The organism is Salinisphaera sp. LB1 (genome assembly GCF_003177035.1).
Classification (GTDB): domain Bacteria; phylum Pseudomonadota; class Gammaproteobacteria; order Nevskiales; family Salinisphaeraceae; genus Salinisphaera.
The window spans coordinates 685,800-743,470 of record NZ_CP029488.1 but is presented as its reverse complement, the minus strand read 5'-3'; the positions used below and the strand labels follow the sequence as shown (position 1 = coordinate 743,470).

The window sequence follows — 57,671 nt, the reverse complement described above, 5'->3', positions numbered from 1 at the left end:
GTGCGCGCCGATGCGCTGCTCTGGGCCAACGGACGTACCGGCAACACCGACGACATGGGGCTGGATCAGCTGGGCATCGAGCCGAACCAGCGCGGGCAGATCGCGGTCGACGAGCGTTATCGCACCAAATTTGCCCATATCCATGCCGTGGGCGATGCCATCGGTACGCCGAGCCTGGCCAGTGCCGCCTACGGCCAGGGCCGGGCCGCCAGCGCCGATGCCATTGGTGTGCCGGGATTTCGCTATGTCGACGACGTGCCGACCGGCATCTACACCATTCCCGAGATCAGCTCACTCGGCCCCACCGAGCGTGAACTGACCGAATCGCGCCGGCCTTACGAAGTCGGCCTGGCGCTGTTTCAGGAAACCGCGCGCGCCCAGATTACCGGCGACACGGTCGGCATGCTCAAGCTGCTATTCGACCCGGTTACGCATGAAATTCTCGGTATTCATTGCTTCGGCGACCAGGCCTCGGAAATCGTGCATATCGGCCAGGCCATCATGAGCCAGCAAGGGGCCGGCAACAGTATCGACTACTTCGTGAACACCACCTTCAACTACCCGACCATGGCCGAGGCCTATCGCACCGCGGCGCTGGATGGCCTGAACCGGATTGACGGCGTGTTTACCAAACCGGCCCAGGACCGGGCCGACCCAACGCCCGCCGACGCGATGGCGCCGGACGCCACCGGCGATGACGCCCGGGGCGAGCCCGCCGGGCCGCCTGCGGCGCGGGATGCTATTAATCCGGCATGAAAATACCTTCATGCCGGGTTAATAAGCGCGCCTGAAAACAGCGGCACATGCCCGCGGTCAGCGAGGCCGATCGGCCTGCAGCGCTGGCGGTAACAGCCCGGTCGCGCAATAGCGATAAAGCGTAACCGGTTGGCTTGGGGTGGCGAGCGCCATGTGATGGGCGTCGGGCACGGAAACGGTCTCGTTGGCGCTATTGCCGGCTGTGTTGCCGGCACAGCTGTCGTCGAGATGAAAGATCATGCCTTGCTGTCCCACCAACGTTGCCCGACAGCCATTCTGGCCCGGGCGGGCGATGCCGGTGCCGGTAAAAAAGACGGTGTTGGTGCGCTGGGCCGCGTTGCATGCGGTTTTTACCGCCACATAGGCGCCCGGCGTCAGCGGCAGTGCATCGGCGGAGTCGGCGCGCCGGCAATAGCCGCCGCCCCCGGGCACGATCAGCAGACAATCGCTGAGGTCGGCCAGTACCGGATCGCCGGTTTCGCTGCCACGGCCGGGCCGGATCGCCAGCGTCTTGCCCAAGCGCTTGAAATACAGGCGGCCGCCGGCTGCGGTGGCCCGGTAGTGCGTAGTCACGCCCTGCCGGTTGCGGCGATCGATCTCGAAATGGCCGTCAGCGCGCGGCATGATCGTGAGCGCGGCCGCGCCGGGGCCCTGCCAGCGGCCGACCCATTGCGCCGGATCGGCGGGTGCGGTGGCCGATTTCGCCGGGTTTTGCTTAGTCTCGTGCGGGGCCAGCGGCGCCTGCGTCGCGCAGCCGGCGCTCGCCAGCGCGGCGCAAAGAGCGAGGCCGAGGGTCGGCCGATACAACGGAAATACGGAGAAAACCAACGACGAACGAAAGCGCATGAGCCCGGCGGACGATCAGAATGCGCCTAATCTATCAGCGCGGGGATATCTCGTGGCGTGGCGTGTCCTCAATGCCCGATCTGCTGCGGCCGGGCGGTATCCACGGTGTGACGCAGCCGCCAGCCCAGCAGCGCCGCGGCCACGCTGAGTCCGGCAATCAGCCCGATCCAGTAGCCGTAGACGCCAAGTCCGGCAAACACGCCCGGCCAGCCTTCGCCGAGTACATAACCGGTGCCGAGGCCCACACCCCAGTACGCGAACACGGTGACCGCCATGATGATGCGCGTGTCCTTGTAGCCGCGCAGTGCCCCGGCGATCGAAACCTGGGCGGCGTCCGAGAACTGATAGACCGCCGCCACCAGCAGCAGGTTGATCGCCAGCGCCTGTACAGCGGGTTCATCGGTATAAAGGCGTACGGCATACGGCCCGCCGAAGATCAGGATCGCATCGATCAGCACGGCGACGATCAGCGCGCAGAGCACGCCGTTCCATGCCACGAAGCGCGCATGGCGGTACTTGCCGCGCCCGCGTGCCTGACCGATGCGCACGGTCAGCGCCATGCCGAGCGACAGCGGCAGCATGAACAAGACCGAGCTGAAGTTGAGCGCCACGGTATGCGCGGAAATCACCACCTCGCCGTAACCGGCGAGAAACAGCGCGATCGCGGTGAACAACGACACCTCGGCAAAGATCGCGACGCCGACCGGGAAGCCGATGCGAAGCTGCTCACGGATCAGCGCCGGAGACGGCGCCGACCATGCCGGCCCGGTCCGTGAAGCGGCATAGACCGCCGCGCGCCGCGTGTAGACGAACAGCGCCAGTGCCATCAACGCCATCGAGACGGCCGTGGCGATACCACAGCCGACGGCGCCGAGCGCCGGCAAGCCGGAGAGCCAGCCGGGAAGAGCCGGGCCGAACACGTCGGCGAGGCCCGGGCCGCCGAACATCAGCACGCCATCGGCGACGATATTCACGGCCAGCCCGGCGACGGCGAAGATGAGCGAGGCGCGGGTGTGGCCGATGCCGTCGGAGAAAAAACGCAGCGTTTCGTAGATCGCGATCGCCGGCAGGCCGAAGGCGACCGCGTTGAGATAGATCGTGGCCAGGGCGGCGATATCCGCCGGCACCTGCATCAGGGCGAAGATTCGCGGGCCGGTGTAGACAATGGCCAGCGCGCTGGCCAGGCCCAGCACGAGCGCGACCCACAGCGCCTGCTGCACCGCCGGGCGGATCAGCTCCGGGCGGCGCGCGCCCGCGTGCTGGGCCACGATCGGCGTCAGGCCCATGAGCGTGCCCACCATGAACACCACCAGCGGAATCCAGACGCTCGACCCGACCGATACCGCGGCCAGCGTGGTCGCATCGACATGGCCGGCCATGGCGACATCGGCTGTACCCATGCCGATCTGGGCCAGCTGTGCGCCCAGAATGGGCAGCGCCAGGCGGGCCAGGCGACCGGCTTCGATACGGGACAATCGCGCGCGACGGTAAACGGACATGGCAACGACTACGAAGGCCGGGGCATCGCCGGCAACTGCGGGCCGCCATCTTGCGCGATCGGTCGGCGTTCGTCGATCGAAGCCGTCCGGTGGGGACGGCGGAATCGGCCGGGCTGAACATTCGGCGCGTAATCGGTTATGTTGTAGGGCTGGTATTGTTCCAAAAGCATTTCGGCCGGGCCGGGCGACGTGCGTCGCTGGCGCCGCGTTCCCGGGACAGGGGACGATGCGAGGACAGCGGCGATGATCGCCTGCTGTACGCGGCGGGCCCGGGAGCCACGCGCCGAGGCGCGACCCGGGCAAGCTGTCGTCTTTCGATTGAATCGGGCTTGCACGGCCCGCAAAGAGCGAACGTGACATTGGACACCCTGGACTGCGATTTCCTGGTGCTGGGCAGCGGCGCGGCCGGCCTCTATGCGGCCTGGCAGGCGGCCACGCTCGGGCGTGTGGTCGTGGTCACCGACGGCGCGTTGGCCTCGGGCAGCAGCTACTGGGCTCAGGGCGGCATCGCGGCGGTCACGACCGACGACGATGCGCTGGAAGCCCATGTCGCCGATACGCTGGCCGCCGGGCGTGGCCTGTGCGATCGCGCGGCGGTCGAGATTCTGGTGGCCGAGGGCGCGGCCGTAGTCCGCGCGCTGATAGCCGCCGGCATGCCGTTCGACACCGAAGCCGACGGTCGCCTGCGACGCGGTCTGGAAGGCGGGCATTCGCGTCACCGCATCCTGCACGCGCTGGGCGTGCAGACCGGTAAGGCGCTGGTCGATTTCCTGATCGCGCGTATCCGCGAGTGCGACACCATTACGGTGGTCGAGCACGGGTTCGCCCATCGGCTGCTGCGCGATGCCGACGGTCGCTGTGCGGGCGCGCGTATTCACCGACAGGACGTGGACGCTGAACTCCGGGTTCGGGCGCCGGCAACCATTCTCGCCACCGGCGGTTATTCCGCGCTGTTCGAGCGCACCACCAATCCGGCCGGCGCGCTCGGCGTGGGCGTAGGCCTGGCGTGCGCGGCCGGCGCGCGCTCGGCCGACCTGGAGTTCGTCCAGTTTCATCCGACCGCGTTCCACGAAGCCAGCGGGCGGACGTTTCTGATCAGCGAAGCGCTGCGCGGGGCCGGGGCGACGCTGGTCAATGCCGCCGGCGAGCGCTTTCTGGCGGATGCGCCGGGCGCCGAACTGGCGCCGCGCGATGTCGTGGCCACCGCCATTACGGCCGAGATCGCGCGCCAGGACGTGCCCTATGTCGGACTGGATCTGCGCCATCTCGACCCGGCGATGCTGGAGCAATCCTTCGGCTTCATCATGGCCGCCATCGCCGGGCGCGGTATCGACTGGCGGCGCGAGCCGGTGCCGGTCGCGCCCGCGGCCCACTACTGCATCGGCGGCGTGGCCACCGATCACCACGGCGCGACCGATGTGCCCGGCCTGTATGCCACCGGCGAGGTCGCGGCCACCGGCGTGCACGGCGCCAATCGTCTGGCCAGCAATTCGTTGCTGGAATGCCTGGTGTTCGCGCAGCGCGCCGTGGCCCACGCCGCCGAGCGCGCTGCGCCGCGGCCCGGCCGGGTCGACACGGGTCCGGTATGGCGGGTCGAGCCGGGGCACGCCGACGCATTCGCCACGCGGCGCCGCGATCTGGGCGCGTTGATGATGCGCCACGTCGGGATCGAGCGGGATCGCGCCGGGCTGCAGACTGCGCTCGCCGCCATCGAAACGGCCCGGGCCGCGCCGCTGTCGGCATCCCCGGATCGGGCCGACGACTATTTCGCCTTCCTCGATCGCCATATCCATGCGCTGGCCGACGCCATCGCCCGGGCCGCCCTGGCCCGGGAGGCCAGTGTCGGCGTCCATTGCCGGCGCGACACGCGCGCCGCCGTGCATCGCGATCGGCCCGTATTCGTATCGGTAAAATAATGAATCAGCCCGCCGCCCCTATCCAATCCAAGATCGAATCCACGATCGACTCCGCCCGTATCGATCGCTGGCTGGCCGAGGATGTGCACACCGGTGACGTGACCACCGATGCCGTGCTCGATGTGGGCGCGCCGGTCGCCGCGCGCTGGGTGGCCAAGGCCGACGGCGTGATCGCGGGGCTGGCCGAGGCCGAGGCCGTGTTCCGCCGGCTCGACCCGGATCTGGACTGGCGCCCGGCGGTGGCCGAGGGCGACGCCGTGGCTGCCGGCACCGAGCTGGTTGTATTCGAGGGCGCCGGCCGGGCGGTGCTCACCGGCGAGCGCACCGCGCTCAACATCGCCCAGCGCATGTCGGGTATCGCCACCGCGACGCGGGGTTACGTGGACCGGATCGCCGGCCATCGCGCGCGTATTCTCGATACCCGCAAGACGGTGCCCGGGCTGCGCGATCTGGACAAGAAGGCCGTGGCTATCGGCGGCGGCGTCAATCATCGCGCCGGGCTGTACGACCTGGCCATGATCAAGGACAACCACATCGCCGCCGCTGGCGGCATCACCGCGGCGGTCGCCGCCGTACGGGCCCACGCGCCGGCCATCAGCATCGAGGTGGAAACCACCACGCTGGACGAACTGGACGAAGCGCTGGCCGCCGGCGTCGACATGATCATGCTCGACAACATGGCGCCCGAAACCATGGCCGCTGCGGTCGAGCGCACCGCTGGGCGGGCGCGACTCGAGGCCTCTGGCAACGTCGGGCGTGACAACATTGTCGCCATCGCCGCTACCGGCGTGGATTTCATCTCGATCGGCGCGCTCACCCATTCGGTGATCGCTTTCGATATCAGCCAGCGCGTCGATCGTATTCAGTCATAATCCGGCCCCATGGAGGCCGGCGGCCATCATCGGCCGGGAGGAGAAGCACGACATGACCACCCAGAACGAACAGCTCGTCGCCGACATCCAGCGGCTCAAGGCCGCCAAGAACGCCGTCATTCTGGCGCACAACTACGAGCGCCCCGAGATTCAGGATATCTGCGACTATCTTGGCGATTCGCTCGGCCTGTCGCGCCAGGCCGCGGCCACCGATGCCGAGGTGATCGTATTCTGCGGCGTGCACTTCATGGCCGAGACGGCATCCATCATCTCGCCGGACAAGACGGTGCTGATCCCCGACCTCAACGCCGGCTGCTCGCTGGCCGAGAGCATCACGCTGGAACAGTTGCAGGCCTGGAAGGCCGAGCATCCGGGCGCGACCGTCGTCGCTTATGTGAACACCTCGGCGGCGATCAAGTCGGAATGCGACTACTGCGTGACCTCATCCAACGCCGTGCAGGTGATTGAGGCGATCCCGGAAGACGAAGAGATTCTGTTCCTGCCGGACCGCTTCCTCGGCACCTATGTGGAGATGATCACCGGGCGCAAGCTGCACATCTGGCCGGGCGCCTGCCACGTGCACGAGAAGATCGGCGACATGAATCTGGCCGCCAAGCAGCGCGAGTATCCCAACGCCGAGATCCTCATTCACCCGGAATGCGGCTGTTCCACGGCCTGCATGATGAACTCGGCGATGAGCTTCGACTGCAAGGACGCGCACATCCACTCCACCAGCGGCATGCTCACGCATGCGCACGAGTCCGAGGCCCAGGAATTCGTGGTGGCGACCGAGACCGGCATCCTGCACCGGATGAGAAAGGAAAATCCCGGCAAGACCTTCCACCCGGCCAGCGAGAACTCGGTCTGCGAGTACATGAAGCTGACTACGCTGGCCAAGCTGCGCGACGCGCTGGCCTACGATCGCTATGAGGTGAAGGTCGACCCGGTGCTGGCCGAAGCCGCGCGCCGTCCCATCGACCGGATGCTGGCGATCGGCTAAGGAGGCCGCCGCCGTCCGCGGCAATGGCGCGCTCTGTTCGTGCCGCGCCCGGCGTCACACCAGCGTTGTGAACCGATGCCGGTATAGGGTCGCCGCGATCAGGCAGACCGCGGCAAAGAGCAGCCCCAGCCACAGATCGAGCGTCGTGATGGGTCGATAAACGGCGGCCAGCGCCGGGCCGAGGCCGCCCTGGGCGCCGAGCGCGGAAAGGGCGCGGATGAATCCGGTGGGCAGGATCGGGCCGACCAGCAGATGCCAGGCCGGATTCGGCAGCCCGAGCCCACCGAGCACGGCAAAAAAGGCCGGCACGATCACGGCCATGAGCGCCGGATGGCGGCGTGCCGTGGCCGAACACAGCAGCAGCCAGCCGACCGCCGGCGCCAGTGTCAGCAGATAGACTGGCAGCGCGGCCGCGGTCAGGCCGCTGATCGCCAACAGATGAGTTTGGACGATCAGATCACGGGCCGCGGCCCCGCCGCCGAGCAGGGGCACGATGTAGATGCCGATGCAGATCCAGCCGGTCACGAGCGCGGCGGCGGTGTAGATCGCCGGCAGGGCGATCATGACGATCAGTGTTTTGGCGGCCACGCTCTGACCGTCGCTGACGGGCAGCGATTTCCAGAACAGGATGCTGCGATCGCGGCGTTCCTCGAATAGACAGCCCAGGGCGTAGGACACCATCGCCGTCCCCAGCGCCAGCGCAAACAGCAGCAGCGTGGCCAGCAGTAGCAGCGATACCGCCGGACCCAGGTCGGCGGCATGGCCCGGGCCCGGCGGCTGCAGGTTGACCGCGAGCATGTTCAGTACGCTGCCGTTGTGGAATTCGAAATGGATCCGACGACCGCCGTGGCCGAAAAGACTGGAGACGAGCAGCAGCAGGTTGAGCAGGATCATGATGCCGCCGAGAAGCACCGGCGCCACGATCAAGCGACGATGCTCCATGGCTTCGCGCCGCAGCAGCCAGCGGATGTTGTGCCAGGCAGTGTTCATGCGGACTCCGGGTGCATGCAGGCGGTGAACAGATCGGCCAGAGCGGGGGCGCGCGGGTTGTCGTCGAGTGCGGCCACGGCGCTGCGATCGATTCCGGTCCTGCGGTCGAAGATCAGGGCGTGGGCGCCGGGTAGGCGCCGCTCGCCGAGCGGGCCGAGCGCGCGGGCGGCCGCCAGCCGGGCCGGGGCCACGCGCACCTCGATGAAGCGTTCGGCCAGCTCCGCCATGGAGGTATCCAGCATCTTGCGGCCGTCGCGCAGGAAGATGACGTCGGTGAGAATGCGCTCGATCTCCTCGACCTGGTGGGTGGTGACGACAATCGTGCGGCTGGCATCGAAATAGTTGCCGAGCAGGTTGTCGTAGAAGGAGCGCCGGAACAGCAGGTCGAGGCCGAGCGTGGGTTCGTCCAGCACCAGCAGGCGGGCATCGATCGCCATGATGAGCGCGAGATGCAATTGCACGATCATGCCCTTGGATAGTTGGCCGACCCGGCGCGCCGGCTCCAGTGCCGAGCGGGCGAGGAAACGTTCGCAGCGCGCGCGTGAAAAATTGGGGTGCAGGCCGTCCACCAATGCCACCGCCTCGCGTACCCGCAGCCAGCGCGGCAGCGTGGCGACGTCCGAGATGAAGCACACCTCGCGCATGAGCGCATCGCGATCACGGATCGGGTCGCGGCCCAGAATGCGCAGTTCGCCCTCGCCATTGGCGAGCCCCAGCAGCCGGTTGAGCAGCGTGGTCTTGCCGGCGCCATTGGGCCCGATCAGACCGACGATGCGCCCCGGGCCCACGTTCAGGTCGACATCCGCGAGCGCGACCTTGCCTCGGAAACGCTTGCCGAGCCCGCGTGCGTGGATGACCGGGGTGTCGTTCATGACGAACCATCCTTGGGTTGTGTTGCTGCGCGACGGCCCGTTGCCGTTTTGCACGGCGAACAAGTCCCGGTTTTCATGCATTGTTCAGGCCGCACAGCATAGCTTGCTGGCAATAAATTCAATGGAATATCGTCATGAAACGATTTCTGCTCGCCGCGCCCTTGCTGCTGGCGCTGGCCGCCTGTGCGCCGCCGTATCACGACCATGACGGTTGGCGCCATCGCGATCACGGCGGCTACCACCACGACCACGACCACGACCACGATCATGACCGGTCCAACCATGACCAGGATCATGACCGGGGCCGGGACGATGATAACCATGGCTATGGGCACGACCACGACCACGGCCACGACCACGGCGATGACGACGACCACGACTGATCGCCGCGCCGGTGGGCCGGTCGCCCCGGTAGCCGGTCAGTCGAGTTCGTGGCGGCGCGGCAGCCCGTCCGAATCGCCCGGATACTGAATCACGCGGGCGGCAATCGCGTTGGCGCGCTCGAGCGCGGCCCGCGGCGTGCCGCCTTCCAGCCGGGCGCTGATAAAGCCGACCGCAAAACCGTCACCCGCGCCGACCGTATCCACGACCCGCTCGACCGCCCGGCCCGCTACCCGGCAGCGGTCGTCAGCCGACTGCCAATACGCGCCTTCGGCGCCGAGCTTGACCACGACTTCGCCGGCACCGGCGCCCAGATAGAAATCCGCGATGGCCTCGGGCTGGCGCGAGCCGGTCAGAATCTCGCCTTCGTCGATGCCGGGCAGCACCCAATCGGCCTTGGCCGCGAGGGCATTGATCGCCTCGCGCATAGCCTGTTCGCTCGCCCACAGGCTCGGCCGCAGGTTGGGATCGAACGAGATGGTGCCGCCGGCTGCGCGCATGGCGTCCATGGCGTGATGACACAAGGCATGCGCGGAATCGCTGATGGCCGCCGGAATACCGGTGCAATGCAGGTGCCGCGCGTCGGCCATGCGTTCGGCCGGAAGATCGGCCGGGCTCAGGGCGCTGGCCGCCGAGCCCCGGCGGAAATATTCGGTCTCCGGATCGCTGCCGTCCTCGCTGCGCGACTTGATCTGCAGGCCGGTCGGGCGCGTGTTGTCGACGACCACGTGGCGGCCGTCGATGCCCTCGGCGGCCAGCGATTCGACGATGAAGCGGCCGAAGGCATCGTTGCCGACGCGGCTGGTCCAGTCCACGGCATGCCCGAGCCGGGCCAGGCCGATGGCGACATTGCTATCCGCGCCGGCCAGCCGGCGGGTGAAATGGGCCACGCGCGCCAGATCGCCGGGTGTGTCGGCCGCGAACAGGGCCATGCTTTCGCCGAAGGTGACCACGTCCGCGCGCGCGGCGTGCGGCCCGGTCGTCATGCCGGTGGCGCGGTCGAGCCGCGGGCCTGGAGTGTGGCGGGCAGGCGATGGACGGCGGCCGGTGCGGTGTCGCCATTGATGCGGGCCAGCAGCGTCCCGATGGCGCGGCGGCCGATGGCATCGACGGGCTGTGCCAGCGTGGAAATGCCGGGGCCGGCCAGGGCACACCAGGCGAGTTCGTCGATGCCCAGCACGCCAAGCCGGTGGAAGCCGTTCAGGCGCTGCAGTGCATGGCACACAGCGAGCGTGACCACGCCGTTGGCGCACAGCACGGCGGTGGGGCGAGGCTCGGCCATCAGCTCGGCCAGCCGTTCGTCGAGCCCTGGTGCACCGGCCTGTTCGATCACGGCTTCGTGCCGGTCCGCTGCCAGACCGCGGCGCCGGCATTCTGCCTCGAACGCTTCGGCGCGGGCGATGCGCGAACTGATGCCGGCGACCGGCTCGATGATCAGTTCCAGCCGCTCGTAGCCGCGCGCCACCAGATGTGCGATGGCTTCGTCCACCGCAGCGACATCGTCCAGCCCCACCATGTCGCAATCCAGTGCGTCGATCTGGCGATCCACCAGCACCATCGGCAGTCTGCGCTCACGCATGGCCTCCAGCGCTTCGGTATTGCGGCCGACCGTGTTCACGATCAGGCCGTCCACGCTGTAACCGTCGAGCACCTCCAGATGCCGGCGCTCCAGGGTTTCGTCGTTGTCGGTGTTGCAGACCATCAGCGAATACCCGGCCTCACCGCAGGCGCGCTCGGCGGCATGGATGAGCGCGACACTGTAGGGGTTGCGGATATCGGCGACCAGCGCACCGATCAGCCGGGTGCGCCCGCCGCGCAGGCTGGCGGCGATGCGATCAGGCCGGAACCCGAGGCGTTCCACCGACTGCTCGATGCGGGCCTGCATGGCCTCCGACAGGCGATGGCGCTCGTCGCCGAAGAAACGCGAGACGCTGGTCTTGGAAATACCCGCGTCGCGCGCGACATCGCGAATGGTCGGGCGGCGTGTGCTGTCCTGGGCCTGCGGCCGCGAATCGCTCATCGAACTCCTCGAAACACGTCCCGTACTCGGTTCGGCCAGAGTGCCGCGCTATCGAGCAGGGGACGCCCATGGGCATCGTTCGACCGTGCGGGTCCGCCTGGCCGAAGATGACACTATCGTTATGGTGCAAGTATAGACATCGTGATCGGTGCCTGCCGATCCCACGGGGCGTACGAATAACAGGAGACGACGATGGAATACACATGGCGCTGGTTCGGTCCGCCGGACCCGGTCACGCTCGCCGAGATCCGCCAGACCGGCGCGACCGGCATCGTGACCGCGCTGCACGAGATCGACAACGATACCGCCTGGCCGGTTGACGCGATCGAGGCGCGCAAGGCGGCCATCGAGGAGGCGGGACTGCACTGGTCTGTGGTGGAGAGTATTCCGCTGACCGAGGCGATCCGCACCGGCGGCCCTGGCCGCGACGCCGACATCGATGCCTGGACCACCACGCTGCGCCGGCTTGGCGCGGCCGGCGTGCAGACCGTGGCCTACAATTTCATGCCGGTCGCCGACTGGACCCGGACCGAGCTCGCGCGCCCGTTGTCCCACGGCGGCACCGCGCTGGCCTTCGACTATATTGCCTGTGCGGCCTTCGATCTGTTCATCCTGGAGCGCCCCGGCGCGGCGAACGACTATGACTCGGCCGACCGGGCCGCCGCGAAAGCGCATTTCGATGCGCTCGATGGGTCCGCGCGTCAGCGTCTTGCCGACAACATCACCGCGGGGCTGCCCGGCGCCGACGCGGGCTACGATCTGACCGGGTTCCGGCAAGCGATCGCGGCCTATCGCGGCATCGGCCATGCCGGGCTGCGCGAGAATCTGCGCTACTTCCTGGAGCGCGTGGTGCCAGTCGCCGAGGCTGCCGGCGTGCGCCTGGCGATTCACCCCGACGATCCCCCACGGCCGTTGTTCGGCCTGCCGCGCATCGTCTCCTGCGCCGACGATGCCCGCTGGATTCTCGGCGCCGTCGATAGCCCGGCCAACGGCCTGACGTTCTGTACCGGCTCCTACGGCGCCGCCGCCGATAACGACCTGGTGGCCATGGCCCGCGCGTTCGCGCCGCGCATCCATTTCGTGCATCTGCGCTCGGTGGAGCGCGATCTGGTCGAGCCGCGTTCGTTCGCCGAAGCCGAGCACCTGGGCGGCGACGTCGATATGGCGGGCGTGATGGCGGTGCTGCTCGACGAGGAGGATCGAAGACCGGCCGCCGGCGGCGCGTTGCTGCCGATGCGGGCCGACCACGGTCACCACGTGCTCGGCGACGCCGCGCGCGCCACCCGTGCCGGCTATCCGCTTTACGGCCGGTTGCGCGGGCTGGCCGAGTTGCGCGGTCTGGAACAGGGGCTGCGCTATGCGCGTTGAACCTCCAGGCCGGTGACCGTGTGCCAGCCCAGCGGCAGGCACAGCATGTTCAGGCCGAGCAGGCAATACAGCGCGCTGGCGGTGGTGCCGCTGGCATCGACCAGGCTGCCGGCGAGCAGCGGGATGACAAAGGCCAGCACATAGCCGACGGCGAACATGCCGGCTGCCACCGCGCCGGCCCGTGCGGGCGTGAGAATCAACGCGGGCAGACTGGTCAACGCAATCAGCTGGACCGCCGATGCCAGGCTGATCGCCACCACACCGCCGATCAGCCACAGCGAATCGCTGGCCATTACCACGGCGAGCCCGGCGATATGCAGCACGACGGTGGCGAACAGCAACCGCGGCAGGGCCAGCACGCGGCGTATCGTGGCCATCAGTAGTAGTGAGACGAACAACTGCACGGCATTGAAGATCGCCAGCACCAGATCGATATGCGATGCCAGATGCTTGCTGGCCAATATCGCGCCCATATAGGCGTTCAACCCGAAGAACGTGGATGCGGTCAGCCCCAGCAGGCTGCCGAAGCGCCAGACGCGCGCGTCGCGCCAATCCGGCCAGCGCGCGACCTGATCGAGCGTGGGACGCTCGCCGTGCAGCCGCGGGATGCGCAGGAACGGCGCGAGTACGACGATGGGGATCGACAGGGCGAACAGCGCCGCGCGCCAGCCGCCGCCGACCGCCGGCAACAGCCCCGGCAGCGTCAGACCCGCACCGATGAATTCGCCCACCATCATGCCGTTGAGATAGACCGTCGCGCCCAGGGCCACAAAGCCCGGGCACCAACGCGCAACCAGCGCCGGAAGCGCCGGCTGCATGATGGCGATGCCGACCCCCGTGGCCGCGGTGGCGATGAGCAGGATGCCGGCATCCGGCGCGACACCGCGCGCCGCTGAGGCCACGCCGGTCAGAATCACGGCCAGCATGAGCGCATTGCGGGCGCCGAAGCGGGCGATCAGCCAGGCGGCTGGCACCGCGCCCAGGCCCAGCGCCAGTACCGGCAGCGTGGTCAGTGCACCCACACCGGTCTGGTTCAGCGACAGCGCCTCGGCGATGCGGGGGCCGAGCGGGGCGGCCACCAGAATCGGCGCGCGCATCGTCATCCCGGTGAGCCACAGCAGAACGAGGATTCCGGCGCGCGCCAGCACGCCGGGCGGGGTTGCGGACATCGGCAACGGACGTTAACGGATGACCGGGCGCAGTCTAGGGTCTGTTGCCGTTGCTTGCGAGCGTCGCGTTGGCGTGTCCAATCGTGCCGCGACCGGGCGCGCGCGACTGCGCAGGATCGCGCGGTTCGGGCACGTTCCCATCCGCGTCGGCGATGTGCTGGCGCGGCTCGCGGCCCGAGGGTCTGCCGCTTTTCAAATGGTTGTGCTAGCGTCCCCCGCATGCATCGCAAAACCAAGATACTCGCCACCCTCGGCCCGGCCAGCGACAGTCCGGAAACTTTGAAGCAGTTGATCGAGGCCGGCGTCGACGCCGTACGCATCAACTTCTCCCACGGCGCCGCCGACGAGCACCGCCGGCGCGTGGATACCGTGCGCAAGGTCGCCAGGGAACTCGGCAAGGCCGTGGCCGTGCTGGGTGATCTGCAGGGCCCGAAAATCCGCATCGAATCGTTCGTGGACGGCTCGGTGGAACTCGACAACGGGCAGACGTTCACGCTCGATACCGAGATGGACGCTGGCGCCGGGACCAAGGACGCGGTTGCCATCCATTTCAAGCCGCTGCTGGCGGACGTGAAAAAGGGCAGCCAGCTGATGGTCAACGACGGCGCCATCGCGCTGACGGTGACCGAGGTCGACGGCCCGCGCATCGTCACCCGGGTTGATGTCGGCGGCAAGCTGTCCGGGCGCAAGGGCGTGAACCTGCGCGGCGGCGGCCTGTCGGCCGGCGGCCTGACCGAAAAGGACATGGACGACATCAAGCTCGCGGCGTCGCTGGAAGTGGACTTCCTGGCCGTATCGTTCGTGCGTGGCGCGTCCGACATGCACCAGGCACGCCGGCTGATGAGCGAAGCTGGCGGCAGCGCCCGGCTGTGCGCCAAGATCGAGCGTGCCGAAGCCTTGGGCGCGCTTGAGGAAATCATCGGTGCCTCCGACGTGGTCATGGTGGCCCGCGGCGATCTCGGCGTGGAGATCGGCGATCCCGAGCTGCCGGGCGTACAGAAGCGCATCATCGCCCAGTCGCGCGAGATGAACCGGCTGGTGATCACCGCGACCCAGATGATGGAGTCGATGATCGAGAACCCGACGCCGACCCGCGCCGAGGTACTCGACGTGGCCAACGCCACGCTCGACGGCACCGATGCGGTGATGCTGTCGGCCGAATCGGCCGTGGGCAAGTATCCGGTGCAGACGGTCGCAGCCATGAGCCGCATCTGCCAGGGCGCGGAACGCGAGGCGGTGGCCGAACGCGCCCCCGCCGGCCTGGCGGCGCATTTCCGGCGCACCGACGAGGCCATCGCCATGGCCACGGTCTATACCGCCCGCAACATGCACGCGGATGCCATCATCTCGCTGACCGAGTCGGGCACCACGGCCATGCTGATGTCGCGTCAGGGCGCACCGGTGCCGATCTTCGCGCTAACCCAGTATCCGCGAACCGAGCAGTATCTGGCCCTGTGCCGCAACGTGTATCCGGTGGCGTTCAAGCCGAGCGAGCTGGACAGCATGGTGCCGAGCACCGAAGCCATGGCCTGCCTAAGGGAGCGTGACGATGTAAGCGCCGGCCACCGCGTGTTGATCACCAAGGGCGATTTCACCGGCCCGGGTGGCACCAACACGATGAAGATCCTGACCGTCGAGTAATCGACGGTGCCAGGGCGTGTCGTCGTGAGACACACCCTATGATATTCGCTGCGGCCGGCGTATCGCGAACTGCGGTGCGCCGGCTTTTTCGTTGTATGCCATGACCGACAGCGCCCGCTATCTGACCCTGAAAGCCGGGCCCGCCGCGCGCGTTGCGCTGGCCGAAGGCGGGCTCACTCCCGCGCGGGTGGGTGCACTTGCGGGCGCGGCCGGTGGGCCGAAATGGCTGGCGATTGCCGCGTTTTATCGCGCGCTGTTCACCGACTGGTTCGCCGAACGCGAAGCGCCGCTGCCGATCGTGGGCTCCTCGATCGGCGCCTGGGCGGGCGCGGTGGCCTGTCACCCCAGCGATCCGGGCGCGGCGCTCGATGCGCTGACCGAGGCCTATATCGGCCAGTGTTACAGCATGAAGCCGGATGCCGCCGAGATCACCGCGACGCTCGCGGGTATTCTCGATCAAGTGCTCACCCCCGAGGTGCGCCGGGGTGTGCTGACCCATCCGCGCTATCGCCTGCACGCGATGACGGTCCGCTCGCGCGCGGCGATGGCTACCGATCATCGTGCGCTGCTGGCCGCCGGCTCGGTCGCCGCAGGGCTGGCCAATGCCGCTTCGCGACGCTGGCTGGGCGCGTTCTTCGAACGCGTGGTGTTCGCCCGTGATGGCGACTCGATGGTCTATGCCGAGGACGGCATTGCCAGCCGCACGGTGGCGCTGACCGAGCACAACCTGCGGGATGCGATCTTCGCCAGCGGCAATGTGCCGTTGATCATGCGGGCCGTGAAGAATCCGGCCGGCGCGCCGCCCGGTCTGTACCGCGACGGCGGCCTGACCGATTATCACATCGACCAGCCGCTGCTGGCGGCCGGTACCACGGCGCCGATCGTGCTCATGCCGCATTTCGACACGCGGCTGGTGCCGGGATGGCTCGACAAACGGCTCGGCTGGCGGACGCCGCGCCATGCCGATCATGTGCTGCTGGTGGGCCCCGGCCCGGCGTTCAATGATCGCCTGGTCGATGGCGCGGTGCCCGGGCGGCGTGATTTTTATCGTTATGCTGGCGACGACGCCCGCCGTGAACGGGCCTGGCGACAGGCGGTCGATGCCGGGCGTTTCATGCGCGATGCTTTCTTCGATCTGGTCGCAACCGGGCGCCTGATCGAGCATGTGGAGAATCTATGAGCGATGCGTTGATCCTGGCCTCGGCCTCGCCGCAGCGGGCCCGCCTGCTGCAACAACTCGGGCTGACGTTCACCGCGATCCCGGCCGATATCGATGAAACCCCGCGCGCGGGCGAGACGCCCGATGCGTTGGCCGAGCGACTGGCGCGAACCAAGGCCGAGGCCCTGTCGGCAGCTTACCCGGCCGCCCGGATCCTGGGCTCGGACACCGTGGTCGCGCACGGCGCCGAGGCCTTCGGCAAGCCGGTCGATCTCGCCGATGCACAGCGCATGCTGGGCGCGCTCGGCGGGACCACGCATCGCGTGATCACGGGCGTGGCCCTGTTCGCGGACGGCGTGACCGAAACGACGACGGTGGTCAGCGAGGTGACCCTGGACGAACTCGACGCGGCGGCGATCGCAGCCTACTGGGCCACCGGCGAGCCGCAGGATGCGGCTGGCGCCTATGCCATCCAGGGCCATGCCGGGCAGTTCATCTCGCATCTGTCGGGCAGTTTTTCGGCGGTAATGGGCCTGCCCGTCTATGAAACCGCGGCGCTACTGCGCGCGACCGGGCTCGATCCGTTGCGCCAGGCGAGCCGCGCCGGGGTGATGGCATGAGGGCGCCGAGCCCGGCCCGTATCGCGGTGCTGTTTCCGATCTGGGCGGCCGCACTCGCGATCGCCGGCTATCTGTGGCCGAGCCTGTTCAAGCCGGGCGCGTTTCTGATCGTGCCGTTTCTGGTCGTGATCATGTTCGGCATGGGGCTGACCTTGCGCCCGGCCGATTTCTCGCGCGCGATCCGACGCTGGCCGATCGTGATTCTGGGGCTGACGCTGCAATTCGGGCTGATGCCGGCCACCGCCTGGGTCGTGGCGCATGTGCTGGGCCTATCGGCCCAGCTCACGCTCGGCCTGATCCTGGTGGGCAGCGTGGCCGGTGGCACGGCCTCGAACGTGATCAGTTTCCTGGCCGGCGGCGACGTGGCGCTGTCGATCACGCTCACCAGCATCGCCACACTCGCCTCGGTGGTCGCCACGCCGCTGCTGACCTGGTTCTATGCCGGCACGCATATCCCGGTGCCAGTGGGTTCCATGTTGATTTCCATCGCCGAAATCGTGGTGGCGCCGGTGGCTGGCGGCATGCTCGTCAACCGCGCGATCGGCGATCGCTGGGTCGATCGCGACGGCTGGTGCGCGCTCGGCTCGGCGGCGGCGATCGGGCTCGTGATCGCGATCGTCGTGGCGCTCAATGCCACCGCGATCGCCACCCTCGGCGCGCTGGTGCTGCTGGCGGTGATCCTCCACAACGGAGTCGGGCTGTCGGCCGGGTTTGGTCTGACCTGGCTCGCCACGCGCGACAGCGTGGCCGCGCGCACCATCGCCATCGAGGTCGGCATGCAGAACTCGGGGTTGGCGGTGGCCCTCGCGCAGCAGTATTTCTCGCCGGCGGCGGCGTTGCCGGGGGCGGTGTTTTCGGTCTGGCACAATCTCTCGGGCGCGGGACTGGCGGCGATCTGCAAGCGACTCGACAGCCGGCGCGCATACGATCGGCCACTGAACGCCGCCGATTAGGGCGTGTCGATGTGTCATCACAACGACAGCCCGAGCAGCGTACAGGCCATGGCAACGACCACCTCGTCATGGGCTTTTGATTCATCGAAGCGAGCGTGGGCGGATTGGGTCGCGACATCTGCGGTTCCGGGGCGCCGCGTGCCCTGTCACTTCGTTCCTTAAGGCGTTTATCCGCAGATCGACACAGATACACGCAGATGGCGGTTAGTCGTTAGGGACGCTGGCTCGATCTGGGCGCGAACGGCTGCCTGAGCTTTGTTCCCAAGGATAGCCTTCGAGTTCGGCGTGCTGGCCGACTCCGTCGCCGGTTCGCGCCTCGAATCTGCTATGCCGCGAAAGTACAACCGCATCTGCGTAATCTGTGACATCTGCGGATCATTTTCTTCGCCGAACGAAACCCGCAAAGCACAACGGCGCCCGGTGTCGTTCAGCCGTCGTCCATCATGCGGCCTGTTCGAGTTCGGGCAGGCCGCGTGCCAGGGCGGCGGCCGCCAGCGCCGGCAGGGCGAGCACGGCCACCGCCACCGCCGGCCCGGCTTCGCCGATCGCGGCGACGCCGCCGCCGCCGGCCAGCAGAATCACACCAATGGTGGTGTTGGCCACCGCCGTGAGTCGGGCGCGATCCTCGCTGTTACCCAGATCGGTGAGATAGGTCTTGCGCCCGAGCCGGACGCCGGCATGGATGCCGGCCAGCAGGAAATAACCCACGGCAAACGGCCATACGCCGGCGATATGGCCGAACCCGGTCCAGACGGCGAGTGCGACCAGCGCATTCAATACGGCGGCCGCCACGCCGGTGAGCATCAGGACCTGACGCGACGAATAATCCGAAAAACGCCCCCAGAACGGGGCGGATACGAGTGAGGCCAGGCCACTGACCAGCAACAGGATCGCCAGATGCGCCAGGCTCGGCCCGCCGGCGGCGCGGGCGAGCTGGGCGTAATAGGGCGCGGCCAGGGCGGTGGCGATGAGCAGGCCGCGCACCGCGATGAAGCGGCCGAATGCCGGCTTGTCGCGGAGCAGCGCGAGGCTGTCCGCCGCGGTCTTGAGGGCGTTGCCGCCGCCCTCGGTCGCGCCGGGAAACTCGCGCAGGGCGGCGAAGATGAAGGCCGCGGTGACCCAGAGCACGCCGGCCAGTGCGAGCAGTGCCAGAATCGGCCTCAGGTGCTGGCTGGCCGGCACGAACCACAGGATCGCACCCAGCAGCACGGCCAGTCCGCCGGCCGCGCTGGAGGCATAGCCGGACAGCGTGCCGCGCCGGGTCTTGGCAATGGTCTTGCCCTGGACGTCCTTGTAGGACACGGAGCACACACCGCGTCCGAGCGAGAACACGATCAACAGCAAAAGAATGAGGCCGCCGGCCATGGCCCCGTCGAAGGCAAGCGCGGCGCCGATCATGGCCAGTACCGACAGCCCCTGCACCGCGGCGCCCGCGACCCAGAACCACTTGCGAATCGGATGCGCACGCATCCAGCCGGCAATCACCAGCTGGGGCAGCAGGGCAAGTGATTCGCGAATCGGGACCAGCAGCCCCGCCATCCAGGTTGGCGCGCCGAGCACGGCCATCAGCCACGGCAACACCAGTTTCGGACTGGCCACCAGATCGCCGGCCTTGTTGGCGAAAAGCGACACGAGGTGGACGAAGAAATTGGTCGGTTGCTCGCGGCAGGCCTCATCCGAGATATCGGTGCAGACACGGGCGTTCTCGTCGCCCGTAATCAGGTCGTAGAGATCGCGGATCGGGCTGCGGCCCGATTGCGGCTGCGGTGGCGCGCTACGGTTCACGAAAGCTCTCCCGGTTGATCGCGTAAACGCCGATAGCGCGGCCAGTCGCCGGAATCGATCACGGGCCAGACCCGGTTGCGCGCGGCGGCCCACAGGTAGATCCAGGCCTCGCCGGCCGAGGTCATGATACGGCGACGGGTATAGAACACTGGATAGCCTTCCAGCGTGTCGAGATCGGCGAAGGTGGCGGCATCGACGTCGTATACGTCGCCCCGGATCGGCGTGCGACCGTAGTCGAGGGCCGCCGGGTAGACGCCGGCGTCGACCAGCGTGAACGTTGGCGCCGTGGTCGCAGAACCGCGATGCACGGCACCGCCGAGCCAGGACTCGTTGAGCTCGCCGGCACGCAGCGTGCCGTAGACGAATACGCGATGCATGATGAAGTGTACAGACGTAATACCGGTATCCTATCGAATATGACGCAGGCGCCCCATCCGCATGATTCGGTAGCGATCCGCAACGCAGCGACCGTGGCCGTGCTGCGCGACGGCCGGCAGGGCCGACTCGAAGTGCTGTTGCTGCGCCGTCATCACGGTCATGTTTTCGGTGCCGGTGCCGATGTGTTTCCGGGCGGGGCGGTGGATGCGACGGATGCGGGGCTGGCCGGACGTTATCGCGTCGGCTGCGGGCTGCCGGATGCGGCGTGGCGCATGGCGGCGCTGCGTGAGTGTTTCGAGGAAGCCGGGCTGCTGTTCACGGCGAAGGCGCTGGACGCCGGGCGCGTGGCGGCCGAGCGCATCGCACTCAATACCGGTCGCCGTGCCTGGGCGGACGTCGTCGATGCCCTGGCGCTCGACCTCGACCTCACCGCGCCGGTGGCCTTTGCCCACTGGACGACGCCACCGGGCCCGCCCAAGCGCTATGCCACCCGTTTCTATGCGCTGGCCGCGCCGGCCGATCAGCCGGCCCGCGCTGACGGGGGTGAGACAGTAGCGGCGGATTGGGTCGCGCCGGCCGCCGCACTCGCCGACGCCGACGCCGGTCGTCGCTGGCTGATGACGCCGACCCGTGCCACGCTGGCAAGACTGACGCATTATCGGGATACGGCCGCCGCGCTGGCCGGTCTCGCACGAGGGGGAAGGGATGACGGAGCGGCATGATCGGATTGCCGGGCCGGTGACGGTCGACGCGGGGCTGCGCTGTCTGACCGCCCCCAACCCCTCGCTGATGACGGGCCCGGGCACGAACAGCTATATCGTGGGCCATGGGCCGTACGTGATCGTCGACCCCGGTGTGGACGATGAGCCCCATCTAGAGGCATTGATCGCCGCCTGCGACGGCCAGATTGCGTCGATCTGTCTAACCCATCGGCATCCGGACCATGTCGGCGGCGCGGGCTGGTTGGCCGAGCGCACCGGTGCGCCGGTGCGGGCCTGGCCCAAGCCCGAGCTGGCCCACTACGACCGGCCGGTGCCGGTCGACCAGCCGCTGGCCGACGGCGAGACACTAACCGCGGGCGGCATGTCGATGGTGGTCCGGCATACGCCTGGGCACGCGGCCGACCATGTGGCGTTCGAACTCCCCGACATCGGCGTGCTGCTGGCCGGCGATGCGTTGATGACCGATGCCACGGTGGTGATCCTGCCGCCGGACGGCGACATGGGGGCCTATTTTTCGACCCTGGAACGCCTGGCCGGTCTGCATGTCCGGCGTATCGCCCCGGCCCATGGACGGGTGATCGAACAGCCCGGCTCGGCGATCGCCGAGGTGATCGCCCATCGCCGGCAGCGCGAGTCGCAAGTGGCGGCGGCGCTGTCGGCCGATGCGCCGCGCACCGCGGAAGATATCGCGCAAACGCTTTATCCCCAGCTGCATGATCGACTGCAGACCATGGCTGCGTTGCAGGTCCATGCCCATCTGCTGCACCTGGCCGCCCGCGGACGGGCGGTGGCCGATGGGGGCGGTTGGCGCAGTCTCTGAGCCGGCCGGACTCAAGTCGTGCGCGCCGCCGCCGATATGTTGATATCCGCGCTGCCATTTCACGGTCATGTCGATCGCTGCCAATTCATACACGCTGATCACCGATCCTGCTGCCGTGGCTGCGACGTTGATCGATCTTTGCGAGCAGGGCGAACAGGTGCTGCTGCGCGGGCTGGCCGATGGCCGCGGGCATCACGTCCTGCTGGCCGAAACCGGCGGCGATCCCGAGCGGCTGCGCTGGCTGCGCGCCGACGCCGGCCATGCCATGCCGATTGCGGTGGGCGACATGCTGCAACTCGAGGCGGGACGGCGTGCCGGGCATCTGGTCTCCTCGGCGATGCGCTGTGATCTGGTGGCGCCAGACGCGCGTACCGGATACATGGAGTTGCGCACCCGCTTGCCCATGCGGCTGACGCTGCGCCACGCGCGCCATGACTGGCGCGCGCGCCCGGTGCCCGGCCGCATGCGGGTCGATGTCTGCCTGACGCGGCCCGAAGCGCCGGACGTACAGGGTCAGTTGGTCGATCTGTCGGTGGGTGGGTGCCGGCTCGCGCTGGCAGCCGATGCCGCGCCGATCGAACCCGACGAAATGGTCAATGTGCGCCTGCTGTTTCCCAACGGGGAGCAGGACGTGTTCGGCGCGCGTGTGCGCGACGTGGCCGCGTATTCCGGCGCCCGGCGTCAGGCCGGCCTCATGTTCGCGGGGCTGAGCGATGAGCAGGCGCGGCGGCTGTGGTTTCTGACCTGCGAAATCGATCGCGAAGCCGAACGACACCAGAGCGACCGCGACGAACTCCGGCCGCTGGCCCCGTCGCTGCTGTTTCAGCCCAAGCCGTAGCCCGGACCGATCGGGCTCAGTGGGCCGCCGGGGTGTCGCTGTCGTCGTCTTCCTTGCCGGATGACATCAGCAGCGCCAGCGGGACCAGGCAGGCAATCACGACCCCGAGAATCCAGTAGTCATCGATATAGGACATGAGCCGGGCCTGCTGGGCCACGAGGTGGGCGATGGTGGCCTGGGCCTGATGCCGTGCCTCGCTCATCGCGGCGCCGGCGGCCATGAAGTGCTGGGTCAGTTGATGCAGCAGCGCCTGGGTCTGGTGGTCGTAGGGCTTGACCGACGAGGCCAGCACTTCGTGGTGATACTGGCCGCGCCGGGCCAGCCAGGTGGTCACCAGCGAAATACCCACACTGCCCCCGATGTTGCGGGTCAGATTTACCATGGCCGAAACCTGGTCGGTCTTGTCCGCCGGCACGCCGACATAGGCGATGCTGGTCACCGGAATGAAGATGAAGGCCAGGCCCAGCGTCTGCAGGCAGCGTGCGAGCACCAGCTGTGAAAACGAGCTGTCCAGGTCGAAGCCGGTCATGTGGAACATGGAGATCGAGACCAGCGTCAGCCCGATGCCGACCATCCAGCGCGCATCCACCCGGCCGGAGAGCATGCCCACGATCGGCATCATCACCACGATCACGAAGCCGCCGGGCGAGATCACCAGCCCGGCGAGCGTCGCGGTATAGCCGAGCACCTGCTGCACGAACTGCGGGATCAGCAGGGTCGAGCCGAACAACACGAAACCCAGCATGAACATCATGATGTTGGCGATGGAAAAGTTCTTGTAGCGGAACAGGCTCAGATCCATGATCGGATGGCGCTGGAACGGCTCCCACAGCAACAGGGCCATCAGTGAAAGGCCCGAGGCGACCGCCATCGCGACGATGAAGGTCGACGAGAACCAGTCGTTGTCCTGGCCCTTGTCGAGCATGATCTGCAAACAGCCCAGCCCCACGATCAGCAGGGCGAAGCCGATGTAGTCGATGGAAAAACCGTCGGCCATCTTGGCCTTGCGTGCCTTTTCGTAGGCGGCGCTGTCGTGGACCAGGGCCCAGGCCAGGATGGTGAGTACGATGCCCACCGGCACGTTGAGCAGAAAGATCCAGTGCCAGGAGACGTTGTCGGTGATCCAGCCGCCGAGCGTGGGCCCGATCGCCGGCGCGAACACCACGGCCACGCCGTAGATGGAGAATGCCATGCCGCGCTCGCGCGGCGGGAAGGAATCGGCCAGCACCGCTTGCGAGACCGGCTGCAGGCCGCCGCCGGCCGCGCCCTGGATGATGCGGAACACCACCAGCCAGGTCAGTGAGGGCGCCATGCCGCAGGCCAGCGATGCGATCGAGAAACACACGATCGAACCGATGAAGAACCGCTTGCGGCCCAGCACTTGGGAGAACCAGCCCGAAATGGGCAGCACGATGGCGTTGGACACCAGATAGGCCGTGAGGACCCAGGTCGCCTCGTCCTGGCTGGCCGACAGCGAGCCGGCGATATGCGGCAGCGACACGTTGGCGATGGAGATGTCGAGCACCTCCATGAACGCCGCCAGGCCGACCACGGCGGCGATCAGCCAGCGGCCGGGCGAATACTCGGTGCGTGCGGCGATGGTGGCCGGATCGGCCGGGGTGTCGCCGGCCGCGTCGGTGCTGCTCATTGCGCGTGGCCGGTCTCGGTCGCCGGGATATCGTCCCGGTCCAGATGCTTGATCGGCCCGGCCACGTTGATGGTCGGCTCAACGGACAGGCCCGGCGAGACATCAAGCCCCTTGAGCTGGGCCGGCTTGGAGAAGATGATTTTCACCGGCACGCGTTGCACGATCTTCACGAAGTTGCCGGTCGCGTTCTGTGGCGGCAGCAGCGAGAAGGTCACACCGGTGCCCGGCTGGATCGATTCCACCCGGCCGGTGAACTCATGATCGGGATAGGCATCGATGGCGATGGAGACCGGCTGGCCCGGGCGGACCCGGTCGAGCTGGGTCTCCTTGTAGTTGGCGACCACCCACGGATGGGTCTGGACCAGCGCCATGGCGGACTGGCCGGCACTGATCTGGCTGCCGGCGACGATCGATTTCTTCGCGATCTTGCCGGCATGCGAGGCCCGGATCTCGGTATACGAGAGATTCAGTCGCGCCTGATCCACCTGCGCCCGGGCCTGGGCGATCTTGGCCTTCGCCGAGGAGGCCTGCGACTGCTTCAACTGGATGCGATCCGGCGACGCCTTGGCCTGGGCCAGCTTGGCGCGCGCCTGGCGCTCCCGGGCCTCGGCCGATTTCGCCTGGGTGTTCTTCTGGTCGAGCTGTTGCTTGGAGACTTCGTGCTTGGCGTACAGGGCGCGATAGCGTTTGGCGTCCGCCTCGGCGCGCTGGGCCTCGGCCTGGGCCGATTCGAGCGCCGCCTTGGCATTGTCGATGTCGGCCGCGCTGGTCTGACGCGTGACTGACAGATCCTTCTGACTGGCGTTGTAGGAGGCCTTGGCCGCCTGCAGGTTGGCCTCGGCCTTGGCCAGTGCCGCCTTGAAGTCAGCCGGGTCGAGCGTGAACAGTACATCGCCCTTTTTGACGTGCTCGTTGTCGCGTACAAACACCTTGGCCACCGTGCCGGTCACGCGCGGCGCGATCTGGCCGATATTGGCCTGTACGTAGGCATCGTCCGTGGACACGTCGTTGCGATGCAGGAACCACCACACGAACCAGAGCAGGCCGCAGACGACCACCAGGGTCACGGCAATGAGCGCCACGCGGCGGCCCTTGCCGTTGCGTTTCTGCGGCGGGGTGGCCGGTTCGGCGGTCTGTTCGCTGGCATGATCGGTCGAGCTCATGGCGTTACCGGCTGAGTGAGGCTGAATTGCTGGGCGCGGCCGAGGGCGGCGGCGAGATTGATGCGGGCGCGGGTGTATTCGGCCAGTGCATCGATGCGGCTGTTGCGGGCATCGGCGAGATTGGACTGGGCATCGACCACTTCGACGTTGTCGCCCACGCCGCGCGAGAACCGGTCGCGTGAGCGGCTCAGCTCCTGCTTGGCCAGCGTGAGGTTGGCGCGGGCCGCGCGCACGCGCTGGGACAGGGTCTTGAGTGTTTGCCGCGAAGTGCGCACGTCCTGTTCAATTTGCCGCTGCGTATCGTGGAAGCGGATGCGCTGCTGGTCGAGCTGGCTGGCGGCGGAATCGATCTGCCCGGAAATCCGGCCGCCGGCGAAGATCGGTAGGCTCAGGCTGGCGCCGAAGGCGTAGGTGGGCTGGTCGTTCCGGCTCGGTGTGTTGCCGGAAGCGCCGTAGTCGGCTTCGACCGAGAGCGTCGGCAGGCGCTGGCCCCGTGCCGACGCCAGGTGGCGTTGGCCGCGGGCGATGTGCATCCGCGCGACCGTGATCTCGGGCCGGTCGGCCAGGGCCGTGTTGATCGCGGTATTGACCGGGCCGAGCGGCATGGGTCGGAACACCAGCGGATCGGTCAGCTTGAGATGGGCATCCAGCGGCAACCCGGTGGTCCGCGCGAGCTGGATTTCGGCGCGCGTGCGCTCGGTCCGGCGCTGCGCCAGATCAGCTTGATCGCGGGCCAGCCGCGCCCGCGCACGGGTGACATCCACACCGGTGGCCACGCCCACATGCGCCTGATCGCGCGCCAGTTTGAGCAGTGTTCGCGCCTGCTTGACGTTGGCTTGCGCGGCCGCGACCGCGCGTCGTGTCGACAGCGCTTGAACGTAGTCGAGCTCGGTCTGTGTCGCGACCTGTTCGCGCGCCACCGCGAGCTTGTCAGCGGCCACCTTCTCACCGAGCCTGGCGCCCTGGTAATCCTGCCAGGCGCTGTAATCGAACAGGGTCTGACGCAGCTTGGCGCGGGCATCGAAGTTGTTGTAGGTCACTGTGCTCGGGAAACTCGGGCCGCCCGCCGCCGCCCCGGCCTGGGGGCCGACATCGGAGCCGAAACTGAAGCCCTGCGCGGCGAGGTTGGTCTTCTGCCGCGATTCGCTGACCTGGCCGGAGACATGCGGCAGAAAGGCCGAGCGCGCCGAGACCCGCTGGCCGGCCGCTTCATCCTCTTTCGCGCGCGCGATCAGGGTATTGACGTTGGTGGCCAGGGCGTCGTTCACCGCCTGTTCGAGCGACAGCGAGCGCGTGGGCCCCGGTGCTGAATCGTCGCCACCGCCGGGCGCCTGGGCCCCAGTGGCCAGCGCCGGCATAATCGGCGCGGCGACCAACGTGCCGAGCAGGCCAAGCTGAATCAATCGACGGTTCATGGCGCCTCCGCGATCAGGCGCGTGAGCAAATCGCGCAGCTGATCCTGTTCATCGTCGGATAGGGGGGCGAGCAGCTCCTTCTTGGCTTCGATCACCGCTGGCTTGATATCGGCCAGGGCCTGCTCGCCCGCCTCGGTCAGGCCGACCACGTGCGCACGCCGGTCGGCGGGATCGCGCTGGCGCGCCACCCAGTCGCGTTTTTCCAGCCCGTCGACCAGATACGTCACCGTGGTGCGATCCAGCCCCAGCGCCTCGGCGATCTGGCTTTGCCAGAGACGCGGGTGGGCCTCCAGCAGCAGCATGACGGCGTAGTCGCGCCCGGCAATGTCGAACGCCGCGGTATGCCGCGCCAGCACATCGAGCTGACGCTGGTGCGCACGCGCCAGCAGGTACGGCAGGCGCGTACGGATGGAATCGGGGAGACAGATGGACACGTTCGGCTCTCCATGATGGAGCAGGCCGATATTATTCTTTGGAAATAGTCAGCGGTCAAGACTATTTCCGCGCAAGGCTATTTATGGGTCGGGAAGCGCGTTTTCAGTCGATGCCGGCTCGTGCGATCAGCGGGGCCGCGGCGTCGCCGAGGCCGGCCGTGCCATAGACGTCCGGCCGGCGCGGCGCCAGGCGTGCCGCGCAGAATGCCTCGCCGACCCAGGGCGCGTCGCCGGTGAGCAGGATCGCGGCCTGGAGCGCGCGCGCGATGTCGCCCGCCAGGCGGCGCGCGCCGGCCGTGTCGTCGGCGTTTTCGCCAAGACGCGTATGCAGTGCGGCGCAGTGGGCATCAAAGGCGGGGTGGCATCCGGCGGCCGTGTCCAGTTCGGCTTCCAGGGCGGCGATGCTGTCCGGGCTCCTGGCCAGCGCGCGCAACAGGTCGAGGCATTGCACGTTGCCCGAGCCTTCCCAGATCGAGTTCAGCGGGGCCTGGCGGTAGAGCCGCGGCAGAATCGATTCCTCGACATAGCCGCCGCCGCCCAGGCATTCCTGGGCCTCGTTGACCATGGCCGGGGCAGCCTTGCAGATCAGGTATTTACCCACCGGCGTGGCGAGCCGCGCCAGACGCGTTTCGTGCTCGGTGGCGCCTTCGAACGCACGCGCAAGGCGCATGGCGTAGGCGATTGCGGCTTCGGATTCCAGCGCCAGATCGGCCAGCACTTCCTGCATCAGCGGGGCATCGGCCAGGCGTTGGCCGAAGGCCTCGCGGTGGCGGGCGTGATGAATGGCCTGCACCGCGGCCTGGCGCATCAGCCCGGCCGAGCCGAGCATGCAGTCGAGCCGGGTCTGGGCGACCATTTCGATGATGGTCGCCACGCCGCGGCCGGGCTCACCGATGCGATAGGCCTCGGCATCGCGAAATTCCACTTCGGACGAGGCGTTGGATTTGTCGCCGAGCTTGTCCTTGAGGCGCTGGATATCGATGGCGTTGCGCTCGCCGGCCTCGGTCCAGCGCGGCAGCACGAAGCAGGACAGATCGTCGCCCTCGCGGGCCAGCACCAGAAACAGGTCGCACATCGGCGCCGAAAAGAACCATTTGTGCCCGCGCAGGGTGAATACGCCCGCGCGGTCGGTGGCGCTGGCCACGGTGGTGTTCGTGCGGACATCCGAGCCGCCCTGTTTTTCGGTCATGCCCATGCCGACGGTCAGCCCGGTCTTGTCGGCGGCCGGGATCACGCGCCGGTCGTAGGCCGCGGCCCGTACGCCGTCGAGCCAGCGGGCGCCGGGCTCCGGAAAGCGGGCGAGCACCGGTGCGGCGGCATGCGTCATGGTGAGCGGGCAGGCGGTGCCGGCCTCGAACTGGTTGTGCAGGTAATACAGGGCGCTGCGCACGACCTGCGCGCCCGGGCGATCCGCGGTCCAGCTCAGCGAATGCAGGCCGTGTTCCTTGGCCAGCTGCATCGCGCGGTGATAGGCCGGATGAAACTCGATTTCGTCGATGCGCGCGCCGTAGCGGTCGAACGCATGCAGCGTTGGCGGATTTTCGTTCGCGCTGAAGCCCAGATCGAGTAATTCGCCGCCCGCGATCGCGCCGTACGCCCGGGCGCGTTCGGCGCCCCAGCCGCCGCCTTCGCGCTCCAGCGCGGCCGCCAGCGCCGTATCGGTTGCAAACGCGTTGTAATCGACCAGCGGCGGCGGCTGGTTGGTGACCGTGTGGGTGGCGAGTTCGCGACGCGGACGATAGGGATGGCGATGCACGCGCGGCTCCGGCGGAATATGACTATATCGACGGTTTAGCACGATCGACGCCGCTTGGAAAATAATCGAAAGGATTTATTTTCCGTTTGCGGCAAAAAAAGACCGGCCCTCGGGCCGGCCGCCGGTACGGGGCATACCCCCGAAACCGGTATCAAACGCGATGCGATTATTGGTGTGTGCCGGTGTGGGCCGGCAAATCTCAAATTATCGGCTGTAGATGACGAATCGGTGACCGAGGGATGACCATTTGGTTACCCGGCCGCCGATTGACGCACGCGCCGGACCGGGGCGAAATCGCCGACGAAGGAGATCTCCGGCGTGAGCCAGTAGCCGGTGGCGGCCTCGACCGTTTTCTGCGTGTGCATGATCAGGCCGCAGACATCGGCGGCCGTGGCATTGCCGCGATTGACGATGATGTTGGCGTGGCGCGGCGAAATCTGGGCGCCGCCCCAGGTGAAGCCCTTCAGGCCGGCCTCGTCGATCAGCCGGCCGGCACCGATGCCGTCGATCTTGCGGAAGATGGAGCCGGCCGAGGGCTCGGTATCCAGCGGCGGATGGCGCTCGGCGCGCCAGCGCAGGTTCTCTTCCATCACACGGGCCAGCGCTTCGCCGTTGGCCGGCTCCAGTTCGAAAGTCGCCGATAGAACGATGTCGTCGCGGTGGTGCAGCACGGACTGGTCATAGCCGAACTCGAAGTAATCGGCATCGACGATGCGGCGCTCGTTGTCGGCGCTCAGGATATCGGCCGATGCCAGCACCTCGCCGATGAACAGGGTCCGCTCGCGTTCGGGCGCGGGCGACAGGAAATGCAGGTTCTGCCAGAGCGCACCGCCGACCGTGGACGGAATGCCGACGTAGTGTTCCAGTCCGGACAGGCTGTGCCCGACAGCGGCATCGATCACGTCCGGGTAGATCAGTGCGCCGCTGGCGGAGAACACGCGCGTGCCCCGCACCGTCAGCGAGCGGGCGTGGTTGGCAATCACCAGTCCGGAGAAGCCGTGGTCGCCGATCAGAATATTGGCGCCGGAGCCGAGCAGGAAGAAATCCACGTCTTCCTCGCGCGCGACGCGGACCGCGGTGGCCAGGGCCTCGGGCGTGGTGGCCTCGAAATATAGGGCGGCCGGGCCGCCGATGCCAAAGCTGGTCTTGCCGGCCAGCGGTACGTCCCGGGACAGCTCGGAGCCGAGGCGGGCGGCGAGCCGGCGTTGCTGGGCGAGGCTGGGAGAGCGGGGACTGCGCATGGGGCTTACAGGCGAGTGGCAATGCACCGATGGTCGGGACTCTGACCGTCCTTTGCAAGACGGGGCATGCGTGGGTTGCCCGGCGCGATGAGCTAAGCTGTGATCATGGATTTTTAAGTCAGCGAGCGTCGCATTGTCATTCTCGCCGCGCATCGTGGTATTCGATCTGGATGTCACGCTCACCGAATACGACACGTTCCTGCCGTTCATCGTGGGTTATCTGCGCCATCACCGGAAGCGCCGCAGCCTGATGTTGTGGCGCCTGCCGCTGGCCCTGCTGAAGTTCTGGCGCTGGGGCGACCGGACCTGGTTCAAGACCGAGATGCTGCGCGCCTTCATCGGCGGCGAGCCGCGGGCGCGGGTGGCGGCCTGGAGCGAGCGCTTCGTCGACGATCTGCTGGCCGAAGCCATGCGCGACCAAGGCCTGGTACAGTTGCGCGAGTTCCAGAGCCAGGGCGTGCGCGTGGTCCTGGCCTCGGCCAGCTTCGATATCTACGTCGAGCGCATCGCCGCGAAACTCGGCATCGAGGAAGTGCTCGCCACGCGCTCGGCGTGGAACAGCCGCGGGCGACTGGTGGGCATGGACGGCCAGAACTGTCGCGACGACGAGAAACTGCGCCGGGTCAAGGCCTTGTCCGGCATGCCGGAGGACGGCGCGGGCGTGGCGGCTTACTCGGATTCGCATGCCGATCTGCCGTTGTTGTCCTGGGCCGAACACGGCGTCGCCGTGTGTCCGTCCAAGCGCTTGTTTCATCAGGTCGGCGGACTCGGGCTGGAGGTGGTGCGCTGGTGAATCGCGGGCCTGTTGCCGTTTCGTCCGCGTCCGCGCCAAGCGCTGTTTTGCGGCAAGACGAGGCGTAGCGAACGTGGCGTAGTGGTTCTACGTGAGAGAGCTACAACGCTGGATTGCCGTCGTATTGTTGATATGTTGGGCGCTTGTCCCGAAGGGTTGGGCCGCCCAAAAAATTGACGATGGGCGCCCGGCGGCGTTGCAAGTCTTGATCGTGGCGCGCCACGATCGGCGACTCGCGCCTTGCCGGACACGATTTGCGGTCTCCAACGCGGCACGTGTACGAAACGGCAACAGGCCCGCGTGGGCAGCCGCGCTTTGAGCCCGTACACTAACCGAGTTCGATACCGCGCCGGTCGGGGAGGCGCCTGAAGCCCAAGCATGTCGACACTGAACTACATCGTGACGCCGGTGGATCCGGCGGCGCATCGTCTGCGCGTGACGCTGCAGTTGAGCATGGCGGCGGCCGAGGCGCCGACCCTGCATCTGCCGACCTGGATTCCCGGCAGCTACCTGATCCGCGATTTCGCTCGCCATCTGCTGGCCATCGAAGCCGTCGACGCGGCCGACGGTCGGCCGATCGCCGTGGTAGCACTTGATCGCTCGAGCTGGCAGCTCGCCGAAGCGGTCGAACGGGTCTGCGTGACCTGTGAGTTCTATGCCCGGGATGCCTCGGTGCGCGCGGCCTACCTGGACGACATGCGGGGGTTCATCAATTTCAGCTCGCTGGCGCTGCGTCCGGCCGGACACGAACATGCGCCGGTCAAGGTGCATCTGGCGCGCCCGCCCGCGCGCTACGACTGGTCGCTGGTGACCACGCTGCAGCCGGCCGAGGTCGATGAACGCAGATTCGGCCACTATCAGGCCGCGAACTACTGGGATCTGATCGATCAGCCGGTCGCCATGGGCGAGGCGATCGAGACCGTGCCCTACCGCGTGCGCGGGGTAGCGCACGCCTTCGTGTTGCTGGGCGCGCACGATGCGGATACGCGCCAGTTGGCGATCGATCTCGCCGCGGTCTGCAATGCGCAGGCCGATGTATTCGACGAGTTGCCTGCCGAGCGCTATCTGTTTCTGGCGCAGGTCACCGATGCCGGTTTCGGCGGGCTGGAGCATCGCGATTCCAGCGTGTTGCAGGTCCCGCGCAATGCATTGCCCAGCGCGGCCCGTGTGGCGTCGACCGGCAAGCGCGACCCGGCCTACGAGAATCTGCTCGGTCTGGCGAGCCACGAGTATTTTCATCTGTGGAACGTCAAGCGCATCCGGCCGGCCGCGGTGGCCGGGTCCGATCTCACAGGGGAAGCCTATTTCCGCGATCTCTGGGCCTACGAGGGGGTGACGTCGTACTACGATGATCTCGGTCTGGTACGTGCCGGGGTGATCAACGAGCAGGGTTATCTGGATCGGCTGGCCAAGCTCGCCACGCGCATCGAGCGCACGCCGGGGCGGCACCGGCAGAGCCTGGCGCAGTCATCGTTCGACGCCTGGTTGAAGTTTTACAGGCCGGACGAGAACACGCCCAATGCCGTGGTGAGTTATTACGGCAAGGGCGCGCAGCTGGCGCTTGGCCTGGATCTCAAGATTCGTCTGGAAACCGAAGGCCGGGTTTCGCTGGATACGGTCATGCAGGCCGCCTGGCAGCGCTATGGTCGCGACGACCGTCCGGTGCCCGAGAACGCGTTGGCGAGTCTGGCCGCGGAGGTGTCGGGGCTGGATCTGGTCGATTTCTTCGATTTTCATCTGCAGACGACGGCCGATGCGCCGTGGGCCGATTATCTCGGCGATTTCGGCATTCGCGCCCTGGCCGAGCCGGCCACCGACGACGCCTCGATCGTGCGTGGGCGCATGGGGCTCATTCTTTCCGAGGGCCCGGCGCGCATCATGCATGTGCTGGACAATGGCCCGGCCCAGGCCGCCGGCATTTCGCCGGGCGATCGCCTGATCGCCTTCGACGGGATCGAGGTCGGGCGTGAGCTCGCGCGCCAGCTGGCCCGTTACCCGGCCGGCGCGGCCTTGCGCGTGCATCTGTTCCGGGGCGATCAGCTCCTGGTTCGCGAGATGGCACTTGCCGGCGATGCCGCGCCGGAATGGCATCTGTCCATCGATAAAACCGCCGACGAGGCCGCCCACGCCCGCCGCGCGGCTTGGCTGCATCGTGAGCCCGGCGACAGCTGAGCGTCGGCCGGCGCATTGGCTGGACCGCGACGGCCCGGCCACGCTGTGCGAGATGTTCGATGCGCGCGTGGCGGCCACGCCCGATGCGATCGCCTATCGGTTCTACTCGCCGCGCACGCATGTCTGGCGTGATCTGAGCTGGCGCCAGGCGGCCCAGCGCGTGGCCGCCTGGCGGCGGGTATTGCATGCGCACGGCGTGGGCCGTGGCGATCGTGTGGCGATCATGCTGCGCAATTCACCCGAGTGGCTGTGCGTGGAGCAGGCCGCGATGAGCCTGGGGGCGATCACGGTGGGCCTGTTCTGTGCCGATACGCCGGCCAGCAACGCCCATCTCGTCGCCGACAGCGGGGCGAAGGTCATGGTGGCGGTCAAGTCGCGCTGGGTTCGGCGTATTTTCGATCAGCAGGGCTGTGAGACGTTGACCCATGCCTTCGTGTTCACCGGCGAGCGGGCCGGCGAGGCCCGGCTGGTCTCGGCCGAGGACGCCCTGACCGCGGCCCGCGACCGCCCCGATCCGCGCGTCGAGCCGCCGGCCCCGGAGGATCTGGCGAGCCTGATCTATACTTCGGGGTCGCAGGGCCGGGCGAAGGGCGCGATGCTGACCCATGCCAATCTGCTGTCCAATGCGCAGAGCGTGGCCGATGCGCTGCCGGCGATCGACGCCGAATGCGCTTTGTCCTACGTGCCCCTGGCGCACAGCTACGAGCGCGTGGTGGACGCCTACCGGGCGATGATCGTGGGGGCGCGCATCGTGTTCTGCCGGCATCCGCGCTTCCTCGGCCTGACGCTGGCGCGCGAACCGGTGACTACGTTGATCGGCGTGCCGCGTGTCTACGAGCGGTTCTACGTGGAGCTGACCCGCTGGATGGCGCGTCGCCCGCGCATCGTGCGCCGTCTGGTCGTGGCCACCATCAATATCGGCGAGAGCGTGTTCGAGCGCGAACAGGGCCGCGCCGGCTTCCGGCTGTCGCACCTGATCTGGCCGTTGCTGCGTTATTTCGTCGCCCGGCGTTGTCTGCGCCTGTTCGGCGCCCAGATGCAGGTCGCGGTATCCGGAGCGGCGGCGTTGCCCTACCCGGTGGCGCGCACGCTGGTGGGGCTCGGGCTGCCGATTCTGCAGGGCTACGGTCTGACCGAGGCTGGCCCGGTGGTCAGCGTTAACCGGGTCGACGACAACGAACTCGACAGCGTCGGCCTGGTGATCGATGGTGTGGCCACCAAGATCGGGCCGGACAACGAGCTGCTGGTGCGTTCGCCGGGCGTGATGCGCGGCTACTGGAACGACGAGGAATCGACCGCCCGGGTGTTGGCCGCGGGCGGCTGGCTGCATACCGGCGACAAGGTCAGCCGGCTGGACAAGAAGCGCTTGTATCTTACCGGCCGGATGAAGGAGATCATTGTGATGACTTCGGGCGAGAAAGCCTCGCCCGAGCCGATCGAAGACACGCTGCGCCTCGACCCCCTGATCGCCCGCGCCATCGTGGTAGGCGAGGCGCGGCCGGTGCTGGCGGCGGTGGTGAGCTGTCCGGCCCATCGATTGGTGCCGATCATGCGTCGGTTGGGGCTCGATCCGGGCCTGGCGGCCAGCCTGCACAGTTCGCGGCTGGAGAATTACTTCATCGATCGATTGGCCAAGCTGACCGCCGGCTTCCCGGCCCACGCCCAGATCCGGCGGGTCGCGGTCACCACCGATCGCTGGACGCAGGATAATGGCCTGCTCTCGGCCACCGACAAGATCCGGCGTCGACGGGTGGCGCGCTGTTATGCTCGCGAAATCGACCGGCTTTACGGTCGTCGTGCCGCCGCGGAGAAAAGTGACGTGTCGCAGAACACGAACCTGGGGTGAATTCATGCAACTTATTTTGATCATCGTGGCCGTGAGCGCGGCCTACCTCATCGGCTCGTTGTCCGGCAGCCTGCTGCTCGGGCCATTGTTCGATCAGGCTGATCTGCGTTCCAGCGGCAGCGGCAATGCCGGTGCCACCAATGCACTGCGCGCCGGCGGGCGCGGCTATGGGCTGGCGGTGCTGGTGTTCGACATCGTCAAGGGCGCGGTCGCCGCGGGCTTCGTGCCGATCCTGTTGCACACGCTGGGTCCGTGGCCGTTCGTGTGCGGCATCATGGCCATTCTCGGCCACGTCTACCCGGTGTTCTACGGCTTTCGCGGCGGCAAGGGGGCGGCCACCTGCATCGGGGTGCTGGCGGTGCTGCTGCCCGGCTCACTGCTGTTCGGCGCGGCGGTATGGGTGGCCGTGCTCGTGGCCTCGGGCTTCGTCGGCCTGGCCACGATTGTCGGCATGCTCGCCGTCGCCCTGGCCAGTTTCTTTGTGCCGGCGGTGCCGCCGGCCGGGCATGTGTTCGTGATCGCGGCCAGTCTGATCATCATCTACACGCATCGGAGCAATATTGCGCGCATGCGCGCCGGCACCGAAAACCGCTTCGAGCGCGCACGGATCTGGCGTCGGCGGCGGTGAGCGGCGCGGGCGCCCAGAGCGACGAGGTCGAGCCGGCCGATCCATTGATCGCCGCACTGGCCGGCGGCGGCTGGATTTCGGGTCCGGCGCTGGCGTCGCGGCTGGGTGTGACGCGCTCCGCCGTGTCGGCGCGCATCGCACGGTTGCGCCGGGGCGGGTTGGATGTCTATGCGGTTTCGGGCAAGGGCTACCGGCTCGCCGGCGGGATGGATCTGCTGGATGCGGACACCGTGCGCGCGCAGCTGTCGCCGCAGCATGGCGGCATGCTCGATCAACTGATCCTGCGTCAGAGCGTGGATTCGACCAATAGCGTGCTGGCGGCCTATGGCGACGGCGCGACCCGGGCCTGTCTGGCCGAGCGCCAGACCGCCGGGCGTGGGCGCGCCGGGCGGCCCTGGGTGTCGCCGTTTGGCAGCAATCTGCACCTGTCGGTGGGCTACGATCTGGCCGCGCCGCGCTCGCCGGTCGCGACACTCAGTCTCGGGGTGGGGGTTGCGATCGCCGAGGTCTTGCAGGCGCTCGGGGTCGAGGACGCCGGGCTGAAATGGCCCAACGATCTATGGATCGGGCGCGACAAGGTCGGCGGTATTCTCACCGAAGCGCGCGCCGAGGCCGGGGGCAGTGCGCGCTTGGTCATCGGCGTCGGCCTCAACATCGCCATGCCGCGCGGCGAATCCGAGCGCATTGGCCAGCCCTGGACGCGACTGGTCGATCACCTGCGGGATGCGCCGCCCCGCAGTGTTGTCGCCGGCCGTTGTCTGGAGGCGATACTGGGCGCGCTGGATGAGTTCGAGCGGGCCGGTTTTGCGCCGTTCGCCGCGCGCTGGCGCACATTCGATCGGGTGCTGGGGCAAACGGTGGATCTGATCGATGCGCGCCAGCGGCGTCGTGGCGTGGCCCGCGGCATTGGCGCCGACGGCAGCCTCATGGTGGAGATCGACGGTCGCTGTCAGGCCGTTTACTCCGGGGATGTCAGTCTGCGACCAGTGTAACCCTGAAGGCACTCGTCGCGAGTGCCGTGGTTCACGCGCCATGGCCGGTAACCACGGCCGGTGGTTGTCGTCGGCGCTGCCACCGTTGTACCGGCTCGCCGCGATTGCCCCGCGGCCGCCGGTGTCGCCGTTTTCGCGGCGCCGCCAGCCATGCGATTCCGCCCGGGCTGTGGTCGTCCCGATCGGCCGATGACGGGGTGGCCGGCCCGGCGGCGGGCTGCCTTGCGTGGAAGGCCGACAGACAGGCGTGACGCCCGCTTCGATCACCTTTATTGCAAATGATAATCATTTGCATATACTCTGGTTGCATGTCCCGGGCCGGTTTTGCCTTATACCGCCAGCGCCGACGGCGATTCCGGAGTCATGGACTATACCTTTTGTTAATGCGTCTCATTTGGAAATTGGGGGAATGATCTCTTGAACGTTTTTTCGCGGAAAAGCATGCGCCTCATGGCGTGCTGTGCGGCGGGCGCCGCCGTCGCCCCGTGCGCGCTGGCGGCAACCGTCGCTCCGGGGGTCGATCTCGGTGCCACCTACAGCCAGGACCTGTTCAGCGACGTCGGCGGGGGGATGCGTCATGGCACTGCCGCGCCGGGCGCGATCAACCTGAGTGCCGGCATCGACGGTCGCCTCTGGGGTGGCTCGGCCGATAACCGGTTCTTTTTCGATTATCTGGGCACCTTCGGCAGTTCGATTTCAAACGATGTCGGTGATCTGCAGGGGCTCGACAACATTGAGGCCCGCAATACGACCAAGTTGTATTCCGCCTGGTATCAACATGATTTTGGCGACTCGGGCGTCATGGTTCGGCTCGGTCTGCAGGATTGGAACGCGCTGTTCGACACGCTGGATGCGGCCGGGGTGTTCATCAACAGTTCGTTCGGTCTGGACGCCACCACCGCGATATCGAATGTGTCCCAGTATCCGACCACGGCCGTGGGGGCGGTGGTGCGCTGGCAGTCTTCCGGCGGCGCCTATGTGATGGGCAGTGTGTTCGACGGGGTGCCGGGCCTGCCCGGCCATCCGGCGGGTACGCACATTGCTTTCCGCTCGGGAGACGGTGTTTTTTCGTCCGTGGAGGCTGGTATTTCCGGCAACGGCGGCAAGCCCTACAAGCTGGCGGTCGGCGGCTGGTACCAGACCAGCAAGTACAATGACCCCGCTGGCCGGGCGCGCGATCGCGATCACGGTTTCTATGTCATTGGTCAGCAGCGGCTGCTCGGAGGGGCGAATACCCCGAAACTGGATGCGTTTGCCCAGATCGGCGGCGCCGAGAGTGATCGGAATCCGCTGGATCGCTATCTCGGCGGCGGATTCGATGTCACCGGCCTGCTGCGCCGGCGGCCGAACGATGTGCTCGGTTTGGCCGTTGCGCGGGCCCATGTGTCGCGGGTCTTTCGACAGGCGACACCGCACAGCGACCGGGCCGAAACGGCCGTCGAGCTGACCTACCAGGCACCGATCAACCACTACCTGACGGTGCAGCCGGACGTTCAGTACATCATCAATCCGGGGGTGGACCGGGCTGTCGACAATGCCACTGTGGTGGGGATGCGCGCGTCGCTGGCCTGGTAGGCGCTCGCCTCGTCCCGGGGCATCACGATATCGGGCCCCGGGTGAGGTGAGTGATCGATCAAGCCGGGACGCGTCGGATGGATCGTGTACCGGCCGCGCCATGATCGCGTTGCCGGCCCGGCGATGCGCCGGGTGGCAAACGAGCGCCGGACCCCGGCGATCACGCGCGGGATCGCCGAGGATGGCGGCCTGCGGGGCGACACCGATGGCCAGCAGCCGGCCGTCTGTACGGGCGGCATCAGGCTGCGCCCGGGGGCGTTCTGATGCTGGACGAGGCGGTATATTCGACGAAAAGACTAGACACCGAAGTCGGGCCAACGCTGCGGCCCGTTTGCCTTCGGGCCGGTTCCGTTCCCGCATGAAGCGCCCGGGTAGCCAGGCGCCTCATGAGCCGTCAGAATAAGCGTGCACTGTCTTTTCGCCCGCGTAGCTCAGTTGGTAGAGCAGCTGTCTTGTAAACAGCAGGTCATCGGTTCGACTCCGGTCGCGGGCTCCACCCTCCTCTCGTGCACTGCTTAGTTTTGGTGCATTATTCAGGGCTTACGCAGACCGCATGCCTTGCGGCACTCGGTCGCGTTGTCAGCCAGAGACGGTGTTGCTGTCGCGGCGGGCGGTGCATGTGTGGTGTTTGAACCGCGATCGGGTTGGCGCGATTTTCGCAAGTCCGCCCCCCATCGGCGTTCCGCCGACGTCGCGTCGCCTGTCCGGCGCGCGCTGATCGATATCCACATCAATACACGCAGATAACAAAGGGGGACATGTCATGGCCTCATCTCAATCGGGCGGGCAGCTCAAGCGCCACGCCGGACCGATCGGGCTGCTGTTTGCCAGCACGACCAGCATGATCGGTTCGGGATGGCTGTTCGGTGCCTATCATGCGGCCAAGCTGGCCGGCCCTTGGAGCATTCTCAGCTGGGTAATCGGCGCCATCATCATCATGATGCTGGCGTTCTGTTTCGCCGAGCTGGCGACGATGTTCCCGCGCAGTGGCGCGCTGGTGCACATCAGCCATGCCAGCCATGGCGACGGTCTCGGACGGATCTGGAGCTGGATGCTCTTTCTGGCCTACGTCGCGATGCCGGCGGTCGAGGCGGAAGCCGTGGTCACCTATGCCAACAACTATCTGCCGTTCCTGGTCAGCCCCGACAAGGGCGTGCTGACCGTCGCCGGATTTTTCGTGTCGGTGGTGCTGCTGGGCATATTCGCGTTGCTGAATCTGCTGGCGATTCGAAAGCTGTTGCAGGTCAACTCCGCGATCACCTGGTGGAAAATCGCTGTGCCGGTGGCGACGATCATCGGGCTGATCGTGGTGGCCTGGCATCCCGAGAACATGCATGCCGCGCCGCACAGCTATCAGATATCGGGTATCTTCACCGCGCTGCCGGCCGCCGGCATTGTGTTCAGCTTCCTCGGCTTTCGCACGGCGATCGAGTTGGCCGGCGAGAGCAGTGATCCGCATCGCAACATGCCGTTTGCGGTAATCGGCTCGGTGGTGCTGGCCAGCGTGGTCTATGTTGGCCTGCAGATCGCCTTCATCATGGCGTTGTCCCCGGACCAGCTGACGGGCGGCTGGGCCACGCTGTCGTTCGCTGGCGATCTCGGCCCGTTCGCGGGTCTGGCGGCCGGTCTCGGCATGACCTGGCTGGCGACCATCCTCTACGTCGACGCCTATGTTTCGCCCGGCGGCACCGGCCTGATGTACATGACCGGCGGCTCGCGCATCCTGCTGGCCAACGGCCAGCTCGACACCGGGCCCAAGGGGCTGGCCAAGCTGAGCCCGCAGGGCGTGCCGTGGGTCGGCGTGCTGGTGATGTGGATCGTGGGCTGTCTGTTCCTGCTGCCGTTCCCGGCGTGGCAGAAGATGGTCGAGTACATTACCTCGATCACCGTGCTCACCTACGGCATCGGGCCGGTCGTGTTGCTGTGTCTGCGCCGCAATGCGCCTAACGCCGAGCGTCCGTTCAAGCTGGCCGGGGCGAAAGTACTGGCGCCGATCACCTTCATCCTGAGTAACTGGATCATCTACTGGGCCGGCTTCTATACCAACTCGGTGTTGTTCATCCTGATCGCTGTCGGTTTCGTGATCTATGCGCTGTACTACCATCTGGTCGCGCGGATGCCGGCCGAGGAGTTCGGCTGGCGTTATATCTCGTGGCTGCTGCCCTGGTTCGGCGGCATGTGGGTGCTCTCGGCATTGGGCGGTATCGGCGGTGGAGCGGGTGTGCTGCCGTTCGTTGTCGAACTGATCCTGATTGCGATCTGGAGCCTCGTGGTTCTTGCGATTGCCTACAAGACCTCGTTGTCGCCGGCCGAGACCGAGCGCGCGATTGCTCGCATTCTGGAAGACAATCCCGGCGAGAACGCGCCCTCGCTGCCGTAGTCGCCGTGTGCGACGCATGAGCGGCGCCTCCGGCGAGGCGGCGCCGCTATTCTTGCGGGCCGCCCCGGTGGCGTTCGGCCCGATGACTCAAGCGGCGCCGTCCGGCGCCGCTTTGGCGGTTCCCCGCAGACAAAACATCAGCTAAAAAGCATCAACTAAAAAGAGGTGAACTCCATGTCGAGGAGAACCATCAATCGCGCCGCTATCTGTGCGGGCCTCGCGTTGACGCTGGCGCAGGCGAGCGCTGGCGCGATGGCCGCCGGCGCCTCGCGTCAATCGCTCGGCGACGCCTTGTTCACTGGGCCGCTCGCGGCGCCCAACGCGACCTCGCTGCCGCAAGGGCACTGGGATATAGAGCCCTATGTGCTGGATTCAATTCAGCACGGCCACTACGACGATAACTGGCACAGCCACAACACGCCGAACGTTCATGCGCTGCGCTCGGTCTCACTGCTGGAATACGGCCTGACCAACAGGCTATTGGTCGCCGTGCTGCCGGAGTTCGGCTACAACGTGGTCGAGAATGGCGCTGATAGTCAGGGGGTGAGGCTTGGTGACACCAAGCTGCGCTTCCAGTACATGTTGCACGCTTTTCACGAAGGCAGCTGGTTGCCGACCACGGCGCTGGCGTTCTCGGAAGTCTTTCCGACCGGTAAGTACGATGGGTTGGGCGACCATCCGGCGAACGGGCTGGGCAGCGGCCTTCTGACCAGCACTCTCGGTTTGTTCACCCAGGATTATTTCTGGATGCCGAACGGGCGGATTCTGCGCTCTCGCCTCGATCTGACCTACACCATTCCCGATGACAACGCCTCGGTGAACGGCGTCAGCGTCTACGGTACCGGCCGCGGCTTCAACGGCACGGTTGATGCCGGCAACACGTTTTCCGCCGATCTGGCCTTCGAGTACAGCATGACGCGCCATTGGGCGCCGGCCGTGGACGTCATTTACAGCCATTCCGGAGGTAATTCGGTGCGCGGGGTTCAGGCCAGCAATGGGCTCGTGACCGCCGTCAACACGAATGCCAATGCCAGCGAGGCAGTCGATGTCGCGCCGGCCATCGAATACAACTGGAACAGCCATTACGGTGTCATTGTCGGCGCTGACGTGGTGGTTGCCGGCCGTAATACGGGGGACGCGGTCACACCGCAGGCCGCTTTCAATATCTACTACTAGCCACGCGCCCGAGCGCATATGCGCCTAGGGCCTGTCGCGTCGGTGAAATGCGTGAACGCGGTGTGCCGGCCACGCGCGGGCGGGTGACAAATTCGCGGTTGACAACCGTGTCTGGATTCACAACAATGCGCGGCTCTCGTGGAGGGATACCCAAGCGGTCAAAGGGAACAGACTGTAAATCTGTCGGCTCAGCCTTCGGAGGTTCGAATCCTCCTCCCTCCACCATTTGAATATCGACGCAGGTAACGACAACACAGACATCTGGTTGGCACGGAGTTAGACCGAGGAGGGTTCGAACCGATAGAGGTTCGACGAGGGCGCGAAGCGACCGAGAACGGTCGCGGCACGCGACCGGCCCGAAGGGTGAGCGGCGAAGCCGCGAATAATCCTCCTCCCTCCACCAACCGAACAAAGGAAAGAGTAAGCAACAACTGGTGGCCCGCGGCGACGCGGGACTGGGACCGAGGAGGGTTCGAACCGAGAGGTTCGACGAGCGCGCAGCGCGAGAACGGCGGAGCGAAGCGACGCCGGCCCGAAGGGCGAGACGCGAAGCGGCGAGTCATCCTCCTTCCGCCATCAGGTGAGCAGTTCAGGCTTCGAATCCGCGGTGCGGTGTCGGGGCCTTGCGCTTCGAAGTCGGCGTGCCCGGCTTCGATCGTATCGGATCGAGCCAGCGTCGATTGTCTGCGCTTGCATTGCGCGCAGTGATTGGCGAGAGTTTGTCGGCGTTGAGCGTGCGGGCGTAGTTCAACGGTAGAACCTCAGCCTTCCAAGCTGATGATGCCGGTTCGATTCCGGTCGCCCGCTCCAGGTCGCAATGCGGCGTCCTGGGTGACAATTTGCTTAGCCCATGTAGCTCAGAGGTAGAGCACATCCTTGGTAAGGATGAGGTCACCGGTTCAACTCCGGTCATGGGCTCCAAGTCAGGCGGGTGTGCATCGCCCGCGTTTTGGTGTCGAGGCGTCAGTTCTACGAACTGTGCGCGTCTCGGTTGATATACGCAGGCCCAACGGCGAAAGGCGAGGCAATGTCCAAATCAAAATTCGAGCGTAACAAGCCGCACGTCAACGTCGGCACGATTGGTCACGTGGACCATGGTAAGACGACGCTGACGGCCGCGCTGACGGTGGTGTCGAACCGGTTGTTCGGTTCAGAGCTGTCGGCGTTTGATGCCATCGACAAGGCGCCGGAAGAAAAGGCGCGTGGCATCACGATCTCCACCTCGCACGTCGAGTACGAGAGCGAAGCGCGTCACTATGCGCACGTGGACTGCCCGGGGCATGCGGACTACGTCAAGAACATGATCACGGGTGCTGCGCAGATGGACGGCGCGATCCTGGTCGTGTCGGCGGCCGACGGCCCCATGCCGCAGACGCGCGAGCACATTCTGCTGGCGCGCCAGGTGGGCGTGCCGTTCATCGTCGTGTACCTGAACAAGGCCGACATGGTGGACGACGAAGAGCTGCTCGAGCTGGTGGAAATGGAAGTCCGCGAACTGCTGGACGCCTACGACTTCCCGGGCGACGACACCCCGGTGATTGTCGGCAGTGCGCTCAAGGCACTGGAAGGCGACGAAGGCGAGCACGGATCGGAATCGATCGCCAAGCTCGTGCGGGCCATGGACGAATTCATTCCCGACCCCGAGCGTGCCGTGGACGGCGCCTTCCTGATGCCGGTCGAGGACGTCTTCTCGATCTCCGGTCGTGGCACGGTCGCCACCGGTCGTGTCGAGCGCGGCGTGATCAACGTGGGTGACGACATCGAAATCGTGGGTATCAACCCCACGACCAAGACCACCGTCACCGGCGTCGAGATGTTCCGCAAGCTGCTGGACCAGGGTCAGGCGGGTGACAACATCGGCGCGCTGCTGCGCGGCACCAAGCGCGAAGACATCGAGCGTGGCCAGGTGCTGGCCAAGCCGGGCTCGATCACGCCGCACACCAACTTCGAATGCGAAGTGTACGTGCTGAAGAAGGAAGAGGGCGGTCGCCACACGCCGTTCTTCAAGGGCTATCGTCCGCAGTTCTACTTCCGGACGACGGACGTGACGGGCGCTTGCGAGCTGCCGGCGGACACCGAGATGGTGATGCCGGGCGACAACGTGACGATGAACGTCGAGCTCATACATCCGATTGCGATGGAAGAAGGCCTGCGCTTCGCCATTCGTGAAGGCGGTCGCACCGTGGGTGCGGGCGTCGTGACCAAAATTACGGCCTGAGGCATTAGCGCTAAGGCTGTCGCCTGATCGGCCCGCGGCGTGACGCGTCGCGGGCCGATTAGGCTTCAAGGTCTGGTATCATGGCTGTGCGAGTTGCCAAGCCCGCGATCTGTGGTACCATCCGCGATCTTTTTCGTGGTAAAGAAGAAAGTTTGCGTCTAGGTCAGTAGCTCAATTGGCAGAGCAGCGGTCTCCAAAACCGCAGGTTGGGGGTTCGAGTCCCTCCTGGCCTGCCACTTTTAGGCGCACGGTTTTTCGTCTTCGGTCGAGTAGTCGATGGCAACCTCCGAACAACGCACGGCAAGCGCGCTAGACACGGCGCTGCTATGGCTGGCCATAGTGGTGCTGATCGCCAGCATCGCCGGCTACTACTATTTCACGGCGTACACCGACGTGGTTCGCGTGCTGGGCATGCTGGCCGGTGTCGTGGTGGCGGCGCTGATCGCCTTCCAGTCGGCGCTTGGCCGGACGGCATGGTCGTATGTCCAGGGGTCGCGCACCGAATTGCGGCGCATGGTGTGGCCGACGCGCCGCGAAACCATGCAGACCACGCTGCTCGTCGTGGTGTTCGTTCTGATCCTTGCGGCGTTCATCTGGGCGCTGGATATCGTTCTCGGTTACGCCGTCACTCTGTTGACCGGGCGCGCCTGAGCGCGGAGCTGTTTATATGGCCAAGCACTGGTACGTCGTTCAAGCCTTCTCTCAGTACGAGAAAAAAGTGCGCGATTCCCTCAAGGATTATATCGCGCGCCATGAAATGGAGGACTACTTCGGCGAGGTGCTGGTGCCGACCGAAGAGGTGGTCGAGGTGCGCGACGGTCAGCGCCGCACGACCGAGCGCAAGTTCTTTCCGGGCTACGTGCTTGTGCACATGGAAATGAACGACGACACCTGGCACCTGGTGAAGAGCGTGCCGCGCGTACTGGGTTTCATTGGCGGCACGGCCGATCGGCCGGCGCCGATCTCGGACTCGGAGGCCGACCAGATTCTCAATCGGGTCGAGGAGTCGGTCGACAAGCCGCGCCCGAAGACCGTGTTCGAGCCGGGTCAGGAAGTGCGTGTCATCGACGGCCCGTTTGCCGACTTCAGCGGCGTGGTCGAGGAAGTCAACTACGATAAGAACCGCCTGCGCGTCGCGGTGACCATTTTTGGTCGTTCGACGCCGGTGGATCTGGAATTTGATCAGGTCGAGAAGACCTGATCCGGCCGCGCTGCCGCATGGCGCAATGACAGGGAGCCCGGGCCTACCCCGCGGCGTGAGTACCTGAAAGGAGTAAATCAATGGCTAAGAAAGTCACCGGATATATCAAGCTGCAGATTCCGGCCGGCAAGGCGAACCCGAGCCCGCCCGTGGGTCCGGCGCTGGGTCAGCACGGCGTCAACATCATGGAATTCTGCAAGGCCTTCAACGCCGAAACACAGGACATGGAGCCGGGTCTGCCGACGCCGGTCGTGATTACCGTGTTTTCGGATCGTAGCTTTTCCTTCATCAAGAAGACGCCGCCGGCGTCCATCCTGCTGAAAAAGGCTGCGAATATTTCCTCGGGTGCCGCCGATCCGCTGCGCGACAAGGTGGGGACGGTCACCCGCGCCCAGGTCGAGCAGATCGCCGAAACCAAGTGGCCGGATCTGAATGCGGCCGATATGGAGGCCGCCGTCCGTATCATCTCGGGCAGTGCCCGTTCCATGGGCATCAAGGTGGAGGGCTAAGCCATGGCGAAAGTGTCCAAGCGCAAGGCGGCAATCCGCGACCAGATCGATCCCGTCAAGGTGTATCCCGTCGACGAGGCCCTGAATCTGCTGAAGAAGCTGGCCAGCACCCGGTTCAACGAGACGGTCGAAGTGTCGGTCAATCTCGGCGTTAATGCCCGCAAGTCGGATCAGAATGTGCGCGGCTCGACGGTCATGCCCAACGGCACCGGCAAGAGCGTTCGCGTGGCGGTGTTCACGCAGGGCGACAATGTCGAGAAGGCCAAGGCGGCCGGCGCCGATGTGGTCGGCCTGAACGACCTGGCCGAGCAGGTGCAAAATGGTCAGATCGACTTCGACATGGTCGTGGCTACGCCCGATGCCATGCCGGTAGTCGGTCGCCTGGGCCAGATCCTGGGTCCGAAGGGGTTGATGCCGAATCCCAAGACGGGGACGGTCACCGCCGACGTGGAAACCGCGGTCAAGAATGCCAAGGCCGGTCAAGTGCAGTATCGCACCGACAAGGCAGGTATCATTCATGCGCCCATCGGCAAGGCCGATTTCGACAACCAGGCCCTGGTGGAAAATCTTTCGGCCCTGATCCATGACCTGAAGAAGGCCAAGCCGGCCAATGCCAAGGGCATCTATTTCAAGAAGGTGTCGCTGTCGACGACGATGGGTCCCGGTCTGACCGTGGACCATTCGAGCGTCGCGGCGTAAGTAATCGAGATGGCCGGGTGCGTGCACCCGGGTGTCAACCGTTCTTTGTAGCGCAGCCCGCTCCGAGATGGCTGCGTCGTCAAAGACCGCCAGGCGAACCGGCCGTCCGGTTCTTAAAGATCGATAGATCAGCCTGCGCAGATGACGTGTGCGATGCCGCCCCGGTGGCATCGCAGTCGTCGAATGGGTCCGTCGCTAGGCGGATTCAGTCACCGCCGGCGGATGGTCGTCGGCAAGTGTAAGGAGTGATGACTATGGCCATGAGTTTTCAAGCCAAGCAGGCCATGGTGGCAGAAGTCAGCGATGTGGCGAACCGCGCGCATTCCGCCGTTCTGGCGGAATATCGCGGTCTCACCGCGGGCCAGATGGACCGGCTTCGGATCGAGGGTCGCCACGGCGGCGCCTATCTGAAGGTGGTCAAGAACAATCTGGCCAAGCTGGCGCTCAAGGGCACGGACTACGAATGCATGAGTGAAGCGTTCGTCGGCCCGGTGATTCTCGGCTTTTCGCTGGAGGATCCGGGTGCGGCGGCACGCGTCATGAGCGAATTCGCCAAGTCCAATGAAGCCCTGAAAGTCACGGCGGTCTCGTTCAACGGGCAGTTGCTGCCCGGCGACCAGCTGGACCGTCTGGCGAAGCTGCCGACCCGCGACGAAGCGCTGGCCCAGCTGATGCGCGTCATGAAGGCGCCCATCGACAAGCTGGCCCGCACGACGCGCGAGCCGGTCGCCCAGGCTGCCCGTGCCATGGCAGCAGTCCGCGATCAAAAGCAGGCTGCTTGATAATCCGAGCTGAAAACCCGTTGTTGAAACGGATCGGTTGATCCCAACATATTGAACAGGAGCTATACAATGGCTGCTACGAAGGAAGAAGTACTCGAAGCGATCTCCGAGATGTCCGTAATGGACGTCGTGGAGCTCGTCGAAATGATGGAAGAGAAGTTCGGCGTTTCGGCCGCTGCACCGGTGGCCATGGCCGCGGGCGCCGCTGCCGGTGGCGAGGCTGCTGCTGAAGAAGAGCAGACCGAGTTCGACGTCGTGATGACCAGCTTTGGCGAGAACAAGGTCGGTGCCATTAAGGCCGTTCGCGCCATCACGGGCCTGGGTCTGAAGGAAGCCAAGGAAATGGTCGAAGGTGTTCCGGCCACGCTGAAGGAAGGTGTGGAAAAGGAAGAGGCCGACAAGATCAAGAAGGATCTCGAGGACGCCGGCGCCACGGTGGAACTCAAGTAATCCGCTTTTCTGCGGCTGGGAAAACGCATAGCGAGTTGATCACGACGATAACTTGACGCGTTTGGTGAAATGGCTGGTAGCGCATGACGCTGCCGGCCTTTTCCCGTTGCCGCTGCATTCGAAATCTGCAGTGTGACCCGACGGCAACCACGGCCGGGTCAGACTGGAGCTTTTGACAAGTTCGCGCTACCCGCCGCGAGAGTGCCCCACTCGCGGTCCGTCCAACCAAGAGGGTTGAGTGACATGGCCTACTCGTTTACCGAGAAAAAACGAATCCGCAAGGATTTCGCTAAACAGCCGTCGGTGCTGGAGATGCCGTTTCTCCTGGCCACCCAGATCGATTCCTACCGCCAGTTCCTCCAGCAGGGCCTCGATGCGGACAAGCGCGCCGAAGCCGGGCTGCATGCCGCCTTCAGCTCGGTCTTCCCGATGGCCAGCCATTCCGGCAGCGCCGCGCTCGAGTACGTCAGCTACCGGCTGGGCCAGCCGGTGTTCGACGAAAAAGAGTGCCGTGTTCGCGGCATGATCTATTCTGCGCCGCTGCGCGTGACCGTTCGCCTGATCATTTACGACAAGGACAGCAAGGCGAACCCGAAACCGGTCAAGGATATCAAGGAGCAGGAAGTCTACATGGGCGAAATGCCGCTCATGACCGATACCGGCACCTTCATCATCAATGGCACCGAGCGGGTCATCGTCAACCAGCTGCATCGCAGCCCGGGCGTGTTCTTTGATCACGACCGCGGCAAGACACACAGCTCGGGCAAGTATCTGTACTCCGCGCGCGTGATTCCGTATCGCGGCTCGTGGCTGGACTTCGAGTTCGATCCCAAGGACAACGTCTACGTTCGCATCGACCGGCGTCGCAAGCTGCCGGCAACGATCCTGCTGCGCGCGCTCGGCTACGACACCGAGCAGATGCTCGATATTTTCCACGAAACCACGATGTTCCACCTGTCCGAGCAGGGCGTGGAGATGGAGCTCGTGCCCGAGCGTTTGCGCGGCGAAACGGCGACCTTCGACATCAAGGCCGGCGATGACGTGATTGTCGAGGAAGGACGCCGGATCACCGTGCGTCACATCAAGAAGCTCGAGGATGCGGGTGTCTCCAAGCTGGAAGTGCCGGCCGATTATCTGATCGGCAAGGTGCTGTCGCGGGCGATCGTGGATACCGACACCGGTGAAGAGCTGGCCGCCGCCAATACCGAGATCACCGAAGAGCTGGTCGAGGCGTTCCGCACCGCCGGCATCACCGATGTGCCGACGCTGTACATCAACGATCTCGATCACGGCCCCTATATCTCGAGCACGCTGATGCAGGATCCGTCCACCTCGAAACTCGAGGCGATGGTCGAGATCTATCGCATGATGCGTCCGGGCGAGCCGCCGACCAAGGATGCGGCCGAGAACCTGTTCGACAATCTGTTCTTCAATCCCGAGCGCTACGATCTGTCGGCGGTCGGCCGCATGAAGTTCAATCGTCGTCTGGGCCGCGAGGAAGCCGAGGGCGAATCGGTGCTGTCCAACCAGGACATCATTGATGTGCTCAAGGAGCTGGTCTCGATCCGCAACGGCGTGGGCCAGACCGACGACATCGACCACCTCGGCAACCGGCGCGTGCGCTCGGTCGGCGAGATGGCGGAAAACGCCTTCCGCACCGGCCTGGTGCGCGTCGAGCGGGCCGTGCGTGAGCGGCTGTCGGTGGCCGAATCCGAAGGCCTGATGCCGCAGGACCTGATCAACGCCAAGCCGGTGGCCGCCGCGATCAAGGAGTTCTTCGGCTCCTCGCAGCTGTCGCAGTTCATGGACCAGAACAATCCCTTGTCCGAGGTCACGCACAAGCGCCGTGTGTCGGCCCTCGGCCCGGGTGGTCTGACCCGCGAGCGCGCCGGCTTCGAAGTGCGTGACGTGCATCCGACCCACTACGGCCGCATCTGCCCGATCGAGACGCCGGAAGGCCCGAATATCGGTCTGATCAACTCGCTGTCGGTGTATTCGCGGACCAACAAATACGGCTTTCTGGAAACGCCGTATCGCAAGGTCGAAAACGGCCGGGCCACCGGCGAGATCGAATATCTGTCGGCGATCGAGGAAGGCCGCTACGTCATCGCCCAGGCCAACGCCCGGGTCGACGACACCGGCCAGTTCACCGACGAGCTCGTGTCCTGTCGTTATCAGGGCGAATTCACCATGTCGGGGCCGGACAAGGTCCAGTACATGGATGTGTCGCCCAAGCAGATCTTGTCGGTTGCGGCCTCGCTCGTGCCCTTCATCGAGCACGACGACGCCAACCGTGCGCTCATGGGCTCGAACATGCAGCGTCAGGCCGTGCCGTGTCTGCGTGCCGACAAGCCGCTGGTGGGCACCGGTATCGAGCGCAAGGTGGCGATCGACTCCGGTAACGCCGTGACCGCGCGCCGCGGCGGCGTGGTCGACAAGGTCGACGCCTCGCGCGTCGTGGTGCGTGTTCACGATTCCGAGACGTCCGCCGACGAATCGGGCGTGGATATCTACAACATGGTCAAGTACACGCGTTCGAACCAGAACACGTGCCTGAACCAGAAGCCGCTGGTCTCCCCGGGCGACGTCATCGAACGTGGCGACGTGCTGGCCGACGGCCCGTCCACCGACATGGGTGAGCTGGCCCTGGGCCAGAACCTGCTGGTGGCGTTCATGCCCTGGCATGGCTACAACTTCGAGGACTCGATCCTGATCTCGGAGCGTGTGGTCGAGGAAGACCGCTTCACCTCGGTGCACATCGAGGAACTGACCTGTGTCGCGCGTGAGACCAAGCTCGGGTCGGAGGAGATCACTTCCGATATTCCGAACGTGAACGAGTCGGCGCTGTCCAAGCTGGACGCTTCCGGCATCGCCTACATCGGCGCCGAGGTCAAGGCCGGCGATATTCTGGTCGGCAAGGTCACGCCCAAGGGCGAAACCCAGCTCACCCCGGAGGAAAAGCTTTTGCGGGCGATCTTCGGCGAGAAGGCATCCGACGTGAAGGATTCTTCGCAGCGAGTGCCGCCGGGCATGGACGGTACCGTGATCGACGTGCGCGTGTTCACGCGCGACGGCGTCGAGAAGGATGCTCGCGCCCTGTCCATCGAGGAAGAAGAGATGGACGAGGTCCGTCGCGACCTGGCCGACCAGCAGCGTATCTTCGAGGACGATCTGTTCGATCGCCTGCGCAGCATGCTGCTTGGCAAGGTGGCCGACGGCGGCCCGAACCGGTTGAAGGCCGACAGCAAGATCGCCGCGAGTTATCTGGACGACCTGGATCGCGAGAAGTGGTTCGATATTCGCCTGCACGACGAACAGGCGCAGGCGCAGCTCGAGTCGGTCGCGCAGCGTCTCAAGGACCAGAAAGCCGACTTCGAGCGCCAGCTGGCCTCGAAGAAGGAAAAGATCACGCAGGGTGACGAACTGGCCCCGGGCGTGCTCAAGATGGTCAAGGTCTATCTGGCCGTGAAGCGTCGTGTGCAGCCGGGCGACAAGATGGCCGGCCGTCACGGCAACAAGGGTGTGATCTCGCAGATCGTGCCGGTCGAGGACATGCCGTATCTGGAAGACGGCACTCCGGCCGACATCGTGCTGAATCCGTTGGGTGTGCCGTCGCGCATGAACATCGGGCAGGTTCTGGAGACCCATCTGGGCTGGGCGGCGCGCGGTATCGGTCTGCGCGTCGGCGAAATGCTCGAGCAGCAGAAGGCGGTCGGTGAAATCCGCGCGTTCCTTAAGAAGGCGTATCATGTCGACGAGGGCACGCAGGAAGACGTCGATCAGCTCACCGACGACGAGATGCTGACCATGGCGCATAACCTGGTCGGCGGGATGCCGACGGCGACGCCGGTATTCGACGGGGCCAACGAAGACGAGATCCGCGAGCTGCTCAAGCTGGCGGGCCTGCCCGAGTCGGGCCAGGCCAACCTGATCGACGGCCGTACCGGCGAGACCTTCGACCGTCCGGTGACCGTGGGCTATATGTACATGCTCAAGCTCAACCACCTGGTCGACGACAAGATGCACGCTCGCTCGACTGGGCCGTACAGTCTGGTCACCCAGCAGCCGCTGGGCGGCAAGGCCCAGTTCGGCGGCCAGCGCTTCGGTGAGATGGAAGTCTGGGCCCTGCAGGCCTATGGCGCGGCCTATACGCTGCAGGAAATGCTCACCGTCAAGTCGGATGACGTCGCCGGCCGCACGCGGATGTACAAGAGCATCGTCGACGGCGACCACCAAATGCACGCCGGCATGCCGGAGTCCTTCAACGTTCTGACCAAGGAAATCCGTTCGCTCGGTCTGAACATCGAACTCGAGGAAGACGATTAGTGAGGAACGCGGTGGCGGCCGGGCAACCGGCCGCCGGCACGGTGCAACCCACCGTGCGCGTTGCAACCACGCCCCTCACGATCCGGAGTAGGACATGAAAGATCTGCTGAATCTGTTCAAGAGCCAGGACGACGTCGAAGAGTTCGACGCCATTCGAATCAGCCTGGCTTCGCCCGAGACCATTCGTTCTTGGTCTTTCGGGGAGGTCAAGAAACCCGAGACCATCAACTACCGGACCTTCAAGCCCGAGCGCGACGGCCTGTTCTGTGCGCGTATCTTCGGCCCAGTCAAGGACTACGAGTGCTTGTGCGGCAAGTACAAGCGCATGAAGCATCGCGGTGTGATCTGCGAAAAATGCGGCGTCGAGGTCACCCAGACCAAGGTGCGGCGTGAGCGCATGGGTCATATCGACCTGGCGGCGCCGGTGGCCCATATCTGGTTCCTCAAGAGCCTGCCGTCCCGTATCGGCCTGCTGCTCGACATGCCGCTGCGCGCGATCGAGCGCGTGCTGTATTTCGAAGCCTACGTCGTGACCGACCCCGGCATGACGCCACTCGAGCCGTACCAGCTGCTCTCGGAAGAAGAGTATCTGGATACGGTCGAGCAGTACGGCGATGAGTTCACCGCCAAGATGGGCGCCGAGGCCGTTCTCGACATCCTCAAGAACATGGACATGGGCGCGGAAGCCCAGCGCATGCGCGAGGAACTGGGTGCGACCGGTTCGGCCACCAAGATCAAGCGTCTCGGCAAGCGCCTGAAGCTGCTGGAGTATTTTCAGCAGTCGGGCAATAAGGCCGAGTGGATGATCCTGCGCGCGCTGCCGGTGCTGCCGCCGGATCTGCGTCCGCTGGTGCCGCTGGATGGCGGCCGCTTCGCGACCTCGGATCTCAACGATCTGTATCGGCGTGTGATCAACCGCAACAACCGCCTCGCGCGGCTGCTCGACCTGAACGCGCCGGACATCATCGTGCGCAACGAAAAGCGCATGCTGCAGGAGTCGGTGGATGCGCTGATCGACAACGGCCGCCGCGGTCGGGCGATCACCGGTTCCAACCGGCGCCCGCTGAAGTCGCTGGCCGACATGATCAAGGGCAAGCAGGGCCGGTTCCGTCAGAACCTGCTGGGCAAGCGCGTCGACTACTCCGGCCGTTCGGTGATCGTGGTCGGCCCGACGCTCAAGCTGCACCAGTGCGGCTTGCCCAAGAAAATGGCGCTCGAGCTGTTCAAGCCGTTCATCTATTCCCGTCTGCAGCGTCTGGAGTACGCCTCCACGATCAAGGCGGCCAAGAAGATGGTCGAGCGCGAAGAGCCGGAAGTCTGGGACATGTTGGAAAACGTGATCCGCGAGCATCCGGTGCTGCTCAACCGCGCGCCGACCCTGCATCGCCTGGGTATCCAGGCGTTCGAGCCGGTGCTGATCGAGGGCAAGGCGATCCAGCTGCATCCGCTGGTCTGCACCGCGTTCAACGCCGACTTCGACGGCGACCAGATGGCCGTGCACGTGCCGCTGTCCGTTGAGGCACAGCTGGAAGCGCGCGTGCTGATGATGTCGACCAACAACGTGCTGTCGCCGGCCTCCGGCGCGCCCATCATCGTGCCCACGCAGGACGTCGTGCTCGGCCTGTACTGGATGACCCGCTCGCGGGTGAACCAGGCCGGCGAGGGCATGACCTTCTCCGATCCGGCCGAGGTGCATCGCGCCTATGACGCCGGGCAGGTGCATCTGCAGGCCCTGATCAAGGTCCGTCTCGACGACGTCGACATGGACGAGGATGGCAATACCACGCCGGTCACGCGCGTGGTGGAGACCACCGTCGGCCGGGCGATGCTCTACGACATCCTGCCCCCGGGCCTGCCGTTCGCCATGATCAACCAGGAGCTGGGCAAGAAGACGGTCAGTGAAGTCATCAATCAGGCGTATCGCAACGTCGGTCTCAAGGAGACCGTGGTGTTCGCCGACCAGCTGATGTACACCGGTTTCCGCATGTCGACCAAGGCCGGCATCTCGATCGCCGTCGGCGACATGGTCATTCCGGAAGAAAAGCAGACCGTGCTGGCGCGCGCCGAAGACGAAGTCAAGGAGATCGAGGACCAGTACACCTCCGGTCTCGTGACCCAGGGCGAGCGCTATAACAAGGTCATCGACATCTGGTCGCGGGCGAACGAGCAGATCGCCAACGCCATGATGGACAAGCTCGGCCTCGACGAAGTCGTGGACGGCGAGGGCAACCCCGTCGACCAGACCTCGTTCAACTCCATCTTCATGATGGCCGACTCCGGCGCGCGTGGTAGCGCGGCCCAGATCCGCCAGCTGGCCGGCATGCGCGGCCTGATGGCCAAGCCGGACGGCTCGATCATCGAGACCCCCATCACGGCCAACTTCCGCGAGGGGCTGAACGTACTGCAGTACTTCATCTCCACGCACGGCGCCCGCAAGGGTCTGGCCGACACCGCGCTCAAGACCGCCAACTCGGGTTATCTGACCCGGCGTCTGGTGGATGTGTCGCAGGACGTGGTCATCACCGACGTGGACTGCGGCACCGAGGGCGGTATCCCGATGTACCCGATCGTGGAGGGCGGCGACGTGGTCGAGCCCCTGCGCGAGCGGGTGCTGGGCCGCGTGCTGGCGCGCGACGTGGTGGACCCGGCCGACAACACCACCCTGATCGATGCCGGCACGCTGCTCACCGAGCGCGAGGTCGACAAGCTGGAAGTCAACTCCATCGACATGGTGCATGTGCGCAGTCCGATCACCTGTGAAGCATCGTTCGGTGTGTGCGCGCAGTGCTATGGCCGGGATCTGGCCCGTGGCGAGCGCGTCTCGATCGGCGAATCCGTCGGCGTGATCGCGGCGCAGTCGATCGGCGAGCCCGGCACGCAGCTGACCATGCGTACCTTCCACGTCGGCGGCGCGGCCTCGCGTGCGGTTTCGGCCGACGGCGTCGAGACCAAGACCGACGGCACGGTCAAGCTGCACAACATCAAGACCGTGGCGCACGCCGAGGACGGGCATCTGGTCGCGGTGTCGCGATCGGGCGAAATCGGCGTCGTGGACGATAACTATCGCGAAAAGGAACGCTACAAGATCCCCTACGGCGCGCGGCTGCACGTCGGCGAGGGCGATCAGGTCGAGGCCGGCAAGCGTCTGGCCGACTGGGATCCGCATACGCATCCGATCATCTCGGAAGTCGCCGGTAAGGTGAAGTTCGAGGAGTTCATCGAAGGTGTGACGGTGCAGCGCGAGATCGACGAAATCACCGGCGTTTCCACGCTGGTGGTGACCGAGCCGAAATCGCGCGGCCAGGGCAACAAGGACCTGCGCCCGGTGATCAAGCTGCTCGATGGCGACGGCAATGAGCTGAACTTCCCGGGCACCGAGATCCCGGCGGCGTACAGTCTGCCGCCCAAGGCCATCGTGGTGGTCGAGGACGGGCAGGATATCGTGGTCGGTGACGTCACCGCCCGTATCCCGCAGGAATCGTCCAAGACCCGCGATATCACCGGTGGTCTGCCCCGGGTGGCCGACCTGTTCGAGGCGCGCAAACCCAAGGTGCCGGCGATTCTCGCCGAAGCCGCGGGCACCGTGCGTTTCGGCGAGGCCACCAAGGGCAAGCAGCGTCTCAAGATCGTCGATTCCGATGGCTACGAGACCGAGCTTCTGGTGCCGAAGTGGCGTCAGATCAATGTCTTCGAGGGCGAATACGTCGAGAAGGGCGAAATCGTGTCCGACGGCGAGCCGATGCCGCACGACATCCTGCGTCTCCAGGGGATTCCGAAGCTCTCGGACTATCTGGTCAAGGAGATTCAGGACGTCTACCGGCTGCAGGGCGTGCGTATCAACGACAAGCACATCGAGGTGATCATTCGCCAGATGCTGCGCCGGGTCGAGATTGTCGACGCGGGTGATACCAAGTTCCTGCAGGGCGAGCAGGCCGAGTACCAGGCGGTGCTGGACGAGAATCGCCGGGTCGAGGCCAAGGGCGAACAGCCCGCGACCTTCGACCGGCTGTTGCTGGGCATCACCAAGGCGAGCCTGTCGACGGAGTCGTTCATTTCGGCCGCCTCGTTCCAGGAAACCACGCGCGTGCTGACCGAGGCGTCCGTGCGCGGCGCCCGGGACGATCTGCGGGGTCTCAAGGAAAATGTGATCGTCGGTCGGCTAATTCCGGCGGGTACCGGTCTGGCGTATCATGAGCAGCGTCGCCGCGAGCGCATGAGTCCGCTGGACCTGCAGGGCGCTCTGCCGGCCACTCGGGGCGAATCGGCCGAGGAGGCCGTGGAGATGGCTGCCGAGGCCAGCGCCGACGCCGAGGACGCGCTGGATCGCGCTGACGCGGGTTCGCACAATGCCGACGCCGCCGGAGACGAGCAGAACTGATGGCGGTACCGGGCAGGCGCGCGGTGGTTGACACCAGCGTGCGCCTGCCTTAGTATCCGCCGTCCTCTTCTGGCAGCCTGTATTCCCGGGCTGCCTTAATATTTTTTAAGATTAAGATCAGGGTGACGACGTGTCTACGGTCAACCAATTGGTCCGTAAGGGCCGCAAGGACAAACGGCAGAAGAATGACGTGCCGGCGTTGCAGGGCTGCCCGCAGAAGCGTGGCGTCTGCACCCGCGTCTATACCACCACGCCGAAGAAGCCGAACTCGGCATTGCGTAAGGTTGCGCGTGTGCGGCTGACCAACGGCTATGAAGTGGCCAGCTACATCGGTGGTGAAGGTCACAACCTTCAGGAGCACTCGGTCGTGTTGATTCGCGGCGGTCGTGTGAAGGACTTGCCCGGTGTGCGTTACCACACGGTGCGCGGTGCGCTGGACGCCTCGGGCGTGGAAGCGCGTCGTCAGGGTCGTTCGAAGTACGGCGCCAAGAAGCCGAAGTCGTAGGCCGGCCGCATCCGTTCAAACGAATAGGTTAGAAAAGCTATGTCCCGTCGTGCATCCGCCCCGCGCCGCGAAATCCTTCCGGATCCGCGGTATCACAGCGAACTCCTCGCCAAGTTCATGAACATGATCATGGAGGATGGCAAGAAGTCGAAGGCCGAAATGATCGTCTACGGCGCGCTGTCCCAGATCTCTACCAAGAAAGGTACGGACGAGCCTCTCGAAGTGCTGCAGGAAGCGCTCGACAACGTGCGCCCGGCGGTTGAGGTCAAGTCCCGTCGCGTGGGTGGTGCCACCTACCAGGTGCCGGTCGAGGTGCGTGCGATTCGTCGCACCACGCTGGCCATGCGCTGGGTTATCGATGCGGCGCGTAAGCGTGGCGAAAACACCATGGCGCGCCGGTTGGCCGGCGAGCTGATCGATGCCTCCGAGCATCGCGGTGCCGCGGTCAAGAAGCGTGAGGACACGCATCGCATGGCCGACGCCAACAAAGCGTTCTCGCACTTTCGCTGGTAAGACGCGCGATTCCCCGCGCGCACCATTTCGCAAGAGCTACAAGAGACCCTCATGGCCCGTAAGCATCCACTTGAGCGTTATCGCAACATCGGCATCATGGCCCACATCGATGCCGGCAAGACGACGACGACCGAACGTGTTCTGTACTACACCGGTATCTCTCACAAGATGGGCGAGGTGCATGACGGCGCGGCCGTGATGGACTGGATGTCGCAGGAGCAGGAACGCGGCATCACAATCACCTCGGCTGCCACCACTTGCTTCTG

Annotated in this window: 48 protein-coding genes, 5 tRNA genes, 2 other RNA genes and 1 pseudogene (2 of these 56 cut by a window edge); 41 read left to right on the top strand and 15 right to left on the bottom strand. The window is 66.0% G+C overall.

Annotated features, from left to right (window positions below; genetic code table 11):
• Positions 1-615: pseudogene (gene sthA, locus SALB1_RS03395) on the top strand (Si-specific NAD(P)(+) transhydrogenase) (its annotated part extends 774 nt beyond the left edge of the window); the annotation flags it as partial.
• 198 nt (positions 616-813) lie between these two features.
• Here sthA and SALB1_RS03390 read toward each other — a convergent pair.
• Positions 814-1,602 (bottom strand): hypothetical protein, encoded by a 789-nt coding sequence (locus SALB1_RS03390; protein WP_109992576.1) that lies wholly within the window; start codon positions 1,600-1,602, stop codon positions 814-816.
• Positions 1,603-1,670: 68 nt separating this feature from the next.
• Positions 1,671-3,101, bottom strand: a complete 1,431-nt coding sequence (locus tag SALB1_RS03385) for an MATE family efflux transporter (protein ID WP_179950701.1) — start codon at positions 3,099-3,101, stop codon at positions 1,671-1,673.
• Positions 3,102-3,454: 353 nt separating this feature from the next.
• On the opposite strand from SALB1_RS03385, the gene nadB reads away from it, so the two are divergent.
• Genes nadB through nadA form a run of 3 tightly spaced genes read left to right on the top strand, consistent with a single transcriptional unit; the run spans position 3,455 to position 6,889 of the window.
• A complete protein-coding gene (nadB, locus tag SALB1_RS03380; protein WP_158590600.1) occupies positions 3,455-5,017 on the top strand; it encodes an L-aspartate oxidase in 1,563 nt (520 codons plus the stop codon).
• Positions 5,017-5,889 carry a carboxylating nicotinate-nucleotide diphosphorylase gene (gene nadC, locus SALB1_RS03375; protein WP_109992573.1) on the top strand — a complete coding sequence of 291 codons (873 nt, stop codon included), beginning with the start codon at positions 5,017-5,019 and terminating at the stop codon, positions 5,887-5,889. The genes nadB and nadC overlap by 1 nt, the downstream gene beginning before the upstream one ends.
• A 52-nt stretch (positions 5,890-5,941) precedes the next feature.
• The gene (nadA, locus tag SALB1_RS03370; RefSeq protein WP_109992572.1) at positions 5,942-6,889 is read left to right on the top strand and encodes a quinolinate synthase NadA; all 948 of its coding nucleotides are present in this window, start codon (positions 5,942-5,944) and stop codon (positions 6,887-6,889) included.
• A gap of 54 nt (positions 6,890-6,943) precedes the next feature.
• Here nadA and SALB1_RS03365 read toward each other — a convergent pair whose 3' ends face one another.
• Both SALB1_RS03365 and SALB1_RS03360 read right to left on the bottom strand, forming a co-directional pair.
• On the bottom strand, positions 6,944-7,879 hold the full coding sequence (locus SALB1_RS03365; protein WP_109992571.1) for a hypothetical protein: 936 nt from the start codon (positions 7,877-7,879) through the stop codon (positions 6,944-6,946).
• A complete protein-coding gene (locus SALB1_RS03360) occupies positions 7,876-8,751 on the bottom strand; it encodes an ABC transporter ATP-binding protein (protein ID WP_109992570.1) in 876 nt (291 codons plus the stop codon). The genes SALB1_RS03365 and SALB1_RS03360 overlap by 4 nt, the downstream gene beginning before the upstream one ends.
• 134 nt (positions 8,752-8,885) lie before the next feature.
• Between SALB1_RS03360 and SALB1_RS19155 the strand changes: the two genes are divergently transcribed.
• Positions 8,886-9,134, top strand: a complete 249-nt coding sequence (locus SALB1_RS19155) for a hypothetical protein (protein ID WP_199678677.1) — start codon at positions 8,886-8,888, stop codon at positions 9,132-9,134.
• Positions 9,135-9,170: 36 nt separating this feature from the next.
• On the opposite strand, the gene SALB1_RS03350 is transcribed toward SALB1_RS19155, so the two are convergent.
• Both SALB1_RS03350 and SALB1_RS03345 read right to left on the bottom strand, forming a co-directional pair.
• Positions 9,171-10,118 carry a sugar kinase gene (locus SALB1_RS03350; protein WP_109992569.1) on the bottom strand — a complete coding sequence of 316 codons (948 nt, stop codon included), beginning with the start codon at positions 10,116-10,118 and terminating at the stop codon, positions 9,171-9,173.
• Positions 10,115-11,152 carry a substrate-binding domain-containing protein gene (locus SALB1_RS03345; protein WP_109992568.1) on the bottom strand — a complete coding sequence of 346 codons (1,038 nt, stop codon included), beginning with the start codon at positions 11,150-11,152 and terminating at the stop codon, positions 10,115-10,117. The genes SALB1_RS03350 and SALB1_RS03345 overlap by 4 nt, the downstream gene beginning before the upstream one ends.
• Before the next feature lie 192 nt (positions 11,153-11,344).
• Here SALB1_RS03345 and uxuA point away from each other — a divergent pair, with 192 nt between their 5' ends.
• The gene (uxuA, locus tag SALB1_RS03340) at positions 11,345-12,520 is read left to right on the top strand and encodes a mannonate dehydratase (protein ID WP_109992567.1); all 1,176 of its coding nucleotides are present in this window, start codon (positions 11,345-11,347) and stop codon (positions 12,518-12,520) included.
• Here the strand turns inward: uxuA and SALB1_RS03335 are convergent.
• A complete protein-coding gene (locus SALB1_RS03335; RefSeq protein ID WP_109992566.1) occupies positions 12,508-13,689 on the bottom strand; it encodes a CynX/NimT family MFS transporter in 1,182 nt (393 codons plus the stop codon). The genes uxuA and SALB1_RS03335 overlap by 13 nt on opposite strands.
• Before the next feature lie 219 nt (positions 13,690-13,908).
• Between SALB1_RS03335 and pyk the strand changes: the two genes are divergently transcribed.
• From pyk to SALB1_RS03315, 4 genes are all read left to right on the top strand, one after another.
• Complete coding sequence (gene pyk / locus SALB1_RS03330) at positions 13,909-15,330, top strand: pyruvate kinase (RefSeq protein ID WP_109992565.1); 1,422 nt, start codon at positions 13,909-13,911, stop codon at positions 15,328-15,330.
• A 100-nt stretch (positions 15,331-15,430) separates the two neighbouring features.
• Positions 15,431-16,510: a patatin-like phospholipase family protein gene (locus SALB1_RS03325; protein ID WP_109992564.1), complete on the top strand. Its 1,080-nt coding sequence runs from the start codon at positions 15,431-15,433 to the stop codon at positions 16,508-16,510.
• Entirely contained in the window at positions 16,507-17,109 is a 603-nt protein-coding gene (locus SALB1_RS03320; protein WP_109992563.1) for a nucleoside triphosphate pyrophosphatase, read from the top strand. The genes SALB1_RS03325 and SALB1_RS03320 overlap by 4 nt, the downstream gene beginning before the upstream one ends.
• On the top strand, positions 17,106-18,062 hold the full coding sequence (locus tag SALB1_RS03315) for a bile acid:sodium symporter family protein (RefSeq protein ID WP_109992562.1): 957 nt from the start codon (positions 17,106-17,108) through the stop codon (positions 18,060-18,062). The genes SALB1_RS03320 and SALB1_RS03315 overlap by 4 nt, the downstream gene beginning before the upstream one ends.
• A gap of 441 nt (positions 18,063-18,503) precedes the next feature.
• On the opposite strand, the gene SALB1_RS03305 is transcribed toward SALB1_RS03315, so the two are convergent.
• Both SALB1_RS03305 and SALB1_RS03300 read right to left on the bottom strand, forming a co-directional pair.
• The gene (locus tag SALB1_RS03305) at positions 18,504-19,847 is read right to left on the bottom strand and encodes an MFS transporter (RefSeq protein ID WP_109992560.1); all 1,344 of its coding nucleotides are present in this window, start codon (positions 19,845-19,847) and stop codon (positions 18,504-18,506) included.
• Entirely contained in the window at positions 19,844-20,224 is a 381-nt protein-coding gene (locus SALB1_RS03300; protein WP_109992559.1) for a gamma-glutamylcyclotransferase, read from the bottom strand. The genes SALB1_RS03305 and SALB1_RS03300 overlap by 4 nt, the downstream gene beginning before the upstream one ends.
• Positions 20,225-20,263: 39 nt before the next feature.
• On the opposite strand from SALB1_RS03300, the gene SALB1_RS03295 reads away from it, so the two are divergent.
• From SALB1_RS03295 to SALB1_RS03285, 3 genes are all read left to right on the top strand, one after another.
• Positions 20,264-20,947 (top strand): NUDIX domain-containing protein, encoded by a 684-nt coding sequence (locus SALB1_RS03295; protein WP_158590599.1) that lies wholly within the window; start codon positions 20,264-20,266, stop codon positions 20,945-20,947.
• Positions 20,931-21,767 (top strand): MBL fold metallo-hydrolase, encoded by an 837-nt coding sequence (locus SALB1_RS03290; RefSeq protein WP_109992557.1) that lies wholly within the window; start codon positions 20,931-20,933, stop codon positions 21,765-21,767. Before SALB1_RS03295 ends, SALB1_RS03290 begins: the two co-directional genes overlap by 17 nt.
• Positions 21,768-21,834: 67 nt before the next feature.
• Positions 21,835-22,605 (top strand): PilZ domain-containing protein, encoded by a 771-nt coding sequence (locus SALB1_RS03285; protein ID WP_109992556.1) that lies wholly within the window; start codon positions 21,835-21,837, stop codon positions 22,603-22,605.
• A gap of 16 nt (positions 22,606-22,621) precedes the next feature.
• Here SALB1_RS03285 and SALB1_RS03280 read toward each other — a convergent pair whose 3' ends face one another.
• The 6 genes from SALB1_RS03280 to murB form a co-directional block, all read right to left on the bottom strand.
• Positions 22,622-24,253: a DHA2 family efflux MFS transporter permease subunit gene (locus SALB1_RS03280; RefSeq protein WP_109992555.1), complete on the bottom strand. Its 1,632-nt coding sequence runs from the start codon at positions 24,251-24,253 to the stop codon at positions 22,622-22,624.
• The gene (locus SALB1_RS03275; protein ID WP_109992554.1) at positions 24,250-25,416 is read right to left on the bottom strand and encodes an HlyD family secretion protein; all 1,167 of its coding nucleotides are present in this window, start codon (positions 25,414-25,416) and stop codon (positions 24,250-24,252) included. Before SALB1_RS03275 ends, SALB1_RS03280 begins: the two co-directional genes overlap by 4 nt.
• Positions 25,413-26,831 (bottom strand): TolC family protein, encoded by a 1,419-nt coding sequence (locus SALB1_RS03270; RefSeq protein WP_109992553.1) that lies wholly within the window; start codon positions 26,829-26,831, stop codon positions 25,413-25,415. The genes SALB1_RS03275 and SALB1_RS03270 overlap by 4 nt, the downstream gene beginning before the upstream one ends.
• Entirely contained in the window at positions 26,828-27,265 is a 438-nt protein-coding gene (locus tag SALB1_RS03265) for a MarR family winged helix-turn-helix transcriptional regulator (protein ID WP_109992552.1), read from the bottom strand. The genes SALB1_RS03270 and SALB1_RS03265 overlap by 4 nt, the downstream gene beginning before the upstream one ends.
• 103 nt (positions 27,266-27,368) lie before the next feature.
• Entirely contained in the window at positions 27,369-29,021 is a 1,653-nt protein-coding gene (locus tag SALB1_RS03260) for an acyl-CoA dehydrogenase family protein (protein WP_109992551.1), read from the bottom strand.
• 251 nt (positions 29,022-29,272) lie between these two features.
• Positions 29,273-30,262: a UDP-N-acetylmuramate dehydrogenase gene (gene murB, locus SALB1_RS03255; protein WP_109992550.1), complete on the bottom strand. Its 990-nt coding sequence runs from the start codon at positions 30,260-30,262 to the stop codon at positions 29,273-29,275.
• Positions 30,263-30,395: 133 nt separating this feature from the next.
• On the opposite strand from murB, the gene SALB1_RS03250 reads away from it, so the two are divergent.
• The 28 genes from SALB1_RS03250 to fusA all read left to right on the top strand — a co-directional run.
• A complete protein-coding gene (locus SALB1_RS03250; protein WP_158590598.1) occupies positions 30,396-31,055 on the top strand; it encodes an HAD family phosphatase in 660 nt (219 codons plus the stop codon).
• 378 nt (positions 31,056-31,433) lie between these two features.
• Positions 31,434-33,227, top strand: a complete 1,794-nt coding sequence (locus SALB1_RS03245; RefSeq protein ID WP_109992548.1) for a M61 family metallopeptidase — start codon at positions 31,434-31,436, stop codon at positions 33,225-33,227.
• On the top strand, positions 33,208-35,073 hold the full coding sequence (locus SALB1_RS03240; protein ID WP_158590597.1) for a long-chain fatty acid--CoA ligase: 1,866 nt from the start codon (positions 33,208-33,210) through the stop codon (positions 35,071-35,073). Before SALB1_RS03245 ends, SALB1_RS03240 begins: the two co-directional genes overlap by 20 nt.
• Positions 35,074-35,077: 4 nt before the next feature.
• Positions 35,078-35,701: a glycerol-3-phosphate 1-O-acyltransferase PlsY gene (plsY, locus tag SALB1_RS03235; RefSeq protein WP_158590596.1), complete on the top strand. Its 624-nt coding sequence runs from the start codon at positions 35,078-35,080 to the stop codon at positions 35,699-35,701.
• Entirely contained in the window at positions 35,698-36,693 is a 996-nt protein-coding gene (locus SALB1_RS03230; protein ID WP_158590595.1) for a biotin--[acetyl-CoA-carboxylase] ligase, read from the top strand. The genes plsY and SALB1_RS03230 overlap by 4 nt, the downstream gene beginning before the upstream one ends.
• Positions 36,694-37,110: 417 nt before the next feature.
• Positions 37,111-38,268 (top strand): carbohydrate porin, encoded by a 1,158-nt coding sequence (locus tag SALB1_RS03225; protein ID WP_145961221.1) that lies wholly within the window; start codon positions 37,111-37,113, stop codon positions 38,266-38,268.
• An 84-nt stretch (positions 38,269-38,352) separates the two neighbouring features.
• Positions 38,353-38,532: a hypothetical protein gene (locus tag SALB1_RS03220; protein WP_109992543.1), complete on the top strand. Its 180-nt coding sequence runs from the start codon at positions 38,353-38,355 to the stop codon at positions 38,530-38,532.
• Positions 38,533-38,688: 156 nt separating this feature from the next.
• Positions 38,689-38,764: transfer RNA gene (locus tag SALB1_RS03215), tRNA-Thr, on the top strand.
• A 267-nt stretch (positions 38,765-39,031) separates the two neighbouring features.
• Positions 39,032-40,648 carry an APC family permease gene (locus SALB1_RS03210; protein WP_109992542.1) on the top strand — a complete coding sequence of 539 codons (1,617 nt, stop codon included), beginning with the start codon at positions 39,032-39,034 and terminating at the stop codon, positions 40,646-40,648.
• Between the two features lie 174 nt (positions 40,649-40,822).
• Positions 40,823-41,824, top strand: a complete 1,002-nt coding sequence (locus SALB1_RS03205; RefSeq protein WP_145961220.1) for a transporter — start codon at positions 40,823-40,825, stop codon at positions 41,822-41,824.
• A 140-nt stretch (positions 41,825-41,964) separates the two neighbouring features.
• Positions 41,965-42,049, top strand: a tRNA-Tyr gene (locus SALB1_RS03200).
• Between the two features lie 44 nt (positions 42,050-42,093).
• Positions 42,094-42,227: non-coding RNA, RtT sRNA (locus tag SALB1_RS03195), on the top strand.
• 46 nt (positions 42,228-42,273) lie between these two features.
• Positions 42,274-42,403: non-coding RNA, RtT sRNA (locus SALB1_RS03190), on the top strand.
• A 157-nt stretch (positions 42,404-42,560) separates the two neighbouring features.
• Positions 42,561-42,634: transfer RNA gene (locus SALB1_RS03185), tRNA-Gly, on the top strand.
• Between the two features lie 36 nt (positions 42,635-42,670).
• Positions 42,671-42,745 (top strand) — tRNA-Thr (locus SALB1_RS03180).
• A gap of 106 nt (positions 42,746-42,851) precedes the next feature.
• Positions 42,852-44,042, top strand: coding sequence for an elongation factor Tu (gene tuf / locus SALB1_RS03175; protein ID WP_109992530.1), 1,191 nt, complete (start codon positions 42,852-42,854; stop codon positions 44,040-44,042).
• Positions 44,043-44,202: 160 nt separating this feature from the next.
• Positions 44,203-44,278, top strand: a tRNA-Trp gene (locus SALB1_RS03170).
• Positions 44,279-44,318: 40 nt separating this feature from the next.
• Positions 44,319-44,693, top strand: coding sequence for a preprotein translocase subunit SecE (gene secE, locus SALB1_RS03165; RefSeq protein WP_109992540.1), 375 nt, complete (start codon positions 44,319-44,321; stop codon positions 44,691-44,693).
• Positions 44,694-44,709: 16 nt separating this feature from the next.
• The gene (gene nusG / locus SALB1_RS03160) at positions 44,710-45,243 is read left to right on the top strand and encodes a transcription termination/antitermination protein NusG (RefSeq protein ID WP_109992539.1); all 534 of its coding nucleotides are present in this window, start codon (positions 44,710-44,712) and stop codon (positions 45,241-45,243) included.
• Between the two features lie 80 nt (positions 45,244-45,323).
• Positions 45,324-45,752: a 50S ribosomal protein L11 gene (gene rplK, locus SALB1_RS03155; protein ID WP_109992538.1), complete on the top strand. Its 429-nt coding sequence runs from the start codon at positions 45,324-45,326 to the stop codon at positions 45,750-45,752.
• A gap of 3 nt (positions 45,753-45,755) precedes the next feature.
• Entirely contained in the window at positions 45,756-46,451 is a 696-nt protein-coding gene (gene rplA, locus SALB1_RS03150) for a 50S ribosomal protein L1 (RefSeq protein ID WP_109992537.1), read from the top strand.
• 260 nt (positions 46,452-46,711) lie between these two features.
• Entirely contained in the window at positions 46,712-47,233 is a 522-nt protein-coding gene (gene rplJ / locus SALB1_RS03145) for a 50S ribosomal protein L10 (protein WP_179950725.1), read from the top strand.
• Positions 47,234-47,302: 69 nt separating this feature from the next.
• Positions 47,303-47,683 carry a 50S ribosomal protein L7/L12 gene (gene rplL, locus SALB1_RS03140; RefSeq protein ID WP_109992535.1) on the top strand — a complete coding sequence of 127 codons (381 nt, stop codon included), beginning with the start codon at positions 47,303-47,305 and terminating at the stop codon, positions 47,681-47,683.
• Between the two features lie 243 nt (positions 47,684-47,926).
• On the top strand, positions 47,927-52,009 hold the full coding sequence (gene rpoB / locus SALB1_RS03135; RefSeq protein WP_109992534.1) for a DNA-directed RNA polymerase subunit beta: 4,083 nt from the start codon (positions 47,927-47,929) through the stop codon (positions 52,007-52,009).
• A 94-nt stretch (positions 52,010-52,103) separates the two neighbouring features.
• Positions 52,104-56,387 carry a DNA-directed RNA polymerase subunit beta' gene (gene rpoC, locus SALB1_RS03130; protein WP_109992533.1) on the top strand — a complete coding sequence of 1,428 codons (4,284 nt, stop codon included), beginning with the start codon at positions 52,104-52,106 and terminating at the stop codon, positions 56,385-56,387.
• A gap of 130 nt (positions 56,388-56,517) precedes the next feature.
• Positions 56,518-56,892, top strand: coding sequence for a 30S ribosomal protein S12 (rpsL, locus tag SALB1_RS03125; protein WP_037341482.1), 375 nt, complete (start codon positions 56,518-56,520; stop codon positions 56,890-56,892).
• Between the two features lie 39 nt (positions 56,893-56,931).
• A complete protein-coding gene (rpsG, locus tag SALB1_RS03120) occupies positions 56,932-57,405 on the top strand; it encodes a 30S ribosomal protein S7 (protein WP_109992532.1) in 474 nt (157 codons plus the stop codon).
• Between the two features lie 51 nt (positions 57,406-57,456).
• On the top strand, positions 57,457-57,671 hold the beginning of the coding sequence (fusA, locus tag SALB1_RS03115) for an elongation factor G (protein ID WP_109992531.1). Its footprint extends 1,900 nt past the window's final position; 215 of the gene's 2,115 nt are visible here — the first part of the coding sequence; its start codon is at positions 57,457-57,459; its stop codon lies off the right edge, out of view.

Bases quoted from the DNA above. Each gene is read 5' to 3' on its own strand.
- SALB1_RS03390 (WP_109992576.1), bottom strand. From the start codon at position 1,602: ATGCGCTTTCGTTCGTCGTTGGTTTTCTCCGTATTTCCGTTGTATCGG.
- SALB1_RS03385 (WP_179950701.1), bottom strand. From the start codon at position 3,101: ATGTCCGTTTACCGTCGCGCGCGATTGTCCCGTATCGAAGCCGGTCGC.
- nadC (WP_109992573.1), top strand. From the start codon at position 5,017: ATGAATCAGCCCGCCGCCCCTATCCAATCCAAGATCGAATCCACGATC.
- nadA (WP_109992572.1), top strand. From the start codon at position 5,942: ATGACCACCCAGAACGAACAGCTCGTCGCCGACATCCAGCGGCTCAAG.
- SALB1_RS03365 (WP_109992571.1), bottom strand. From the start codon at position 7,879: ATGAACACTGCCTGGCACAACATCCGCTGGCTGCTGCGGCGCGAAGCC.
- SALB1_RS03360 (WP_109992570.1), bottom strand. From the start codon at position 8,751: ATGAACGACACCCCGGTCATCCACGCACGCGGGCTCGGCAAGCGTTTC.
- SALB1_RS19155 (WP_199678677.1), top strand. From the start codon at position 8,886: ATGAAACGATTTCTGCTCGCCGCGCCCTTGCTGCTGGCGCTGGCCGCC.
- SALB1_RS03350 (WP_109992569.1), bottom strand. From the start codon at position 10,118: ATGACGACCGGGCCGCACGCCGCGCGCGCGGACGTGGTCACCTTCGGC.
- SALB1_RS03345 (WP_109992568.1), bottom strand. From the start codon at position 11,152: ATGAGCGATTCGCGGCCGCAGGCCCAGGACAGCACACGCCGCCCGACC.
- uxuA (WP_109992567.1), top strand. From the start codon at position 11,345: ATGGAATACACATGGCGCTGGTTCGGTCCGCCGGACCCGGTCACGCTC.
- SALB1_RS03335 (WP_109992566.1), bottom strand. From the start codon at position 13,689: ATGTCCGCAACCCCGCCCGGCGTGCTGGCGCGCGCCGGAATCCTCGTT.
- pyk (WP_109992565.1), top strand. From the start codon at position 13,909: ATGCATCGCAAAACCAAGATACTCGCCACCCTCGGCCCGGCCAGCGAC.
- SALB1_RS03325 (WP_109992564.1), top strand. From the start codon at position 15,431: ATGACCGACAGCGCCCGCTATCTGACCCTGAAAGCCGGGCCCGCCGCG.
- SALB1_RS03320 (WP_109992563.1), top strand. From the start codon at position 16,507: ATGAGCGATGCGTTGATCCTGGCCTCGGCCTCGCCGCAGCGGGCCCGC.
- SALB1_RS03315 (WP_109992562.1), top strand. From the start codon at position 17,106: ATGAGGGCGCCGAGCCCGGCCCGTATCGCGGTGCTGTTTCCGATCTGG.
- SALB1_RS03300 (WP_109992559.1), bottom strand. From the start codon at position 20,224: ATGCATCGCGTATTCGTCTACGGCACGCTGCGTGCCGGCGAGCTCAAC.
- SALB1_RS03295 (WP_158590599.1), top strand. From the start codon at position 20,264: ATGACGCAGGCGCCCCATCCGCATGATTCGGTAGCGATCCGCAACGCA.
- SALB1_RS03290 (WP_109992557.1), top strand. From the start codon at position 20,931: ATGACGGAGCGGCATGATCGGATTGCCGGGCCGGTGACGGTCGACGCG.
- SALB1_RS03285 (WP_109992556.1), top strand. From the start codon at position 21,835: ATGTCGATCGCTGCCAATTCATACACGCTGATCACCGATCCTGCTGCC.
- SALB1_RS03280 (WP_109992555.1), bottom strand. From the start codon at position 24,253: ATGAGCAGCACCGACGCGGCCGGCGACACCCCGGCCGATCCGGCCACC.
- SALB1_RS03275 (WP_109992554.1), bottom strand. From the start codon at position 25,416: ATGAGCTCGACCGATCATGCCAGCGAACAGACCGCCGAACCGGCCACC.
- SALB1_RS03270 (WP_109992553.1), bottom strand. From the start codon at position 26,831: ATGAACCGTCGATTGATTCAGCTTGGCCTGCTCGGCACGTTGGTCGCC.
- murB (WP_109992550.1), bottom strand. From the start codon at position 30,262: ATGCGCAGTCCCCGCTCTCCCAGCCTCGCCCAGCAACGCCGGCTCGCC.
- SALB1_RS03245 (WP_109992548.1), top strand. From the start codon at position 31,434: ATGTCGACACTGAACTACATCGTGACGCCGGTGGATCCGGCGGCGCAT.
- plsY (WP_158590596.1), top strand. From the start codon at position 35,078: ATGCAACTTATTTTGATCATCGTGGCCGTGAGCGCGGCCTACCTCATC.
- SALB1_RS03210 (WP_109992542.1), top strand. From the start codon at position 39,032: ATGGCCTCATCTCAATCGGGCGGGCAGCTCAAGCGCCACGCCGGACCG.
- SALB1_RS03205 (WP_145961220.1), top strand. From the start codon at position 40,823: ATGTCGAGGAGAACCATCAATCGCGCCGCTATCTGTGCGGGCCTCGCG.
- tuf (WP_109992530.1), top strand. From the start codon at position 42,852: ATGTCCAAATCAAAATTCGAGCGTAACAAGCCGCACGTCAACGTCGGC.
- secE (WP_109992540.1), top strand. From the start codon at position 44,319: ATGGCAACCTCCGAACAACGCACGGCAAGCGCGCTAGACACGGCGCTG.
- nusG (WP_109992539.1), top strand. From the start codon at position 44,710: ATGGCCAAGCACTGGTACGTCGTTCAAGCCTTCTCTCAGTACGAGAAA.
- rplK (WP_109992538.1), top strand. From the start codon at position 45,324: ATGGCTAAGAAAGTCACCGGATATATCAAGCTGCAGATTCCGGCCGGC.
- rplA (WP_109992537.1), top strand. From the start codon at position 45,756: ATGGCGAAAGTGTCCAAGCGCAAGGCGGCAATCCGCGACCAGATCGAT.
- rplJ (WP_179950725.1), top strand. From the start codon at position 46,712: ATGAGTTTTCAAGCCAAGCAGGCCATGGTGGCAGAAGTCAGCGATGTG.
- rplL (WP_109992535.1), top strand. From the start codon at position 47,303: ATGGCTGCTACGAAGGAAGAAGTACTCGAAGCGATCTCCGAGATGTCC.
- rpoB (WP_109992534.1), top strand. From the start codon at position 47,927: ATGGCCTACTCGTTTACCGAGAAAAAACGAATCCGCAAGGATTTCGCT.
- rpoC (WP_109992533.1), top strand. From the start codon at position 52,104: ATGAAAGATCTGCTGAATCTGTTCAAGAGCCAGGACGACGTCGAAGAG.
- rpsG (WP_109992532.1), top strand. From the start codon at position 56,932: ATGTCCCGTCGTGCATCCGCCCCGCGCCGCGAAATCCTTCCGGATCCG.